Below are 57671 nucleotides of genomic sequence, written 5' to 3' on the forward strand. Positions count from 1 at the left end.
ACGCATTCTGCGCGCCTTTGTGGTTGAATACGTCCAGCCAGCCGCCCAGCACGCTGCCTTCCAGCAGCACGTCGTAACCGCCCTGCGGAATATCAGTGAGCAGGCCTGTGGCGGCACTGTTGTCGGTATCCAGGTAGAAGTCATAAATGTCCGCATTCGCTTCTTTGCTGTTTACTTCCACGTAAACATAAATATACTGTGCGTCGTAGTCCACTTTCATTTTGCGGAAAAACGTTTCCGGCGCGGCGGAGGTCACTTCGTATTGGGTAACGGTATTCCAGTCGTCGAATGTATTGTCGTTCAGCTTCACGGGAGAGGTTTTGGCGATGTAGATCACCGTGGAACCTTCGGATACCTTGCCGTCTTTGGTGGTGGCATACAGTGTAGGCACGTACTTTCCTTTGTCAGGGTAGGTATGCACCGGGCTCTCTTCGGTGGAAGACTCCCCGTCTCCAAAATCCCAGCGGTACGACACGGCGCCGCTGGTCTCGTTGGTAAAGGTCACCGTTTTGTCTGCAATGCTGACTGTATAAAAAATATCCGCGGCCGGTGTCACCTCATCTTTTTTGCAACCCGCCATCAAAGCGGCCAGCGAAAGGAAGGAAATGATATATTGAATGCGTTTCATGATCGTTGGTATTAGTTTTCGGGAAAAGATCAGGGATTCTGTACACAAAGCCTGTTGGTCTGAATTTCGTCTATCGGCACGTAATAAATTACCCTCGGCGCATCCCATTTGGTGATAAGATTGGGATAGTTCCTCGGCGCAACAGACAGGTTGACGTCGGATTCTTTCAGCCCCGGCAGGTGATAACCCCAATACGTGCGGTTCATATCTTTTTTATTGCGGTACACGTCGAAGTTGCGGTGGCCTTCAAATGCCAGCTCTATCCTTCTTTCTTTCAACACCACATCCAGCGCGGTTTTGCCGGTAGGCAGCACGCGGTTGTACAAAGAGTTCTGCAAGCCCCTGTTCCTCCGGATCATATCCACATTGTCCAAAGCCCCGGCGGTGTTGCCTTTCTTGGCTGCCGCCTCGGCCTTGTTCAGGTACATTTCGGCGAGCCTGAACAGGATGGGCGAGCTGAGCGTAGGACTGCCGCCCTGGAAGGAGAACTTGCTGATATAGTAAACCTCGATCCCGTTCTTCTTCTGCAGGTTGCCGCTCCCATCCTTTAATGGCTTGATGTACGACCACCGCACGTCTTCAGGATGAGCGGCCATCGTATCGCGAAGCGATTGCGATGCGTATTCTTCGCCCCATCCGGAGTTGCCGTCTGAATACAGCATGGACGCGATGGATCCGGCTTTGCCATAATCATCCGCCGCGGTGAATGCCACGCAGAAAATGGTTTCTTTCCCGGTCAGCGCATTGGCAAACAGGGAAGGGAAAGTGGCTGCGGTTTCAAGCGCAAAGCGGTTGGAATTGATCACTTTGTCTGCATAAGCGATGGCGTTGTCATTATCTTCCTTGTAGAGGGAAACGCGTGAAAGCAATGCCCATGCCGCTTCTTTGGAGCCAAACTGCACTCCCCTGGGCTGGTTCATCAGCTCCGCGCCTTTTTCCGCATCGGCCATCACCGCATCGTACACTTCGCTAACGCTGGCCCTGGCCTGCTGCGCGGGGTCGCTGGTGCTCATTCGCAGGATGATGCCGCTGGCTGAAGGGTCCTGTGTATAAGGTTTTCCATAAAACCGCACCAGGTTGAAGTGGCACAGCGCTCTCAGGAAATAACATTCGCCGATCAGCTGTTTGATGCTCTCATCGGGGTTCGCGATCTTTTCGGCGGATTCCAGCACGGTGTTCACATCGTTGATGATCTTGTAAGAAATATACCAGAAGTAGCGGCTGTTGGTCTGCGTGGCCGTATGGTCCAGCGAAAAGCTGTAGAACAGCGGATCGGTGGTGGTTTGGGCGCAAACGATGTCGTCTCCTGCAAAATCGCTCATCTGGAAATACTGGCGCAGGTACATGTTGTTCCCGTCTACGGTACCGTTAAACGATACATGGTCTTTGAACAAGGCGTAAGCCCCGTTCAGCCCCTGTTGCAAGCCCTCTTTGGTCGCGGTCAAAGAACCGGTGGTCAGCGCGTCGCTGGGCTCAATGTCTTTGAGGCAGCCGGTGCTGAAAATGGATAAGATGAATATGATGAAATAAGATGCTGTTCTCATGATCAGATAATTTATTCCTAGAACCGGATGTTAACGTTAAACAGGTACTGGCGGTTGTTCGGGTACTTGAAGTCGGACACGCCGGGCATCACAAAACTGCCGGAAGTGATAGTGGTGGCGGGGTCCTGGCCAAGGAAGTCCGTGAAAGTATACACATTGTCCGCCGTTAGGGAAAGCGTCACGCCATCCAGCCCGATGCGTTGCACCCATAGCGAGGGCAGTTCGTAAGACAGTGCAATGTTCCTCAAAGCGATAAAGCTGCCGTTCTTCAAATAACGTGTAGACGTTTCCGTTGCATTGGCTGCGTTCTGCGGACTGGGCTCGGTGGCATTGTCTCCCGGCTTGGCCCAGGTGCTGTAGCCGCCCGGCAGCACGATCTGGTTGTAATACGGTTCCATGCCGTCGTTCATCACGAAGCGGAGCGAGTTGCTGAACACTTTATTGCCGGAAAGGAAATAAGCATTTACGCGCAGGCCGATGTTCTTATACTTCCATTCAGAAGTAAGGCCCCCCTGCAGCTTCGGTAAGGCGGAACCTACTTCCTGGTAAGTAGCCGCTGCATAATCCGAAGTGGCTTTGCTGGAGACCACTTTCCCGTCCGCATCTTTTTCCAGCACTTCCCAGAGCGGCGCGCCGGTTTCTTTGTCTACGCCCAGCCAGCGAGGCATGTAGAACTCATACAGGTTGCCGCCATTGCGGTATATCTGCGAAATGCTCCATGTAGGCTGTGTGCGCGTGATGTCGCTGGGAAGTTTTTGCAGCTTGTTGGAATTGAAGTTGATGTTGAAATCGGTCGTCCATTCAAAATCCCTCGTTTTGATATTGATGCTGCTGATGCCGAGTTCAAGCCCTTTGTTCACGATCTCGCCTGCGTTTTCCCAGCGTTGTTCGAAACCGACGGAGAGCGGCTGGGAAACCTGGAGGAGGAGGTTTTTCGTCACGTTGTTATACACGTCCAGCGTGAGGTTCACGCGCTTGAACAGGCCGAGGTCGAGCCCGGCGTTCACCTGGTGTTTGCTTTCCCAGGTGAGGTTGGGGCTGGGCAATTGCAGCGGAATGGCGGCCGTGCCGCCGTTGTACTGGCTGCTGAGCGAATACAGGCCCAGGTAACGCGACGACCCGATGTCTTGCGTGCCGGTTACGCCATAGCTGGCGCGCAGTTTCAGGTTGTCTATCCAGCTGTGCTCTTTCAGGAACGCTTCGTTACTCATGAGCCACGCGGCGGAGATGGCCGGGAACGAGCCGTAGCGCTTGCTGGAAGGGAAAGCGGTAGAACCGTCAACGCGGTAAGAGCCGGTGAGGAAATATTTTTCTTTATATCCATAGCTCACCTGCGAAATGAGTGATTGCAGGATCGCCTGGTCGTTGTAACCGGTCACCAGCTGGCTGTTAGACACAACGTTCAGTACAGAAAGCCCCGTAGGCAAGCCTTTGCCTGAAGCTCCCACTACTTCTGTTTTGCTGTTCTCTATCGCCACGCCAGCCAGGCCGCTGATGGAATGATCGCCTTTATTAAAATTGAATTTCAGCAGGTCCGTGGAAATAACGCCATAACTGAGCGTGCCCAGCTCGTTCAGGAAACCGGTGTTGTGATAGAGCCCTGCCACAACTGGAGAATAGAAGTCCGTTCCTTTGTTGTAGTTCACCGCTGCGCGGTTGGTGCTGGAAAACGAGAGCCAGTCCGTGATCTGGATATTCAGCCCCAGGTCGTAGTTCATGCTGAAGCTCTTGTAGGGGTGGTTGGAATTCTGAATGGTATGGATGGGATTCGTTTTGTCCCTGGACCACCATTTGCCGGAAGTAGTGCCGTCTACGTATACCGGCTGGCCGTTTGCGTCGTAGGGATTGTCCCAGGGCATGTTCAGGTAAGCGTAGAACACGTCTTCGTAGTTGAAACTCTTGCCGCTGGCGGCGCTCAGGTTGATGTTGTTGGTTACGTTCACGCTCTTCGAGAAGCGGTGCGTGGAATTACCGCGCAGGTTGATCCGCTGGAAATTGGTATTGAGGAAGGTGCCTTTTTCGTTGTAGTAAGTGATACTGGTGTAGTAATCATTTTTTTCGTTGCCGCCGCGCGCGGAAAGATGGAAGTTCTGCATGGGCGCGGAGGGGAACATGGCGGAGAGCCAGTTGTAGTTCTGGTCGCGCAGTTCGCGCGGGCGTTCGCTGTAGAATTTCAGCAGGTCTATTTTGTAGGAATTATTGTCGTTGCCGGGAATATAGTCACGGTAAAATTCTTTATGGCGTTCGTACAGCTGGCTGCCGTCCATCATCTTGATCTTGCCGAGATCCGCCGTGCGGAAGCCCGCCGTCACCCTTGCTTCAAACTTTGTTTTGCCGCCGCTGCCTTTTTTGGTGGTCACGATAATAACGCCCGCATTGGCCTGCGAACCGTACATGGCCGTAGCGCCCGCATCTTTCAGCACGGTGATATTCTCCACATCGTTAGGATCAAAGCTGCCGCCAATGATGCCGTCTACCACATACAGCGGGCTTTGCGAAGCATTCACGGAAGAAACACCCCTGAGCCTTATTTCTGAAGCTGCGCCGGGAACGCCCGAGCTGTTCACCACCTGCAGCCCGGCCACCTTGCCTTGCAACATGGAGCCTACGTCGTTGGTGGTCACGTCTTTCAGCTTTTCAGCGGAAACGGTGGTCACCGCGCTGGTCAGTTCGCCTTTCTTTTTGGCGCTGTAGCCCACTACTACGATCTCCGCAAAGTTCTTCGTGTCTTCCTGCAACACGATGGTAAGCGCGCGGCCGTCTGCAGGGGCGGCTACTTCCTGGCTTACAAAACCGATATTGCTAAACACCAGCACTGCGCCGGGTTTGATCCCATTTAGCGCAAACGCGCCGAGGTCGTTGGTCTTAGCGCCTTTAGACGTGCCTTTCACGAGGATCGTGGTGCCGGGAAGCGGCGTATTATCCGGGCCGGTGACCCGTCCTGTAATATTAATGGTGGTATCTGCCGGCGCAGGGTTTGCCGCGGGCAATACAGGTGCTTTTTTGATCACGAAGCTGTTCCCTTCCAGCGAATAGGTGATCTGCTGGTTTTTCAGGCAAAGCTCCAGCACTTCCTGCACGCTCATGTTCTTTGCCCGGAAGGAAACAGGCCTGGCGCCGGACAATGCTTTCTCGGAATAAACAATAGACACTCCTGTTTGCGTAATCAGTTCTTCGAAAACCTTTTGCAGCGGCATATCCCTGACCGTCAGCGTGACCTTCTGGGAATAACCGGCTGCGCTTACATGCAGGAACGCGGCCAGCAGGAGGAATGCGGTTAGTTTCATAACCCTTTGAATTTTGGTTGACAGCCCGCATACACGGCGGGCTGGTGCATTACAACTGAATTGCATACTTTTGTGGTGTTTGGTAGTTTTTTGGATTGTTTCTAACGCGATACTGAAAATGCCAGATACTTCGCCGGGCTCCGAGGGCAATCGGATCCCGGTTTTTTATACGGCCTGCTTATCATTAATTTTCAGCCCGGTTCAGATCGGGCTTTTGTTTATACTTTGGTTGACGAAGCGCCTGTCAGGGCAATACGATTATTTTTCTTCCTTCTATCCTGAAATGATTGCTGCCGCCGGCTTCCAGCAATGCGAGCACATTGGAAAGATGCAGGCTGCGGGACAGGCCGCCGCCGTACTGTTCGCCACTGGGCGTTGCCTGGTACACGATCTCCACATCATACCAGCGCGCTACTTCGCGCAGTATCGCCGGCAGCGTCATGTTGTTGAATACGAAAAGGCCGTTCTTCCAGGCGATCACTTTGTTCACATTCGCCGGCTGCACCAGCATTTCGTGGCTGCGGGTATCCAATACGGCCTGCTGGCCCGGTTTCAGCAGCTTCGTGGCCGTGCCTTCCGTTACCTGTACTGCGCCTTCCAGCAGGGTGGTGTTCACGGTGCTTTCATCTTTATAGGCCATCACGTCGAAGTGGGTGCCCAGCACCTGCACTTCCATGCTTTGCACGCGCACCTTAAATGGCTGCTCCGCGTTGCGGGCTACTTCAAAATATCCCTGGCCGTCCAGCTCCACTACACGTTCTTTGCCGGTGAAGGCCAATGGGTAACGGAGAGTTGATGCGGAGTTGAGCCATACTTTCGAGCCATCGGGCAATACCACCCTGAACTGGCCGCCGCGGGGAGTGGAGAGTGTGTTGTATTGAACAGCGCCGGAGGTTTTGCCGGCGTCGTACAGCAACTGGCCCTGCTGCCGGGTGATAGTGGTGTTGCCGGAGCTGATCACCTGGTGGCCGGAGCTGTCCAAGGTAACGGTGGTGCCGTCTGCCAGTGTGAGCGTGGCCTTGGTGCCGCCCGGCTGTATATCTTCTTTTAATTGTTGTGCCTGTGTGGGTGGAAGGGAATTTGTTCTTTGCCGCGTTTGCCAGATGACAGCTGCGCCGGCCAATACGATGAGTACGGCTGCGGCGGCCACTCTTCCGAATGTAAATATCTTCCTCCGGCGGGCGGGGGTATGCTGAAGGATGTTCCGGTAGACCTGTTCGTAATCCACTTCCGGCAGGGCCTCATCCGCGCCTGGCCGCCGGTACTGCGTTTCCATGAAAGCATGCAATGTTTCTTCAGCCGAAGGGTCGCCCACGGCGGCGAATAATTCGTCCAGCTCTTCCCGGGTGCAGGATTTCGCGGTATACCGTTCCAATAAGTATTTGATTCTGGCTGGATCGTTCGGCATAATGAAACATTTATAAACGGCCTGACGGCCCCTCTATGATTAAAGACGGATGAAGGGAAAGGAAGGACCGCGGAAATTGGAAAAAAATTTTGAAAGAGGCCGACTCGGCTTTAGTGGCGGGAATGGCGGCGCCAAATACCGGTTCCGTAAATGAAAAGCGATCACCTTCGCAGGTTCCAACAGGCCAGCTGGAATAACACGGCCAGTAAAAGGGAATGCCGCGCCAGGTATTGCCGCACATGCCGAAGCGTTTCCACCAGCAGGTTCTTCACCCGGCTGCGCGACAGGTGTAATTGCTGGCTGATCTCTTCATGGCTCATCCCCCGCTGGCGGCTCAGCCAGAAAATGGTCTGCTTTTGCGGCGACAGCCCCGCCAGGGCATTATCGATCAGCTTCTTGCTCTCCGCCGCATCCAGTTGCTGCTCCAGTTCGTCAGACACTTCCGAAATGTTCGCCCACACCTGGTCTACCAGCTTCTGCTGAAGCGAAACCCGCCGCAGGTGATCCACCGTGCGGTTCCGCGCGATCATAAATATATAATTGTCGAAACGCTCAATATCGGGCAGTTGCTCCCGGCTGCTCCAGAGTTTCAGGAAAGTATCCTGGAGGATGTCCTCCGCGTCTACCGCAGAATGTGTAAGATGAAACGCAAATGCCAGCACCTGCCGGTTGTGCCGGGCATATAATTCCCTAAAGGCGGCTTCACTGCCCTCCCTTAATTGCAATAAGAGGTCCTTGTCAGTAGTTCCAGGCATTCCCCGCTTTACCGGATTTTGGTACGTGACAATTTTAAATAATTTCCCCGATTATTTCCCGGAATTTAAACAGCCCGAATATTTATATTGATAATCAATATTTTAATTTTTAAAGCCCATCGAATCAGCAATATACCACGTTTACCATAGTAGCATCGGAAGCCGATGTGTATGAAATTAATGTTATCATTGTATCCGATACAACCAGACCGTTCCACGAACCACTAATTTCACGCCCAGTTTTAACAAACTTTTATGAAAAAAATCCTGTTGCTATTATGCTGCCTTGCTGGTCTTTTCAGTCCCCAACTCCGGGCTCAAACCACGCAGGCCTCCATTTTCGGGGTAGTTTCCGACGACAAAAAACAGCTCATCCCCGGCGCTTCGGTGTTGGTCCGGAATGAGAGCACCGGTTTCACCAGCCGCACCGTTACCAACGCAAAAGGTGAATACCACTTCCGTGAAATGCCCCTCGGCGGCCCTTACACGGTTACCGTTACCTTTATGGGTTACGCTGAAGAAAAACTGGAAGGTTATTCGCTCAACCAGGGCGACGTTCTCCGTGTAAACGCGGAAATGCAACCCTCTTCCGTAACCATCAATGAAGTGAAAGTGGTGGGCAACTCCCTCCGCAACAAACGCGAAAACTTCGGCGCAGCCACCACTGTTACGGCAAGAGACATCGCCAAGCTGCCGGTGAACGGCAGGAACTTCACCAGCCTGATAGACCTGTCTCCCCTCAGCCGGGGCAACAACCTGTCCGGCCAGCTGGCTTCTTCCACCAACTTCACCATCGACGGCACCACCGCCCGCAATCCTACTTCAGGCGGCGGGTCCAACAGCCGTACCGGCGCGCCGTACATCCTCTCCATGGAGGCTATCCGCGAGTTTAAAGTGGTGACCAACCAGTACGACGTAACCTACGGCCGCAGCGGTGGCGGTACCATCAGCTCCGTGACCAAATCAGGTACCAATACCTGGAGCGGCAGCGCATTTATTTATGGCCGTGCAGACTGGTTGAGCAGCAACTACGACATGCGCGGCGTTAAACGTGTGAACGACTTCTCCACCAATCAATATGGCTTCTCCCTCAGCGGCCCGATCGTGAAAAACAAGGCGCACTTCTTCTTCACCTGGGACCGCCAGGCAGACTCCCGCCCGCTGTTTATCGCTGATATCAAAAGCCCTGCCGACGAAGTGCGGTATAACCTCTCCCAGGCCACCCTGGACCAGTACATGGGAATCGCCCGCTCCAAATATGGTGTGAGCAGCGCTCCCCAGACCGGTTCCTTCGATAAAAAACGCGGCACCGATGCATTATTCGCCCGTGTAGACTGGCAGCTGAACGAGAAAAACCTGCTCACCATCCGCGACAACTTTATCAACGACCGCAATGAGCTGGGCCGCGACGACAATACCGCCATCAACCTTTACGAATCCTACGGCGACGCCAATACCTTCAACAACAGCCTGCTGGCCACCCTCCGCACCACTATCAACGCGAAGATCACCAACGAGCTGAAAGTGCAGCACCTGTATACTTTCGAAGAGAGCGTACCCAATGCGCAGCTGCCCGGCGCAAACATTCCCCGCGCCATTACTGAAAAGGTCATATCAAACGTTAACGGCAAAAACGTTCAGACCAATATCCAACTGGGCGGCCAGCGTTATTCTCCCGAGCACTTCTACAACAACGTGATCCAGCTGGTAGACAATATTTACCTGAATACAGACAAAGCCAGCTTCACTTTCGGCACAGACATCATGTACAGCCACCTGAATTCTCTTTATGGCAGTGAACTGAACGGGCGTTTTTATTTCGACAGTCTTGCCAACTTCGACGCGATGCGGCCTTACCGCTATGCCCGCGAAGTGTCTATCGTAGACGATCATAGCGTAAAACAAAATATCCTGAACGCCGGCCTGTACGCACAAATGCAGACCCGCCTGGCCAAAGGGCTGGAAATGATCGTTGGTTTACGCGCGGATTATACGACGTACATGAGCAAAGCTAATTTCAACCAGACCGTTTATGACGAGCTGGGGCTGAGCACAGACAACGGCCTGAACACTTTCCAGCTGCAGCCGCGCATCCAGTTCAACTGGGATATCAACGAGAAGCATAAAGACTATCTCCGCTTCGGCGCAGGCATCTTCGCTTCCGATATCAACAACTACGCGATGATCAACAACCAGCTGTTTGATGGTACGAAGATCCTGTCTATCGACATCCAGCAGAACGTGCCGTCGCCGAACTTTGTCGGCTACCGCAAGAATCCCGCTACCGCGCCGGGCAAGGAATTGTTCGACCAGCTGGGCCTGCCGCGTATCGGCACTATCAACATGAATGGTAAAGACGCAGGCATTCCCGTGATCTACAAAGCGAACATCTCTTACAACCACTTCTTCTCAGACCGCCTCAAAGCCGGCGTCACCGCGTTCATGACACTTGGGCGGAATAACTATATGTATGTGGACAGGAATATGGTGGACCAACCGCTCTTCACCCTTTCCAACGAAGGCGGCCGCGGCGTATATGTTCCGGCCAACACTATTACCGCCAGTGGCCAGACGGACTGGACCAAAGGCCGCAAAAGCACCAATGTGGGCCGTGTGCTGGAACTGAACAGCGGCGGCAAGGTGAACCAGTTTGCAGTAGTAGCAGACGCAACCTGGCGTTATTTCCGTGACGGCGAAGTAACCCTGAGCTACACCTGGAACCAGGCCAAAGACAACACTTCCTACAACGGCGACGTGGCCAATACCGCCACCTTGTCGCTGATGACGCCGCAGGACCCTCGTAACCTGAGCCTGATGAGCTATTCAGACAACCACTTCCGCCACAAAGTAGTATTCTACGGCACCCTGCCTTCCTTCTACGGTGTGAGCGTCGGCATACGCTATTCCGGCCTGGGTGGCACCCGCTACACCCTGGCGGTGAACGGCAACGTGAATGGCGACTTCGTGAACTCCAACGACCTGCCTTTTGTATTTGACATCAACGATGCCAGCGTGCCCCAGGCGATACGCAACGGTATCAAAGGCATCCTGGACAACCCGAATGCCAGCGAAAGCATCAAAGACTATATCCGCGAAAGCATGGGTAAAGTGGCTGAGCGCAATGGTGGCGAGAACAAGTTCTTCGGTGTGTGGGACCTCCGCGTGGCCAAGAAGTTCAATCTCTTCAAATCCCACAGCCTGGAGCTCTCCGGCGATATCTTCAACGTGGCCAACCTGCTAAACAAAGAGTGGGGCGCTTCCAAAACGCTGGGCAAAACGAACCTGCTGAACCTGAACGGCTTCAACCAGGTCAGCAAAACTTACAGCTACAACGTAAATGCCAATGCCGGTGTGATCACACCGTCCGGCAATCCCTGGCAGATACAGCTGGGCCTGCGTTATGCATTCTAATATTAGTATTCCATCTTTATAACCGGGGCGCTCCATCAGGGGCGCCCTTTTTTTGCCGGGTCAGCTGGTCTTTTTTGTTAAAAAAACAGACAGACTTGTCTGTTTAGTAAAAAGTACTTATCTTTGTGTTATCATGAAAGAGTCAAGCGTAAACGACAGGATACTGGAAACTGCTTCGAGGTTGTTTTACGACCAGGGGTATAACCTCACCGGGATTAACCAGATCATCGCGGAGGCTGAGATTGCGAAGGCCTCCCTGTACAGTCATTACAACTCTAAAACAGAAATCCTGCTCGCTTACCTGGACAGCTGGGCACAAGATTTCAGCCAGCGGCTGGAATCGCATCTCAAAAGCATCAAAGGCCCGAAGAATAAGCTGTTCGGTCTCTTTGAATTCCATATTGAAATGTACCGGCATTCCAATTACACCGGTTGCCCCATGCTGAAGATCAAGGCGGAAGTGCCGCGTACCGAAACCGCTGTATGGGAGCGAATTGAAAAGAGTAAAAAAGCCATCCGGCAGATCATTAAAAAGCAGGTGCAGGATATGGATAACAAGTCCGGTTTGGCCGACCAGGCGCTGGCCAACCTTATCTATTACCTGCTGGAAGGCGCCACCGTAAGCGCCACCATCGCTTCCAGCCCCGACGATATCAAAAGCGCGCTGGATTCCCTTAAAAAGCTGATCTAAAATTTACCGCTGTGAAAGCAGATCAACATATATTCCTAATAAGACAGACTTGTCTGTATGTTTTATAAAAATCAAAAATTACACAACGCTCATAACAAGTAAAAAAATGAAAAAGATCATAGTTACCGGCAGTTCCAGCGGGTTTGGCTTACAAACCGTTCAAACCCTGGCCGCAAAAGGGCATACCGTATACGCCACCATGCGTAACGTAAAAACCAAAAATTCGGCAACCGCAAACCAGCTGCTGGATTGGGCCAAAGAAAACAAAGCCGACGTAAAAGTAGTAGAGCTGGACGTTACCAGCGATCAATCCGTGCAGGAAGCTATTACTCATATTGCAACCGAAACCGGCGGGCAGATAGACGTGCTGATCAATAACGCGGGCAACCTGGTGGATGGTTTCCTTGAAACCCTTACCACCAAACAGGTTGAATGGCTTTTCCAGGTGCATGTGTTTGGCGTGGACAGGATGAACAAAGCCGTGCTGCCTTACATGCACAAACAGAACAGCGGCTTGCTGCTCGTGGTAACTTCCGGCCTGAGCCGCCTTCACCTGCCGTATCTTGGCGCCTACAGCGCCGCAAAAGCCGCAGCAGACACGCTCGCTGAAACGCTTCAGTACGAGTTGCAGGAAACCGGTATCGATTCGGTGATCGTGCAACCGGGCGCTTATCCGACTACAGATCTGTTCAGGAACCGTGCAGAGGCTGAAAAACCTGATGCGGAAAAAGCTTATGGCGAATTTGCCGAGAAAGTGAAACGGGGCATTTCTAACCTTTTCACGCCTACCCCGCAGAATTCTGATTCAACAGAAGTGGCCCGGCTAATCGCGCAAATCGTGGATACTCCGGCCAAACAGCGTAAAACCTGGTTCCCCATCGGTTTAGGCGAAGGCCAGCCGGTCGTGGAATCCATTAACGATTCCATCGGCGGCCTCAGCCAGCACCTGCAATCCGCCCTCGGCATTAGGAACTGAGTGTTATAGTTGTGATACATAGATGAACGCCGGTAACGGCAGAGACAAAAAAGGCGAGGGGACTAAAAAGTAGCATCTACTTTCTTAGCCCCCCTCTATTTTTAATTGCGCCCAGTCTTTGTTATTGCGGTAAACATACCGCTTGTATTAATTTCACGTTAACCGTTATTGATAGCGCATCGGCGGATAGCCCAGCAGGCGGCGGTACAGGCCCAGCTGGCCGATGCAGTAAGATTCACGGTCCATGCAGAAGGTGAGCACCTCCAGCAGTTTCATGCCTTCACTCATGCCGAATGGATCGGGGCCATTCAGCTGGTCTACAGTAGCGTTGGCCAGCGCGTGGCGCAGCAGCGGGGAGATCATGTTCCAGTCTTCTATGTAAGACGCCAGGGGAGGATAAGTAGCATCATCCTTAATGCCCGCGTGGTCTTTGAACAGGTCGTTGGCCTGGTGTGTTTTTTCCACGCCAAGGATATTCGCGATCACAAAACGTTCATGCACCAGGCTGCCGGCCAGCCATGCGGGATGGTTGGCTTTCGTGCCGAGGCGGTTATGCGCATCTTTGTCTGTAAGACCTTCCAGCACATTGCCGAATAACAGGGTGTGCAGGTCATACATTGCCAGCTGGGCGTTTAACGTGCCCTGCTGAACGGGTGAAATAGTGAGCGTTTCCATATGCAATATTTTTTGTTGAACAATTAATTCATATCCTTACAAGCTTGCCGTAAGCCCTCGTGCGCATGGCCACCAGCGTGATGATGAGCCCCAGTACGCCGGTTACGGAAAACAGTAATGCAATGCCACGGTCCATGCCCGTGCCGAACCACCATCCCAGCAGGTCCACCCCTTTACCGGTGGTCATGAACGGGATAAAAATGTATTGCGCGATCGGCCCGATCATAAAGGCCGTCAAAGGCGAAGCCGCCTGCTCGATGCTTTGCGCAAACCCGAACACGCGCCCCTGCCGGTCCTGCGGGATCACTTTCTGGATAACCGTTTGCTCCGCCGCTTCGACCACGGGTATCAGGCAAAGGAAAATGAACATCCCGCCGGATAACAATAAGATGGAAGAATGAATGGTGAAGAAAATGCAGATCACCCACATGATGATATTAGCAAAGAAAAGTGTGCGGATAGGGCTTTTGCCCAACCCGGTCTTTGCCACTGCCAGCCCGCCGATAATGAATCCCAGGCTGAGGATCGCCCAGAGCACGCCCCAGGCGTGGGCGGACACGAGCGACAAACCATATGCGTCCATCAGCGACATAAATACGCCGCCGAGGAAATTATTGAAAGTGTTGAAGAATATAAGCCCGAAAAGGCCCGGTATTCCCTTGATCACCCTGATGGTACCTTTGATATCGATCTTCGTTTTATGCCCTTCCGCATGCGCGATCTGTTGCTCTTCCACGCGCACGGTGAGCAGGTGGATGATCGTGATCACGGTAAGCCCGATGCCGAACACCAGCATCCAAAACACGCCCATAAAGCTGATCACAAATCCGCTGGGAATAGAGGCCAGCAGGAAAGCCGTGCCGTTGGCGCTCCCGATGAGCCCGTTCGCTTTATCCCTTGAATTTTCCTCCACCATAAACGTGACCATAGTAGGCAGTGCAATGTTGCGGATGTTGCCCGCCAGTACGCCAAACAGGCACAGCACGATGAACAGCCACAGCCGTGGACTGTCCGGGTCTTTAAAAACAGCCGGCGGCGTGCTGATATACACGATTCCGGCTAAAGTAAAGAGTACCAGCGTGAGGATGCTCGAAAACAGCATCGCCGTTTTTTTCCGGTAATGGTCCACAATGGTTCCCAGGAAAAAACCGGACAGCGATACCGTGCCGATATAAATGCCGGCCATGTAAGAAGTAACCATCACCGACCTCGTTTCCAGGTACACCCAGAAAGTTACCGCAAACCAGACGAAGGTATTGGTCACCCCGGCCACAATTGCATTGATCAATATCGAGTAGAAACTTTTCACATTACAATTTTACCCCTGAAATTTCACTTCCATGCTGGGGTAACACGACAATATTTAGGGGTAATTGCGACAGCGTTTCACGTTCATTTCAGCATCCGGAACGTAAACTTATCCCTGATATATTCATTGAAGAATTGTCCTTTCGAAAAGGCTGCCTTCCACTGGTGATAAATTTCCTGGGGAACGGAGAGATATTCATACACCTTACCCGTTACGAATGTCACTTTCAGCACAGCCGTTTGCGGATCATATTTGAAAAACCTGATAACAGAAGATGGCATGGTCAGGTGAATTCTTCCTGTTTCAGGTATGCCGTTTTATCGTCCGGGTTGTAGGGCGGGATATTCCTGTTGATAAGTTTATCCGGGCCCTTATCACGGGTTTTACGGTACCGGTGGAACATCAGGGCGATGAGTCCCAGCGCCGTTACCGCAATGATCAGAATAATGAAACCTGATATCATGACAAGTAACTTTTAACTGTAATACCCGGAATAATTGTGCCAGCCGGCATTCCCCGCGCCAGTACAGCGATCCCGCAAACCGGTGGGTAATTATTTCCCCGTTTTCCGTAAAAAATATTGCCATTTCTGAGGCTTTCCCGGTGCAGGAAATAACGTAAATTAGAGAAGCATTGTTAAACCTTGAACCATGAATAAATTCTGGAGAGCATTAATCGCGGGATACGGGGCCAAGAAGCTGGGTGGCGGCTGCCTTGGAACCATCGTTGTGTTCATTATCATCTACCTGGCGCTCGGCCAGTGCAACTGATTTCCATTATAGTTCCGGGTGCGGTTACACGAAACGCCGCAGCAGTGAGCAAGGCAGGGAGAAGCGCCCCTGGAATGCTTCTGCTATGCAGGTTTCCGGCTTATATAGCATACAAACGCCCGGCGGTTCCGGGATTCAGGAATTATTCCTCATCATCGTCGTCCTCATCTTCCTCCAGCCATTCCATGTAAGCGTAGTACCAGTCTTCCAGCTGATCCAGCAGCTCCTGCTTTTTTTCGGGCTCGCCATGAAAATATTCTTCCACATTATCGATCTCTTCCACGATATCGATATACGCCACCTCTTCATCTTCTTCTACGCGCTTCGCAAAGAAGCGGGGTCTTTCCGTATGAAAGATATATTCATTATCCGGGTCCGTTACGGGATCATCTGCAATCATGAACTTGGGTAGTGCCATTGGATAATTATTTTTTTAATCAAACAACTTTTCGGAAATACAAAAGTATGGATTATCAGCATGCCAATAGCATACATTATCATAACAAATAATGTATTTTAAAAAATCAAATTTTCCTCTATCTTTGTAAACATCTGATGATATGATGAATACTAATATCACACCTCTCAAACGAAGGAACCTGGCGGATGAAGTGGCCGCGCAGCTGCAGGAACTGATCGGCTCTGGCAGGTACGAAGTAGGCCAGCAGCTGCCCACCGAGCCCGAGCTGATGCAACAGTTCGGCGTAGGCCGCTCTACTATCCGGGAGGCCGTGCGCCTGCTGGTAAACGGCGGGCTGGTGCGCGTACAGCAGGGCCTGGGCACCTTCATCATGTCCAAACAACCTATGACCGGCACTCTGTCCACAAAACTGTGCCGGGCCAAGTACCAGGACCTGAATGAAGTACGGCTGCTGCTGGAAATGAAGATAGCCGAAAAGGCGGCGATGCACAGAACGAAAGAGGATATCGCGCAGATGAAGGACTTCCTCAAACAAAGGCATACGCACGCCAAAGCAAATAACGTGGAAGCCTGCATGCAGGCGGATATCAACTTCCACACCAGCATTGCAGTGGCGTCGCAGAACGAGATCATGGTGGACCTGTACAAGACAATTTCCACGCATATCCTGCAATCGTTCATAGACCGGTACGAGGATACCAGCGCGTTCCTCGAAACCCAGGGCCTTCATAAGTCGCTGCTGGAAGCGATCGTAGACAAAAACCCGTCGCAGGCGCTGCTCTGGGCCACCCGGATCAGCACCCACAATAAATAAAAATTTTTGACCGTAAACATCTGATGATCTGACAACATGGAAACTGTACTCGAAGGAGAAGAAAAAAAGACAGCGCAACAGGTAGCTGAGAAGACCGTATTCTCTGTATTGATCGCCCTGAGCTTCACACACCTGCTGAACGATACCATCCAATCGCTGATACCGGCTATCTACCCGATGGTAAAGGATTCCCTGCGCCTCAGCTTTTCGCAGGTAGGACTTATTACGTTAACCTTCCAGCTGTCTGCATCTATTCTGCAGCCGCTGGTGGGCTTGTATACGGACAAAAGGCCCCAGCCTTATTCCCTGGCCATCGGCATGGGATTCACTTTGCTGGGACTGCTGTGCCTTGCCTTTGCGCACAGCTTCGCCATTGTACTGGTATCAGTAGGCCTGGTAGGTGTAGGTTCCGCCGTGTTCCACCCTGAAGCTTCCCGCCTGGCTTATATGGCTTCCGGCGGCAGGCATGGCATGGCGCAATCGCTTTTCCAGGTGGGCGGCAATACCGGCAGTTCATTAGGCCCCTTGCTGGCAGCGGCCATCATCGTGCCTTTCGGGCAATATTCCATCGCATGGTTCAGCGTGATCGCCTTGCTGGCCATTGGCGTAATGCTCCGCATCAGCCGCTGGTACCTGGGCAACACGCACCGCATCAAACCGAAGAAGCAGGCGGCGCAACGCGAAGTGGTGAAACTCTCAAAAGGCAAAGTGTTCTTCGCACTGTTTATCCTGATGGTGCTGATCTTTTCCAAATACTTCTACATGGCCAGTCTCACCAGTTATTATACTTTTTACCTGATGGATAAATTCCAGGTGTCTGTGCAGAACGCGCAGGTATTCCTGTTCGTTTTCCTGTTTGCCATTGCGGCCGGCACATTTATCGGCGGGCCGGTGGGCGACCGCATCGGCAGAAAATACGTGATCTGGATCTCCATTCTCGGCGTGGCGCCCTTCGCGCTGCTGATGCCGCACGTAAACCTGTTCTGGACCGTGATCCTGAGCGTATTCATCGGCGTGATACTGTCTTCCGCCTTCTCCGCCATCCTCGTATATGCACAGGAGTTAGTGCCGGGAAAAGTGGGAATGATCGCCGGGCTGTTCTTCGGATTCGCCTTCGGTATGGCCGGCGTGGGTTCTGCGTTGCTGGGCGAGCTGGCAGACAGGACCAGCATCAACTACGTGTACCAGGTTTGCGCATACCTGCCGCTGATCGGGCTGCTGACGGGGTTGCTGCCGAATATTGAAGGGAAGAAGAAACAGGCTGCGTAAAGCCGCCATTGAGAAGCAACAGGGCGAAGCAGGAAAAATCCGTCATTGCGAGGAGCCGCAGAGCCAAAGCGCGTTGGGCGCGACGAAGCAATCTCTTTCATTGAACTGAGGTGTCTCCAATGTTAGCGAGAGATTGCTTCGTCGCATTTTTCGCAGCACAGCATCCCTTGCTGCTCCTCGCAATGACGGACTTCTCACGCAATGACGGCTTTTTCAGCTAGTGACGGCCTTCCTTTTACAGCCGCAGATAAGCCGCCACCTGCAATACATGTGCATTGACAAAATTATCGTTGCGCTGGGTCACATATTGATTGAGATAACCTGCGTCCAGGTCGAACCGGGGGCTGAAGCGGTAACCAATGGCGGCGTAGGCCCTGTTCTGGTCGAAGGTTTTGCCGTTTACCGCGCTTTTGTCCCCGAAATTGAGGAAGACCTCGTTCTGCAATGCCCCGAACAGTCCTTTCGAAAAAGATTGTTGCCCGCTGAACGGGATGATGCCGCGCAGGAAATAGCGGAAACGCTGCGCGCTGTTATGCCCGTCTTTCGACCATTTATCCGCCGCGGGATCGTAGACCATATTGCCGAGAAAACGCTGCTCCACCCTGAAGCGGTGCTGCAGGGGAATGAAGGCCACGGGGTGGTTGATAATGAACTGCTCCCAGATGCGGTGCTCCGTAAAATGGCCCGCTTGTTGAAAACGGTTGCTCACCATGGCATAACCCGCCGTCAATATCATATTCTTCCGCACATGGTAGTTGATGCCAGGCCGCACGATCACTGTCTGCAACATTTCCCATTTGTCACTGGAGCGCGCCTGCACGTCCAGGTGCACGCTGAATTTCGAAGACGGTATTTTGACCGTGTTGAAAGACGCCACCCAACCCGTAAACTGCGGGTTTTGCTGGGCTTTCAGCGCCGCCGCCGAAAAAAACAGCAGCATCCCTGTAAAAATTATCTGCCTCATCATGCGGTTAAAAATAAGGCAGGATGATGATTTATTCAAATCAGCAATTACGCTAACTTTGTTACAAACATTTGCCGAACATGCCGGTATCAATACCAGACTATACAGCGCCCGCCCTGCTCAGGAACCGGCACCTGCTCACCATCTTTCCTTCGCTCTTCAGGAAGATACAACCGGCGCAGTATACACGTACCCGCATTCCCACGGCAGACAACGATTTCATAGACCTGGACTTCAGCAAAACCGGCAGCAGAAAACTGGTGATCATCCTTCATGGCCTGGAAGGTAATTCCAAAAGGCAATACGTGACCGGCATGGTGCATATCTTCAACGAAGGCGGGTACGACACGGTTTCCATGAACTTCCGCGGCTGCAGCGGCGAAAGCAATAATGCCCTCCGCTTCTATCACAGCGGCGAAACCGGCGATCTGCAAACAGTTGTAGACTATGTTCAGAAAGATTATGAGAGCCTCCATATCGTAGGGTTTTCGCTGGGCGGGAACGTGACATTGAAATATATCGGCGAGCAGGGCGCTTCCATTCCCGCATCCATTAGGTCTGCAGTGGCTATTTCAGTGCCGGTGGACCTGAAAGACAGTTCCTTTGAGCTCGAGAAGCGCCACAATTTTATTTACATGAAACGGTTCATCCGCTCGCTCGGTGAAAAGCTGCAGGTCAAGGCCCGCCAATACCCCGAAAAAATATCGCTGAACGGGTTCAGTTCCATCCGCAACTTCCGCCAGTTCGACGACCGGTATACCGCGCCCATTCATGGTTTCAGGGATGCGGAAGAATATTGGGCGAAGAACAGCTCCAAACAATTCCTTCCCCGCATTGCCATTCCCACCCTTCTCATCAATGCGCTGGACGATCCGTTCCTGGGCAAAGGCAGCTATCCTTACGCCGAGGCGGAAGCCAACCCCAATTTTCATCTTGAAACGCCTGCAACCGGCGGCCACGTTGGATTTGTAACCTTTTCAGGGAAACATTACTGGTCTGAGCGGAGAGCTTTCCAGTTCATCCACGATCATTCATGAGCCCAGCACTTCATCTACCAGGCCATAGGCTTTGGCTTCATGGGCAGTCATAAACTTATCGCGGCGGTACATTTCTTCTATCTCCTGCACCTCGTGCCCCGAATTATTCCCGATGATCCGGAACACCTGCGTTTGCAGCCTTTCCTGCTCCTGGTAGGCAATGCGCACATCTTCCGTATAACCTTTGGCGCCGCCGCCGGTGGGATGCATGTGCACTGTAGCATGCGGCAGGGCATAACGCTGGCCTTTCGTGCCGCAGGTAAGCAGCACTGTACCCATGCTGCCCGTGAAGCCCACCGAAACCGTGCTGATGGGCGATTTGCAGATGCGCATCGTGTCGTAAATAGCCATGCCGGCGTATACGCTGCCGCCCGGGCTGTGAATGTAGAGCCTGATGGGGTAGTGGTTTTCGCTGTCAAGATAAAGCAGCTGCGCTACGACCAGGTTGGCCAGGTGCTCGTCTATAGCCGTGCCGATGAAAATGATCCTTTCCTTCAGCAACAGGCTGTAAATATCGTACGCGCTCCGCGTGGAGCCGTCCAGGACGGTGGGTATGAGTGTCATGTCAGTAGAAGATGGAGTGGATAGTTTTGGCGAAGGAAGGATCCTGCGCCAGTTGATCGTATATGCCCCAGAGCTTTTCCCGCTGCCGGTCGCGGGCAGCCAGGCGGATGAGACGCAGGGCCTGCCGCTGTTCTTCCACGGCGGCCTGAAGCATAGGACTGGCCAGCATCCTGGCTTCGAAGAAACGTTTTTCCTGCGCGGGCATTTCCTTCAGCAGGTAACGTTCGGCCTCCTGTATGTCAAGCAAAGGTTTCCGCATGGCAGGCAGTTTTTGAGAAGGATCTACGCACTTTTTCCAGGCATTTGTATTTCTGCACCGTGGCGGAATGCGGGCTGCTATAGTCGAATGTTTCGGCTATTTCCTGCATGTTCATATTATCGTAATAGAACGCCTGGAGCAATTGCAGGCATTTCTCCCCGGCGATCTTCAGCTGTTCCAGCAACGGCGCTTCTTCCGGTTGCGTGTAAAAGTCTTCGGGGATGGACATATAATGCGCCAGGTAATCCAGCGTTTCCAGTTTTCCCTGCTGCCTATTGCCTTTCAGCCATAATATTTTCGTAATGCCCACCAGGTAAGCCACGGGGGAGGAATCTACCTGCAAATGCCCGCTGCGGCTCTTTTCCAGGTAAATGATGATGGCGTCGTGAAACAGGTCTTTGGCCGTTTCAAGGCCGCCGCCCAGCCGGCGGATAGCCCGCGCGGCATGGGGAAAGGCTTCCCGGTATAATGTTGTAATCTGGTCCATGACGAATGGGTTTTATCATATAGTGCCCCAAAAAGGCGAAATATCACCCTTGCCTTCAAAATTTAATCAAAAAAACCGTGAATTTTGCTTTCCGCTCTTCTTCGTAAATTTGAGTATATGGAAAAAATACAGTCCCTCGAAGAATTCTACCGCGCCAAACAACTCACCATGCCTGCGGACATTGGTAAGGAAGTAGGGCATTTCAACGTGTTCAACTCGGAAGAATTTGTGGGCCACCATGCCAAACCTTTGCCTTACAGCCGTAAGGATTTCTATAAAGTAGCCCTCGTGAGCGGCCGCAACCGCTATTATTTCGCTGATAAGACCATCGATGTGGAAGAGCACGCCCTCATGTTCGCCAACCCGCAGGTACCCTACCAGTGTGAGCCTTTGGATGAAGACCAATCCGGTTACTTCTGCATTTTCACCGATGCGTTCTTCCATCACTTCAATGCCACGCGCCTCACGGAATTCCCGCTGTTCAGGCCCGGCGGCCAGCCCGTGGTGTTCCTGCCGTCTTCGCAGGTGCGGCCGGTGAGGGAACTGTTTGAAAAGATGCTCGCGGAGATCCATTCAGATTATACTTATAAATACGACCTGCTGCGCAATTACGCCATGGAACTGATCCACATGGGCATGAAACTGCAGCCTATTGCCCTGTCGCCCGCGCATTCCAATGCTGCCAGCCGCATTTCTTCCCTATTTTCGGACCTGCTGGAAAGGCAATTCCCGATAGAATCACCCATGCAGCAGGTAAACCTGCGCACGGCCATCGACTTTGCTTCGCAGCTGTCCGTGCACGTCAACCACCTGAACAAAGCGTTGAAAGACGCCACGGGAAAATCGACCTCAGAGCTGATCGCGGACCGGCTGGTGCAGGAAGCGAAGGCGCTGCTGAAGCATACAGACTGGAATGTTTCCGAGATCGGGTATTGCCTGGGATTCCAGGAACCGGCGCATTTCAACAACTTTTTCAAGAAAAAGACCCAGCTTACCCCCCGTACCTTCCGGGCCGCTTGATTTTTACAATTTTTGGTTTGATATCATTAACAGCTGTGGTTCCATGCCGGTGTAGCTTTGTGTCAACAAAACAAACACACCATGGAACAACAAAAAGTATGGTATATCACAGGCGCCTCACAGGGTTTCGGCCTGGTAATGGTAAAAAAACTCCTGGCCTCCGGCGCACGCGTGGCGGCTACTTCGCGCAAACTGGAAGCATTAAAGGCCGCGGTAAACACTGATTCCCCGAACTTCCTTCCCCTTGCCGTAAATCTTTCCGATGAAGAAAGCGTGAACAATTCCATCCGCCGCACGATCTCCGCATTTGGCCGGATAGACGTAGTGGTGAATAACGCAGGATATGGACTGGTAGGCGGTCTGGAAGAACTGACAGACAAAGAGGTAAGGGATAACTTTGAAGTGAACGTATTCGGTGCGCTGAACGTGATCCGCAACGTGATGCCCGTTTTCCGCAACCAGAAAGGAGGTTTTATATTCAACATTTCGTCCATTGGCGGCTTCACCGGCGCATTCCCCGGCTTCGGCAGCTATTGCGCCACCAAATTCGCGCTGGAAGGGCTTACCGAATCCCTTTCCGAAGAAGCGAAACCTTTTGGCGTGAAAGCTGTGATCGTTAGCCCGGGTTATTTCCGCACCAACTTCCTTTCCTCCGGCTCACTGGCGGTACCTGCTAATCCCATTGCGGATTACACCAACATCCGCGAAGTGCAGTCTGCCCACCAGTTCAATATAGACGGCGCGCAGGCCGGCGACCCGGAAAAAGGCGTAGACGTGATCATTGCCGTAAGCAAGTCAGACAACCCGCCGCTGCACCTCTTCCTCGGCCCGGATGCTTACCAGCTGGCCAAACAGAAGATCTCCTCCGTGGAGCAGGATATGCTGGGCTGGCAGGCACTGGCCACTTCCACCAATTTTAACTGACAAAACTAAATACTTGGGGGCCGGCTGGATATGCCGGTCCCATGTGTTTTAACATTTCCATGCATGTTATTCCCCTGATTTACCGTACCTTTGCGTCATTCTTATATCCCCTCTCCGCAGAAAAGGTACATACCCTCCGCAGTTAGGTTCACTTAAAATGATGTGTGGATATACAATCTAGCCATCCTTCCCTTCTATAAGCCAGGATTGTTAGCATCGTTTTAAATTTAAATCAAACATATTGTCATTCGAGAAATTAAGTCTCATTGCGCCCATATTGCGTGCGCTTGAAACACAAGGCTATACCACGCCTACACCTATCCAGACCCAGGCCATCCCGGTGGTGCTGGCACAGAAAGACCTGCTGGCCTGTGCGCAGACCGGCACCGGGAAAACCGCTGCATTTGCCATTCCCATCCTGCAATTATTGTATAAAGAAAAGCAGGCTGCTCCCGCGCAGGACAGGCATATCAAAACGCTGATCCTCACCCCTACCCGCGAGCTGGCTATCCAGATCGCGGAGAACATCAGGGATTACGGCGCGCATACCGGCATCAAACATCTCGTGATATTCGGCGGCGTTTCCGCTCATACGCAGATAATGTCGCTGAAGCAGGGCACAGACATCCTGATCGCCACGCCCGGCAGGCTGCTGGACCTCTGGCAACAGGGCCACATCAACCTGCGTTACATCCGCCAGTTTGTGCTGGATGAGGCAGACCGTATGCTGGACATGGGTTTTATCCATGATGTAAAAAGGGTGATCACCAAGCTTCCTGAAAAAAGGCAGACCTTGTTCTTCTCAGCCACCATGCCTGTGGAGATCGCGGGTCTGGCCAATTCTATCCTTACCAATCCTGAGAAAGTAGCCGTAACACCGGTTTCTTCCACCGCAGAAAAGGTAGAGCAGCAGCTGTATTACGTGGATAAAAGCTCTAAACGCGCTTTGCTGATCCATGTGCTGAAAGATCCGTCTATCGTGAGCGCGCTCGTGTTTACCCGTACCAAGCATGGGGCAGACAGGGTTGCGAAAGAACTCAGCAAAGCAGGCATACAATCCGCCGCCATCCATGGCGATAAGTCGCAGAACTCGCGCCAGCGAGCTTTAACAGACTTCAAAGCAGGCCGCATCCGCGTGCTGGTAGCCACCGATATTGCCGCGCGTGGTATTGATGTGGACAACCTGAGCCATGTGATCAACTACGAGATCCCCAACGTACCCGAAACCTACGTTCACCGCATTGGCCGTACCGGCCGCGGCGGGGCAAGCGGTATCGCGCTGTCCTTCTGCGAAGCGGAAGAAAGGCCGTACGTGAAAGATATCACCAAACTGATCGGCCAGGCTATACCGGTAGTAAACGGCCACCCTTTCCCCGCCAGCGAAACACCGGTGGAAAAACCCGCTCCTGTAGTGCAGATGCGCCAGTCTTCCAGCCAGCAGATGCAGGGTAAGAAGAAACATCACCACAACAAACACAAGTGGCACGGCAGGCCGCAGCAGCAGAAGCAAAACTGATCCTGATCTCATAAAAATTTAAAAGGGCGGCCGGAATAATTCCCGGCCGCCCTTTTTATGCCTGTGTGTTTCCTGTCTACGTTTTCTTCTTCCTATACACCAACGTATCCGTTACCAGCGCCGGCATACGATACCCCCCGGTATCGATGGCGGTTTTGGGCATGGCTTTTTGCAGCTGGGCCAGCCCTGCAGGTGTTACGGCGGTTTTGTAGAGGAAAAGTTCTTTCAGCCCCGCGTTCTTTTGCAGGTTCAATATGCCCTTGTCCGTTACTTTAGTGCCAACGAGGTTCAGGTATTTCAGCTGCTTGCAGTTGGCGAGTTGCGTCAATCCTGCGTCAGTCACCGGTGTGTTTTCCAGGTAAAGGCGGGTAAGTTCAGGCAGCTGTGAAATTACCTGCAGCGCGCTGTCGCCGGTTTGGGTGTTGGACAGTTTCAGCCAGACGATCTGCTGCTTCAGCGGCAACAACAGGGCTGCGTCTTTGTTCCCAAAGCCGGGAGCGTTCACGGCGCTGACCATCACGAAACCGTTCTCATCCGCCACGGGCATCACTTTCACGCCAATTTTCTCCAGCGCTGCCATGTCTTTGACGGATGCTTGTTTCGCTTCTTCCTTCGGCATAAAAGGATGTTCTTCCGAGCCGCCGGATGGTTTCATACCATCCAGCACCAATTGTATCCTGGGCGTTTGATGGAGTTGTTTTACCGTAGCGTCCGGCGATGCGCCTGTTTCTATCCACCAGTATAAAATTTCAAGTTGCTGCGGGCTGAGCTGCGGCTTGCCTTTGGGAGGCATGCGCTTGTCGTCCGCTTCCGGAAGCACGAGCCTTTTGTAGAGCTCGCTGGCTTCGGGCATGCTGTCTTTTATTACCGGTCCGTTCTCGCCGCCTTTCCGGATGTGATCCATCCCATCCAGGCGGAGGCCGCCTTTCAGCTTAGCTTCGTTGTGGCAGGAATAACATTTCTGTTCCAGGATAGGCCGCACCAGCTGATCGTACACCTTCGCTTCCGCCAGGTTGGGTATGACCGGAGCCGCATCTGCAGCGGATGTGCCGCCAAACGGAAGATGCGCGGTAAGATAGTCTTCGCCATGTGTAAGATTTCCTCCCAGGTGACCGGCGGCGGAGAGCAGCACGATCATCACGAAAGAGGCCGGCAGCCAGGCTTTCCGGTAAAGTGAATACCTTCTTAAGATGCAAAGCAGCACAGACACCACCGCTACGCTGATGCCCAGCCACATGTGAAGGTTCAGCGCCGCTTCTTCGTAACCTCCGGCGGTGGAAAGCAGCCATCCCGCCACGCAGGCGGCAATGGCTGAAACGGCGCCGAATACAAGCACTGGCAGTACGGCAGCGCCGAGAACAGCCAGGCGGCGGTTCTTACTCATCACTTCGAGCACAAAAGCGATGATCAGCATGCCTATCGGCAAATGCACCAGTAATGGATGGAAACGCCCGATGAACAGGCTCCAGTTTCCCTGCAATAATATCGTCATCCCCCGTATCTCGCTTTTAGTAAGTTCTTCATGTGTACGTTAATATCCCATTGATTGGCCACGGGCTGCCGGGTGTAAGGCAAAGCAGGCATGTAATCCGCCGGGCCGAATTCCGTCAGCATCGTCATCACTTCACCTTTGGCGCGCTTTATTTTCGCGATCTCATCCCACCACGCAAAATGCGCTTTCACGGTGTTCTCCCACTCCGGCGCACGCGGATCATTCACCTGCGGGCCTTCAGGGTGGCCTATCCTGGCGTGGATATGACCGGTCCTCTCCAGCGCTTTGGCCACGGTCTCTGCCTGATCCTGCAGGAGCGATTCGTGCACGTTGCACCAGTGGGAAATATCCAGCGTAAGCCGGAGACCTGGTTTGGCTTCAATGAATTTCCGCGTGATATGCGCGGCGAACAACATCCTGGAACGGTGCGTTTCATGGCATACGGGTATGCCGGTGCTTTTGGAAATGCGCACCGTCATGTCTATCAGCTTGCTGTTCTCTTCAAATGAAAAGTAATCTTTCCCGGAGTGGCAGTTGATATACAGGGGCCGCTGGCGCTGCTGGCCGGTGGCTGCTGTTACTGCCTTTTCGAACGCTTCGGCATGTTTCGTGTAGTCTGCACCGTTACCACCGCAAAGAAAACCGACTTCAAGTTCGTGTTTTTTCAGCGCGGCAAACAGTTCATCCTGCGCTTCGGCGGTAGTGGGCCACCATGTTTCAATGCCGTCGTAACCTGCGGCTTTCGTGCGGCGGCACAGCTCGTCGCGGGTGCCGGCAAAACCCCAGTCCGTTTGTAATACTACCAGCTTAAAACCGGCAGCAGCGGGCGTTTTGATAGCGGGCTGCTGCGCTTCGGCGGGTATTCCAGGTATGAGGGATGCAGCGCTGAAGGCTGCCGATTGTTTTAAGAAATTCCTTCTGTTCAGAGACATAATTGATCAACCTAAGATTTCATGAATAACGTGCCCTTCCACATCCGTGAGCCTGAACGGGCGGCCCTGGAACTGGTAGGTCAGTTTCTCATGGTCAAAGCCCAGCTGTTGCAGCATGGTGGCGTGAATATCGTGTACTGCTACTTTGCCTTTCACGGCAGCGAAGCCTATTTCGTCTGTTTCCCCCCAGCTGAATCCTTTGCGGATGCCGGCGCCAGCCATCCACATGGTAAATGCCTCCACGTGGTGGTCGCGGCCGAGGAACGGCATTTCTTTGCCGTCGCGGTTTTCCTGCATGGGCGTCCTGCCAAATTCGCCGCCCCATACCACGAGCGTTTCATCCAGCAGGCCGCGTTGCTTGAGGTCCATCAGCAGGGCGCTGATGGGCTTGTCTATTTCGCGGGCCTTGTTGCGCAGGCCATAATCGATGGAAAGGTCTTCGCCGGTGCCATGCGCATCCCAGCCCCAGTCGAACAGCTGCACGAAACGCACGCCCTTTTCGACGAGTTTGCGGGCCAGCAGGCAGTTGTTGGAAAAGGCTTCCTTCCCGGGCTGCGTGCCATAGAGCTGGTGAATGTATTCCGGCTCGTCGTTGATGTCCATCACGCCGGGCACGGAGATCTGCATTTTGTACGCCAGCTCGTATTGCGAGATGCGGGAAAGTATCTCGGGATCCTGGAAGGTCTCGTATTCCAGCTTATTCACTTCGTTGATAGCGTGAATGGATTGATAACGCATATCGCGGTCCATCCCTTCAGGATCGGTGAGGAACAGCACCGGATCACCTTTGGAGCGGCATTGCACGCCCTGGTATACGGAGGGCAGGAAACCGCTTCCCCACACGCTTTTACCGGCATCGGGCGTTTTACCGCCTGAAGTGAGCACTACGAAACCGGGCAGGTTGCTGTTTTCCGAACCCAAGCCATAGGTCACCCATGAGCCGATGCTGGGCCTGCCCAGGCGGGCGCTGCCCGTGTGCATGAACAGCTGCGCGGGGCCGTGGTTGAACTGGTCTGTCTGCACGGCTTTCAGGAAACTTACATCGTCTACCATCTTCGCAAAATGCGGCAGGTGATCGCTCACCCAGGCACGGCTTTCGCCGTGCTGTGCAAACACTGCCTGCGGGCCCAGCATTTTGGGCACGCCGCGGATGAATGCAAATTTTTTCCCTTCAAGGATGGAAGGAGGGCAAAGCTGGTTATGCAGTTTTTGTAATTCAGGTTTGTAGTCGAACAGCTCCAGCTGCGAAGGCGCGCCTGCCATGTGCAGGTAGATCACGCTCTTGGCCCGGGCCGGGAAGTGCGGCGCGCGCGGATCAAGCGGGTTAAGGCTTTGAGGCATGGAGGCATTGCTGCCGGAGCCGGAAAAAATATTACATCCTCCCAGCAGGGAACCGAGCGCGGTAGCGCCGAGGCCCGTTATGCAATCCTGCAGGAAGTGCCTGCGCGAAAAGTATTTCGCCGCTCTTTCGTTCGCTTCGTGTATAATCTTTTCGGACATAGTTTATCAGGATTTTGAGAGGAATTCATCCAGGTTCATAATCGCATTGGCCACCACGGTGAGCGCCGCAAGGTGTTCCATGCCTTTTTTTGGTTCGGGCGCCTGCAGGAAAGCCGCTGCCGCTTTGCCGTCGCTTCCGAATTTGGAGAAGGCCTGCGTGTACAGCTTTTCCAGGATAGCCTGTTTGGCGGGTGTGATGTCTTTATATAATGCCCGTTTATAACCCGCCTGTATACACGCTTTGGCGTCCTCCCCGCCGGTTTCCTGCATGCGCAGGGCCAGGTTGCGGGCGGCTTCCACGTATACGGGATCGTTGAGCGTTACGAGCGCCTGCAGCGGTGTGTTGGTGCGTATCCTGCGCTGGAGGCATACTTCTCTGCTGCTGCCGTCGAAGGTGATGGCAGAGGGATAAGGGCTGGTCCTTTTGATGTAGGTGTACAATGCACGTCGGTACTGGTCGCCGTTTTCGGAGGTTTTCCAGTATTCGCCGCTCCACACTGTCTGCCAGATGTTATCCGGTTGGTAAGGCATTACGCTGGGCCCAAGCATTTTGTCGCTGAGCAACCCGCTCACGGCCAACGCCTGGTCGCGCACCTGCTCTGCCGTAAGCCTGAAACGCGGGCCACGGGCAAGGTAGCGGTTGGCGGGATCTTTTTCCTGCAACTCAGGAGAGCTGCGCGAATCGCGCCGGTACGCTTCAGATAATACTATTTCGCGGAGCAGGCTTTTCATGCTCCAGTTATACGTGTACATGAACTGGTACGAAAGATAGTCCAGCAACTGGGGATTGGAAGGCAGGAAACCCTGTGTGCCAAAGTCTTCCAGCGTTTCAACGAGCCCTATGCCGAAAAGCTGTTCCCAGAAACGGTTCACCATTACGCGTGCGGTAAGCGGGTTGTTCTTATCGGTGATCCACATGGCCAGCCCAAGCCTGTTGCGCGGCGCATTGGCCGGGAAGGGATTCAGGGAAGCAGGTACGTCCGGTTTCACTTCTTTGCCATGCACCATCCAGTTGCCTCTTTCGAAAGTGTAGGTGGGTCTGAACAGTTCCTGCGCGTTTTCTACCATCACGGGGTGGCTGGGCGGGCTGGCGTCTACCACGGTGTAGTAGGCTTTTTCCACGGACCTGAAGCCGGGCTGGTCTTTACCGGGCAGCTCATTGCGGAAAGCAAACCATTCAATGGAAGTGACCGGTTCCAGCGGCCCGAGCGAAGGATTGCGGAAAATGAAATACAGGTCGCGGCGGCCAGGCAGCGGCTTGATGTTCACCTCCACCACATGCACGCCGTTTACAATGGGCGAATGCCCTATCACAGGCCCTTTCAGGCTATCGAGCCGTACTTCCACCGTGCCGCCTGTTTTGGATGTGCGGCATTGGATGAAGAGTTTGGAACGGTTGTCCAGGAATACGTTTTTCAGCCGGCAGCTGCCGCCGTGGCGGCAGGCGGTAAACTTGGTGTCTGCCAGTTCGCCGTTGATATATTTATCGCAATCGTGCGCATGGCGCTTGGGCTCCAGGGTGCGGAAGAAACCGGCGGTTTCTTTGGAGGCAGCTTTGTTGCCGTAGCGGTCTATCCAGGCCGTCACGGAGTCGATGCGTTTGCGGTCCAGGCTGTCGTAAAGGCGGAGCTTGGGATGCTCGCCCCAGGTGTCTTCATCGCGGGTGTTGTTGAGGAAGGCCATCAGCTTGTAATAATCCTCGAAGCGGAACGGATCGTAAGGATGGCTGTGGCATTGCACGCAGGCAATGGTGGTGCCCTGCCATACTTCCATGGTGGTATTCACCCGGTCGATGATAGAAGCTGTGCGGAATTCCTCATCGTCGGTACCGCCTTCATCGTTGTTCATCGTATTGCGGTGGAAGGTGGTGGCGATCATCTGGTCATTGGTCGGGTTGGGCAGAAGGTCGCCGGCCAGCTGTTCGGTGGTGAAGCGGTCGTAGGGCAGGTCCTGGTTGAAAGCGTTGATCACCCAGTCGCGATAGCGCCAGAAGTCACGCTTCACATCCCTTTCATATCCTTTGGAATCCGCATAGCGGGCGAGGTCCAGCCACATGGAGGCCCAGCGTTCGCCGTAGCGGGGCGAGGCCAGCATGCTGTCCACCATTTTTTCGTAGGCGTTGGGGGAATTATCCGCGAGGAAGGTCTTCACCAGCTGCTCCGAAGGCGGCAGGCCGGTAAGATCAAAACTGAGGCGGCGCAGGAGGGTGATCTTGTCTGCCTGCGGGGCGGCTTCCAGTTTTTCTTCTTCCAGCCGGAGGTTGACGTAATGATCTATCCCTCCTTCTTTCGCATTTTCAGCCTCAAATCCGGCCGTAAAGGTACTGGCCGGATAATCAGGCTTGGCGGGAGATACATAGGCCCAGTGTTCGCCCCATTTGGCCCCCTGGTTCACCCAGCGGGTCAGTATGTCGATCTCTTCTTTGCTTAAGGGAGCGGCTTTGTAGGGCATACGCTCTTTCGGATCCCTGCTGTGCAGGCGGCGGATGAACTCGCTGTTCTTTGCATCGCCGGGGATGATGGCGGGGTGGCCGCTTTTGGTGTTGCCGAGGGCTTCTTCCCTGAACAATACGCTGAAGCCGCCGCTCTGTTTTACGCCGCCATGGCAGCTGATGCAATGCTTATTAAGTATAGGCTTTACGTCCGCGCTGTAATCCACCGGCCGGCGGCTGTTGCAGCCGATGGCGGTTATGCCCGCTAAGGCAGCGGCACTTAATAACAATAAGAGCCGGGACGTGGTCAAATAATGCATGTCACTGTAATTTGCTTATCCTTCTTGAGTGGTGGGTGGAATCCGGTGAAAATGTACGAAAAAGCGCGCACGTGTGCAACTTAAGGGTAAAATAGCGTTTCAAATAGTGAATATTCGCATAAATTGAAATATTTCATACTTTATATGAACAAATATATTTCAGGATGGTAGCGATAATGTTGTTGATTGTATACATTCGTGGCACTACAATCAGCTCCTCTGGAAAAACCGCATAGGCAGCGGGTTCCCTTTGACCGGGAATCCGCTGTTTTTTTCGGGCATCAATGAAAAAAGGGCCTTCCGGCCCTATCATTCAATCAAACAACAGTAATATTTTTAACAGTATGCTTCAAAAAAGAAGGGTGAAAGAATTCACCCTCCGGTATATGCATACATTAGACATGAGACTTATTAAGACAACCGGTTGCAATCGCTCGGCACACTCATCGCTTCACGCCGGTGGTGTTGTTGGCCAGTTTGTTTTGAACGGTCATTCCTGGCATTCCCGTTTATCCGGGTCCGTAATGGGTACGTACATCTTCTTTTCTTCACTTATGCGGACGGCAAAGCGCCTCCCTTTCTGCTCTTCACATTCCTGTGCCTTCAAAGCAGAGAAAGGCAGACAAAAGGCGGATAAAAGAAAATGCTGCCTCAAAAGGCGCACTCAGTAAGGCTTTGTCCGGAATTGGGGCTTGGACGAATGAAAGGCCGGCCAGCGAGTAATTCACGTACGTTAATCCAGTAATCCGCCGGACAAGCCTTTACGGGTTTTTCAACTTCCGTAAACCGGATAGAACAACATTACGGATGCTGTTCTATACTAAAGAGTGGATTTCAATAGTGGAAGGGTGAATCTCCCCAAAAAAATAATTTAGCCTGAAATTCACCCTTTCTGCTGTTTTTGTTGTCTTTTCCAAGTAAGCCTTCTTTTCTTATGGAATCAATCTCAACCAGACTAAAATGCTTTTTAGAGCATAAAGGCCTCAGTACTACTGCCTTCAGCCGTGCCCTGCATTACAAGAGCTGCGAAAAGATCGCCCGCCTCTTCCGTTCGCAGGGCGCCAAACCCAGTGTAGACATCGTGGCGGACATTGCCCTCCGTTTCCCCGAGTTCAATATCCGCTGGCTGATCAGCGGACAGGGAGAAATGCTGCATGCGGCCTACCGTGAGCCTTCTGCAGACAGCCTGCTTGAATTCCTCCCCCAGCGCTCTTTCCCCACTTACCAGCTGGAAGCTGAAGTGGAAGCCATCGGGGAAGAACAGGCGCAATAGTACCCACCCTGCCCAACAATGGCACATTCCCGTCCATTCACTTCCGTGCAATGCGGGATTGCACTGCCATACCGCTGCAGCGATGCAGTACATGGCGTTATGCCCCTGCAGAAGCTATTGCAAACCAACCTGCATTCCCGCGATAACCCTAATAAAAAGGGCCTGCCTTGAAAGGCGGCCCTTTTACTACACTTACTTTTATATATCGCTTTTATTTAGACACCCCTGTGAAATGGCTCAGTTATAGCCTTGGTTCTGGCTAAGGTTGCCCACCCTTACGTCTTCGTTGGGAATGGGCAGCAGTTCGTTCTTGTTGGCCCTGAAGCCCAGGGGGCCCAGTTCTGTGGCGGCCTTGCCCCAGCGCACGAGGTCCAGGTAACGGAAGCCTTCGAATGCCAGCTCCAGGAACCTTTCGTTTACGATCGCGTCGAACAGCGCGGCGCCGGCGGGCTGGATCTCCGGCAGTTTCGCCCTTACCCTTACTTTATTCAGCTCCGTTCTCGCACGGGCTTCGTTGCCCGCCCTGTAATAGGCTTCGGCGGCCATCAGCAGCACGTCCGCATAACGGATCAGCTTGGTGTTGGTACCGTAGTTCAGGTCGGTAACCGCCCCGCCCTCGCTGGTAGTTTGGGTGGAGAATGCGCCGTATTTACGCTGCCAGTACCCTTCAAAATCCCATACATTGGTAGCGTTCCACTGACCGCCGCCGGCCCTCAGCTCGGTAACGGACAGGATGGTATTCTTCCGGCGCTCCACATCGCCGGCTGCGATATAGGCGTCGTATAACTTCTTTTTAGGCAGGTTGAAACCCCAGCCGCCCAGCAGCGAATCGCCGGGCATGGCCTTGTAAGGCTCTTCGCGCGGCCCCATCAGTTTGATGTGGATATTGCTTTCCACCTGCCTGAAACGGTCCCAGGGAAAGTTGTCCCAGTTATATTTTTTGGCGGAAGAGAAGGGCACTTCAAATACGCTTTCAACGCCAAACTCACCCTGTTTTGCAAATGCGGCGGCGAATTTGCTTTCCAGGTCATACTGCCCGGAAACGATCACATCATTGAATTTGGCGGCTGCATCGGCCCATTTTTGCTGGTAGAGATATACTTTCCCCAACAATGCCTGCGCTGTTCCTTTCGATGCCCTGAAACGCTGCGAGGCGGGGAGCGCGCTTTTCACAGGCAATACGGCAATAGCTTCCAGCAGGTCTTTTTCCAGCTGGGCGTATACTTCGGCGCGCGGCGTGCGTTTGGTGGTGCTGTATTCTTCCGGCTTCAGGTCGCGCAGCACAAGCGGCACATCGCCCCACAGGGCGGCCAGCTCGAAATAATAATACGCCCGCAATGTTTTGCATTCGGCTATCAGCCTTTTTTGCAGGTCTGTTTCGCCTTTCACGCGGTTGATCACCTGGTTGGCGCGGTACACACCAAAATAATTCACCCGCCAAACCCACAGCACGCCCTGGTTCTGGGCGTCGGTGGTAAAATCGTCCAGGCTCTGGTAGTGGCTCTGGTCGCCGGGATCGTTGCCGCCGGCATTCCCTTCGTCGGAGGGAAGGGTTTTCACCAGCAGCGGGCTGCCCCAGCCCCAGTTATACTCAGCCTGCAAAAAGTCGTAAGCTGCATAAGTGGCCGCCAGCGCATCGTTGTCCGTCTGGTAATACTCCTCGATCGGCGTCCGCCCGGGAATTTCCTGGTCCAGGAAATTCTTGCCGCAGCTGCTGCTTAGCAACAGGGCGGCCGTTCCGGCGATGATATATTGAAAGCTGTTTCGTTTCATGATGATTGGAATTCAGGTTAAAAACTAAATGAGAGGCCGACGATAGCTGTGCGGGGGATCGGGTATACGCCGCGGTCGATGCCCAGGCTGTTGTTCTCGTTGCTGCCGGCTTCCGGATCCATTCCCTTGTATTTGGTGAAGGTGAAATAGTTGTCCAGCGAACCGTAGATCCGCGCATTGCGGATGTGCGCTTTTTTCAGCAGGCTGGCCGGAAGCGTGTAACCGAGCTGCAGCTGACGGATACGGGTATACGAACCGTCGAACAGCATTTTGTCGCTGTTGTAAGCGTATTTGCTGCCGGAGTTGGGCGCAAACCATGCATTGGTCTTGTTTTCAGGCGTCCAGCGATCCGTCCAGAAAAATTCGGGGCGGTTGGCCGTGGGCCTGTCTATCCTGTTGAAACCCATCAGCACGTCGTTCCCCTGCTGGCCCTGCACCAGTACCATCAGGTCGAAACCTTTATACGATGCGGTAAGGCGGGCGCCGTACACGAAGTCGGGATGCGGGCTGCCGATATATTGATAGTCCCCGTCGGAGATCACGCCGTTGCCGTCTGTATCAACCGGGATGGGATCGCCCACTTTTATACCCTGGTCTGTACTATGATTCTTCAGGAAATCGTCTACCTGCGCCTGCGTCTGGAAAATGCCATTCGTTTTAAAGCCCCTGAAATACCAGATAGGCTGGCCCTGTTCGAACCATGACGCCCTCCAGCCGGTGCCTACTTCACTGCCGGGGATCCTGTCCACGAATTCATTCAGCGACACCACTTCGTTCTTGATAGTAGTGAGGTTGGCGCCGATCTCGAATTTGAAGGCCTTGCTATTGTCGTTGCGGTAACTCACTTCAAACTCCCAGCCTTTGTTCCTTACATCGCCGCCGTTCACGATGTGCAGCACGTTGCCTACAAAACCGGGTACGGTGCCGGGCGTGAGCAAGCCTTTCGTGAGTTTGTTATAATAATCCACCACGAGGCTGAGGCGGTTGTTAAAGAAACCCATGTCTGCACCAAAGTCAAGCTGCTCGCTGGCTTCCCACTTCAGGTAAGGGTTCTCCAATCCCGCGGGCTCTGCGCCCACCAGGAAATTATCATTGAGGTCGGGGAAACCGATGCCTTCCGTGGTGATCAGCGACTTCCAGTCACCGATCCTGATATTGGCGATGCTGCCATTCCGCCCCCAGCTGGCGCGTAGTTTCAGGTAGTTCATCACGCCGTCGGGGAAGAAGGCTTCGTTGCTGGCTACCCAGCCTGCAGACAGCGAGGGGAATGTGCCCCAGGTGTTGGCCGGCGGCAGCAGCGACGATCCGTCCCTTCTCAGGATAGCGTTAAAAAGATACTTGCCGTTGTAATCGTACTGGATCCTGCCGTAATAGCTCACCATGGAGGTTTTCGTGGCAAGGCCGTTCAGCCGGTCCTGGTCGTCGGGCACAAAGTCCGGGTAAGAGAATTTATCGTCTTCGCGGAACATGCCGGAGGTAGTTCCGTTCAGCCGGTCATAACCGCGGCGGAGGGAGCTCATGCCGGCCATTACGCTTACGTCGTGGCGGCCGAATTTACGGTTGTAATTGGCGAAGTTCTCCCACTGCCAGTTGTACCAGTTCTCATTGTTGTCTATCGTACCGGATGCGGTATTCAGCCGCACGCTGGACCACCAGAAAGTGGGCGTCCAGGCGTGGTTGCGCTGGAAAGCGGCGTCCAGCCCGAAACGGCTGGTGACTTTCAGGCCTTTGATGGGCTCCAGCTCAGCGTATACATTGCCTACTACTTTATGCTGGGTGGTGAAATTGTGCGTGATGGCCATCTGGGCAAGCGGGTTGCCGGCTTCGCCCCAAACGTAGTCAGACACGCCGTAGTAACGTCCCTGAGGGTCCTTGATGAGGGAATATCCCGCGGCGATGGCATCCTGCACACGCTGCGGCAGCGCGCCGGTGAATACCACGGGCATGGTGGGATCCAGCAGGATGGCGTTGTTGATCACGGAGCCGAATTCATCGTCTTCCGTAATGCCGTTCGTTTTATGATAAGCGTAGCTCAGCCTGTTGCCTATATTCAGCCAGGGCTTTACCTGGTGGTCTGTATTGAGGCGCACGGTGTAGCGGTTGAAGCGCGCTTTGTCGCCGCCGATCACACCGTCCTGCGCATAAATGGTGCCGCCGAGGAGGTAGGAAGATTTTTCGCTGCCGCCGCTGACGTTGAGCGCGTATCGCTGTACGGGAGCATTCTGCGAGATCTCATCCAGCCACATGGTGCCGGTTTTGCCTTTCCAGTCTGCGGGGTTCGGCCTGTCTACCGTTACGCCCGCGTCTGCCAGGTATTGGCTGTATTGTTCAGCGTTCATCATCTTCATGGGATTTTTGATGCGCTGGCTGCCGTACTGCATGCTGAAATCGATGCGTGGCGTGAGGTCCTTGTGGCCGGTTTTGGTGGTGATGATCACTACGCCGTTCGCACCTTCCGCGCCATAGATCGCCGCTGATGCAGCGTCTTTCAGTACTTCCACGGATGCGATCTCGGAAGGGTCCAGGTATTCGATGCCGCCTGCGCGCATGCCGTCTATGATATACAGCGGCTCTGAAGAACCGTTGGAGCCCGTACCACGGATGCGCACACGCATGGCACTGCCGGGCGAGCCTGAAACGGGCAATACGGTTACGCCTGCGGTGCGTCCCTGCAGGGCCTGTTCTATGCGGCTGGAAGAAACGGTGGAGATCTCAGCAGCTTTGATGGAAGAGATAGCGCCGGTCACCAGGCTCTTGCGCTGGCTGCCGTAGCCTACCACCACCACTTCGTTCAGGTCGCGGTTGGATACGTCCATCGTCAGGTCCACCGTACGGTCGGATGTTACGACGATCTCCTTGGATTCATAACCGAGCAGCGACAGCTGCAACGTTTTGCCGGACACTGTTTCCAGCGAATATTTACCATCGCCATCCGTCTGGGTGCCCCGCATTTCTCCCTTCACCTGGATAGACACTCCGGGCAGCGGCGTGCCGCTCTCGCCGTCTGTAACCCTGCCGGATACACGAACTTTCCGCGCAGTGTCTACCATGGCGCCGCTCACCATCATGCTGGTTGCGCCGTTGAGCCGCAGCAGCGGCTGGGCAGCATGTTCCTCAGCGTTCGCCTCCTGCTTTGCGGGGCCGGGGGACTTTGGGCGGGGAACTTTATTATCATTTTCATTCAGCGGAACGATCGCCCAGGTATTGGGCTGCACGGCCTGTGCCTGCAAACCATGCGGCACCAGCAGCGCGCGGAGCATTTCTTCCACGTTGTCGTAAGCGGAAGGCGTGAAATTCACTTTTACTTTGGGTAGTTTTTTGGCTTCATACAGCAGATCCACTTTATAATCCTTATGGATCTCCTTCAGTAGCTGCACGAGGGATTTCTGCTGCATTTTGTCTTTAGCCGGCTGCTGCCATCCGGGGCGTGGCTTGCTGTTAAAGGCCACGTCCTGCCTGGTTTCAGCGTACGACCCGCTGGCAGCGGCTGTAAAGGCCGCAACCAGCATGGCCGTTTTCAGCAAATAGTTAGCATTCATAAATTGGGAATTTTTAACGCGGGTAAAACAAAAATTTATTTTTTGGTTGACATTATTCGGGCTTTCAGACCTTTTCCAAGGCTGTCAATTCTCTCGTTCCGGGCTGTTTTTTGATCGGTATTATTCCTTCACTCTTTCACGGAAAATACCAGCTGATGGTCCTTCTCTTCGATCTCGATGTTCATTGTCAGGGAAAGCGCCCTGCTCAATTGTGCAATGTTCTCGGCATACAGGTCGCCGCTGATCCGTTTCTGCGCAATTTCCGGATCAGCGATGATCACTTCATATCCGAACTTGGACAATATCATCGTGGATATATCTGCTATGGACGTGTTGTCGAAATGATAGCGGTGGTTACGCCAGTCTGCGATCAGCTCAGTGTTCACGGATTCTTTCAGCTGCGAAGCGTCTTTATCTACCAGCACTTCGTCTCCCGGCTTCATCATGATCACCTTCGGGCCCTGGCTGATGGGCGCATTGGCCGTGAGCTGCACCCTGCCTTCCTTGAGAGATACGGTGGTGCGCGCGCCGAGCATATTCACGTTGAACTTGGTGCCGAACACTTCCACATCTATTTCCTTGGCATGCACGATAAAACGCGCGTTGCCGGCGCCGGGCTTTTTCGTGATCTCGAAATAAGCCTCTCCTTCCAGCCATACGGCGCGGCTTTCAGCGGCATTCCATTCTTCAGGGATGCGCAGGGTGGAATTGGCGTTCAGGTAAACGAGGGAACTATCCGGCAGCAGCACCTGCCTGATCTCGCCGTAAGCGGTACGGTATTCCGTCATGCCGCCGGAAACGAGGTGGCAGTAGATAAAATATGAAGCGTAGGCTATGAGGGGAAGAGTAACCGCAGCGGCCATTACGCGCAGTATCCTCCGGCGTATGGCGCCGGGGCGCTGGCGGCTCAGCCGGGACTCGATACTGCGCCAGCTTTCCTGCGTCTGCTCCTCCGGCACCTGCCGGCGGCGGAAGCGGAAGGGCGCATTCCCGGGGTCCTGCGGCAAAGACTGATCTTCCATAACGTGTTTTCATAGAAGACACGGGGATATACCTTTTGATACTCTTTTTTGGAGAACTTTTTTTGAGGGATCAGGTTAACACTTTGAAAAACAGCCACCAAAGGGGCGCCTGGCCCATTAAATTCCTCAGCTGGGCAATGGCTTTATGCGCCAGGTTGATCACGCTCTGGTAGTTGACCTTCATGATCTCGGCGATCTCGGGGTAGGAAAGCTCTTCATAAAAACGGAGATAGATCACCTCCTTCTGTCTTTTGGGCAATTGGTTCAGGTACTGGCTGAGTTTCAGCTGCTGTTCGGTTTGCTGCTCAGCCGCGATAATAATGTCTTCCGGGGAAAATTCTATGTCCGGCTCTTCGCCGGGCAATATCTGCATGGACCTGATGCCGCGCAGCTGGTTGAGCGCCTGCCGCCGCAGCGCAATAAAAAAGAAGGCGCGCACATTGCGCAGGGAGCCGGTTTCTTTTTTCCGGTACCATACGCGGATAAACACTTCCTGCACGGCATCTTCCGCAAGGCTTTCGTCTCCAAGCATGGCAAGCGCGTACCGGAACAGTACCGGGTGCAAATGGCTGTGGATGTGCGCATAAGCTCTTGTATCTTCCTGCAAAACGGCCTCCCAGTAACTGGTCAGGTCCTCGCCTTGGTCATAGGTACCCGGCATGAGTGATGATCTGGGTTTTGATTGTGGAACTGTCCTGTAAAATAACGATTCTGCGGGAAAAGAATGGCTATCTTTAAAATGAATAATATCTCATTACCCATGATAGGCATTTTTTGGATAGTGATGTCCGGCATTTGGATACTGATCATCTACCTCGCTATCAGGAACCGGCGGCGCGGGGCTGGCAACGATGCAGAAGCCGGCTTTACCCCAGATTACACGCATTTCGACACAACGCATCACCACCAGCCCACGGGCGGCTTCGACGGGTTCGACGGCGGCAGCGGAGGCGGTGGCGGCGCAGATGGCGGATGGGGTGACAGCGGCGGAGATTCCGGCGGGGACTCTGGTGGCGGAGACGGTGGTGGTGGCGGAGATTAAAGAAAAAAGGCACAAGCTGAAGCTCGCGCCCGTTATATTAGCAGCATATTCCTATAAGGCAGTTGAATGTCTTGCGGCGCGGGCCGGGGTACCTGTGCCGGTACCCTGCCTGCACCTGCTATGAAAGGTTCCTCAATCTGTTACAGTTCTCATTTTCCCCTGCCATGCGGCGGGAGAAGGGCATCATTGTTATGTAAATGGCTGAATATCTTTTTGGGCCAATACATGGGGTTTGCCGGTCCTGGCTTCCTTTGCATGCAAATTTATACAGCCTGTACTGCAATTCAACCACATAAAGATGTGAAATCGCCATTTCGCCGCATCGGCTGTCTGAATAACCGGCCAAACCGTTTAATTTTACAGGATCAGTTGATTATGCAATGCTCCAATAAGGATATGCCCCTCATGACCGTCATGCTGTTTGTGCTCCAGTTCCTCCCCGCACAAGCCATGCCCCAAAGCTGCCTGTACACGCGCATTACGGTGGAAGACGGGCTGCGCGATCATGTGAACGCCGTGTACCAGGACCACATATGGCCGGGCGCTGGCGGCTATATGCATAGCGGGAACAGTGAAGGGCCGGCCATGATGATGCAGGTGCAGAAGCCCCTGTGGCAGAAAGGCTGGTTCTATGCCGTGCTGGCGCTGCTCATCGGCGGGGTTATTTATGTCATACACCGCCTTCGCGTGAACCAGTTGCTGGCCACCGAAAAAGTGCGGCGCCGCATTGCCCGCGACCTGCACGACGATATAGGTTCCACCCTCACTTCCATCAACATTATGAGCAGCATGGCGCAGCGCACAGCCGTGCAGCTGGACCTTGCCAAGACCCAGGACTTCCTCGTCAAGATCGGGGAAAGCACCACACGCATGATGGAAAGCATGGACGACATAGTATGGAGCATCAACCCGCTGAACGACAGCACGCCCCGCGTGATCGCCCGCATGCGTGAGTTTACCACCGGCCTGCTCGAAGCGCGGCAGATCGGGCTCACTTTTTCCATAGACGAAAAAATCTACAGCCGCAAGCTGAAGCTGGAAAGCCGTCATGATTTTTTTATGATCTACAAAGAAGCCATTACCAACATTGCCAAGTACGCCCGCTGCACTTTCGTGGACGTACGCATCCAATTGCGGAAAGGCCGCCTGGTGCTGCGCGTACAGGACGATGGCGCAGGATTCAATGTGAACGAGGCGGGCGAAGGAGACGGGCTGATGAACATGCAGCGCAGGGCCTACCGTATGAACGGGCAGCTGAGCATACAGTCGCAGATCGGCAAAGGCACCGTGATCACGCTGATGTTTCCCACCACATAGGTATGTGATTGGCGGAATGCGGGCTGCAACTTACCTTTATGAAGCACTAACAATACCCCTGGATATGATCCGAATCGTGTTATACGAAGATAACACCAAGCTGCGGGAGAACTTAACCTTACTGATCGGTGGAGCACCCAACTATGTAGTATGCGGCGCATTCAGGAACTGCGATCATATTTTGCAGCAGACCAGCGAGCTGCTCCCCGACGTTATCCTGATGGACATTGATATGCCGGGAACCAATGGCATAGAGGGCCTCCGCATCGTGCGCAGCCAGCATCCTAACCTGCCTATACTCATGCTCACCGTGTTCGACGACAACCAGCACGTGTTTGAGGCCATCAAAGCAGGTGCAGACGGTTACCTCCTCAAAAAAACGCCCCCGGAAAAACTGCTGGACCATATCCAGGACGTATACAACGGCGGCGCGCCCATGACCTCTTCCATTGCGCGTCAGGTGCTGCAGCTGTTTGCCCGCCAGCCTTCAGACCGCAACGAGCTGTACAATCTCTCCGGGCGCGAAAAAGAAGTGCTGCAGTTATTGGTGAATGGGTACAGCTACAAGATGATCGCTGCTGAAATATTCATCTCTATAGACACCGTGCGCTCGCATATCAAAAAGATCTACGAAAAACTGCACGTCAATTCCAAATCAGAAGCCGTGGCGAAAGCTTTCAGGGATAAACTCGTGTAACGGGCCGCCCTGTTCCTTCCCGTTAGCCGGCGCATTTGCCGGGCGCCCTCCGCAAACCACATCCTTATGTGATTGCATACCGGTTTGAACTTCCTCAATTTTGTGTCTCCCAGGAAATTATTTCCCATAACATCACATTGTTCCCCAAAAGGGCACACCGCGCGTGTGCCCATTCTTCATTGCATGCAACACTTTTGGCCGGAAATTTGTTACCTATGCACTAAACATCCAAAAAATGATAAAGCAACTGACCCGCTTCTTAATGGTACCCATGGCAGCAATGCTGCTGTTCAGCGCCTGCGCTTCACAACAGGGCGCTTCTGCACCAACGGCCAGCGGCATGAAAAAAAGTGCGACCGGCAAGTGGACCCTGAATAACGTGAGTTACGAAGGCCTCCCTTCCACTGCCAAGATCAAAACGGTATTTTCCAACATCCCCCCGGACTGCCTGCAGGGCAGCAACTGGGTACTGCCCAGCAACGCCTATGGCTCCTACACCCTCAACGCCACCGGCGCAGGATGCCCCACCGGCACCCAGAAGATCGTTTGGAGCACCCTCAACCAGGGCGGCCAGATCATGATACAGTTCAAGGAACTGATGGACGGGGTGAAGGCCAAAAACATCACGGACGGCTACCGCGTGGAACTGCAAAGTGCGGACAATGCCTCTATGACATGGCGCGCGCCGGTATCTTATGAAGGAAAAACAGCCTACATAATATATTCATTTAGCAGGCAATAAGAAAATAATCCTGTAAACAGCAAAAGGAAAAAGCGCGGGCGGATTTTGCCCCGTTTTTTCCTTTTTTCTTATTGTATCTTTGCCCTTCGTTTTTAGAATTATTATGAAAGCATTTAACTTATTTATCAAATACCGCCTGCCCCTGGGCATCGTGCTTCTGCTGGCCGGTATTGCCCTGGGCCTGGCCTTCGGCTGGTGGGAAGCCGCTATCGTACTCGTATTGGCCGTGATCTGCATCGTCACACATTTCCTGTTCGGCCCCATGCGCCTCATACAGGAAGCCGTGGAAGCGGGCGATGTGGAAACAGCCAACCGCCTGCTGAACCAGATCAAGTTCCCCAAACTGCTTATTAAGCCCATCCGCAGCGGTTATTACATGATGCAGAGCAATATGGCCATGTACAGTCAGGACCTCGATAAAGCCGAAGCAGCCGTGAAGGCCAGCATCAAGTCCGGCAGCCCCATGAAGGAATACGAAGGCATGCAGTACTTCCAGCTGGGCACGATTGCTTACCAGAAGAACGATATCAAAACGGCGGACGCCAACCTGAAAAAAGCCGTAAGGCTGGGTCTGCCCGATAAAGAAAATACCGCCGCAGCCCTGCTCACCCTCTGCTCTATCGCCATGAGCCGCCGGGATTTTAAGACCGCGAAAGATTATTTCCGCCGCGCAAAAGCGCAAAAGCCCACAACCGACCAGATCGTGAGCCAGATCAAGGAAATGGATAAATATATCAGCCGCATGCCGGGTTGATACCTGTAAAGTAATTATACAGCAAAGGGGCTGACCGTTCATTCCGGTCAGCCCCTTTGCTATTCCGTTTATTCATATCTGTGCCAATGCCTGGGCCAGGTCGGCCTTCAGGAATGCAGGCTCTTCCAGCCCGATGTATATCCTCACCATCCGGTGCTTAGGCTCCTCCACCTGGAATCCGCCTTCAGGCAAGGCGGCGCAGGCCGGAAAAATGAGGGATTCATGCCCGCCCCAGCTCACGGCCATCAGGAAGTGCTGCAACGCATCGCAAAACCTTTCCACCTGTGCCGCGCTGTTTGCTTTCAGTTGTATCGTAAATAAACCCGCCGCGCCTTTCATTTGCCGTTGCGCCAGCTCGTATTGCGGGAAATCAGGATCGAGGGGATAGCATACTTTTTCTACCTGCGGCTGCTTTTTGAGCCACTGGCAAATGTCCTGCGCACTTTCCTGGCTGCGTTTCAACCTTATTTCCATCGTACGCAGGCCGCGCAGCAGCAGCCACGCGGAGAAGGGCGCGATCACGCTGCCTACGCTCAGGAACTCGGATACGAATATCTTCCTCAACAATTCCCTGCTGCCGGTCAGTACGCCCGCTACCGTATCGCTATGGCCGCTGATGAACTTGGTAGCGGATTGCAGGCAAAGGTCGATGCCCAGGCCGGCAGGCTGCTGGTATAAAGGCGTGCTGTAACTGTTATCGAGAATGGTAATGATGTTTTTGCTTTTCGCCAGTTTGGTGATGGCCGCAATATCCTGCAATTCGAAGGTAAAAGAATTGGGCGACTCCAGGTAAATGAGGCGGGTATTGGGTTGTATGGCCTTCTCAAAATTCTCCGTACACTTTCCGTCTACAAAAGTGGTTTGCACGCCGAAGCGGGGAAGGATGTTTTCCATGATCTGGCGGGCCCAGTTGTAGGGGTCTTTTACACAAACAATATGATCGCCCTGCTGCACCTGCGAAAGCACAGCCACGAAAATAGCCGCCGCCCCGCTGCCGAATACCAGCGCGTCTTCTGCGCCATCCAGCGCGGCCAGCTTTTGCCGGAGGATGTCTATCGTAGGATTATTGCCCCTGCTGTAAAGGAAACCTTTATACTCATCCTGCAACAGCGCCCGCATGTCCGCAACGGTATCGAATGCAAAATTGCTCGTTTGCATGATGGGCGGGGCGATGGCGTTGAAATAAAGCTCCCGGTCTTCCCCTAACTGATTGATAATATAAGATAGATCCATAGTCCAAATTAAGTGCTCTGCGTGTTCAGGATTTTTTCCGGACAACATACCGCATGAAAATGTAAATCGGCAGGCCTGCTACAAACCATACCATGCCGCCCAGCGCCTGGCCCAGGTCGGTGATAAAAATATTGACCGTTACAAAAAGATATACCGTGATAAAAAATGCCGGAATGAAGGGGTAGAGCCTCATCTTGTAAATACCCTGCCCGTCCAGGTGCGCCGTTTTTTTCCTTAACACAAAGATAGTAGCCGCGGCCGAAGCCAGCCCGATGGAATCGAACAGCATGACGTAGCGGATGATCGTGTCAAAATTGCTGAGGAAATACAATAACCCGACCACCAATGCAGCGAATACTGTCAATGCCACTTCCTGTACCTGCGTTTTGCTGTTCACCCGCTTGAAGATGCCCGGCAGCACGCCGTCTTCCGCCATGGCGTAATACATTCTCGGGTTAGACATCAGGTTGACGTTCGCGTATCCCAGCACAGAGAGGAACAGCAGCACACTCGTGATCCTGAATCCATATTCCCCGAAAAAAGCTCCTGCCATACGTGCCGCCAGTGCGTCGGTAGTTTTCAGCTGCTCGAAGCCGATCACTTTCACGTACGCGTAATTCACTGTGATATAAAGCAGCAGGATGATGCCGATGCCCAGCATGATGGACTTCGGCATGTTCTTCGCCGGCTCTCTTACATCGCTGCCGAAATTGATCGTTTGCTGGTAGCCGCCGTAAGTAAAAAAGACCGGCACCAGCGCTGCGCCGAAGATATATGCCCAGCCGTGAGGCGCAGCCACAGCCGCTGCCGTTTGACGCGGCGCTATGTTGTTGCTGAATGCGGCCAGGCACAGCAGCAATACCAGCGTGATCTTAAAGACGGTCAGTACATTCTGCCAGCTGGCGCTCATGCGGATGCCCGATAAATTGATCAGGTACAATATCAGTACAGCCCCGATGGCGATGGCCTTCCGGCCGCCTTCATGCTGGATGGTTTCGGGGAGCAGCACAGGACCGATATATTCGGCGCCTACGATACAAACGGCGGCGATGGATGCGGCGTTGGATATCAGGAGCGTCCAGTTGATCATAAAAGAATAAGCGGGGTGGAAGCCGTAAGACAGCACTTTATAGAACCCGCCCGCCACGGGGTAGCGGCTGCCTATTTCCGCATAAGTGAGCGCCCCGCAAAGGGTTACCAATCCTCCCAATACCCAGACCATAAAAAACAGCGACGGGGTGCCGGTTTCCCGGGCTACGCTCACCGGCGTCCTGAAAATACCCATCCCTATTACCAGCCCTACCACGATCATGGTGAGGTCGAACGGGCCCAGCTTTGGTTTAATGCTCATAACTACAAGATAACCGATTAACTGCTTATTTACATAAAATATCCGTAGGTTTGCCCCCGGTAAACGGTTGCCCCTGATCTTGATCGGGCATTAATAGGGAATCCGGTGTAAATCCGGAGCTATCCCCGTAGCTGTAAACCCGCCGCCTGCATCCCATGCAGCGCGATGTTTTCCGGGATCCTCCAGCCACTGTTCCGATAAATATTGGAGCGGGAAGGTACCTCCGGGAAGCGGGCAAGCCAGAAGACCTGCCGCATTACCTTCCATTCCCTGCTTCGGGTGAAAGCAGAGAGCATGTTGCACTTATTCAACCTATAGACGTACATGAAAAAGAAAAGCTCAATGCTTACTTTCGGCTTGCTGGCTATATGCTATGCAGCTTCCGCGCAAGATTCCGCGCAGGTTTCCCAACTGAACACCTTTGTAGTGACCGCTACCAAGTTCGCCAAAAAACAAAGCGAAACCGGTAAAGTGCTCACCGTGATCACCAGCCAGCAGCTTGCCCAGAGCGCAGGCCGCACGGTGGCCGATGTATTGAACGAACAGGCCGGCATCGTGATCAACGGCGCGGGCTCTAATCCCGGCAAGAACAGGGAATTGTATTTCCGCGGCGCCACCAGCCAGTACACGCCCATTCTCATGGACGGCATTCCCGTAGCGGACGCCACCGGCCTCACCGGCAGCGCCATCGACCTGCGGCTGCTGCCTGTAGACATGGTAGAGCGCATCGAGATACTGCGCGGCACACAAAGCACCATGTATGGGGCAGACGCTATTGCCGGCGTAGTGAACATTATTACCAAAAAAGGCGGAGACAAACCTGTGAGCGCTTACGGCGACCTCGTATGGGGAAGCAACCGGAGCCTGAAAGGCTCGCTGGGCCTGCGCGGGCAGCAGGATAACGTGGATTACAACGTGAATTTCACGCACTACGAAACCGACGGCATCTCCGAAGCCGCCGCGCCTGACACGCTGAAAGATCCTCAATTCGACCGCGACGGCATCAAACAGAACGCGTTTATGGCCAACGTGGGCATACAGGCAACAGAGCACCTGAAGCTGCGCCCCTTCCTCTTTTACAGCGATTACAAAAGCCTCTACGACGGCGGCCCCTTTGTGGATGCGCTGAAGAATAACAACAAGTCCAACCTGATCCATACCGGCATCCGCGGGGATTATGACCTCAATGGCAAAGGACAGGTACACGGCAATTTCGCCTATCAGAAAATAACCCGCCGCGACGAGAGCGCCTGGGGCGTTACTGACCTCGACGGCCGCAGCTACTTCGGCGAGTTGTATGGCAACTACGATATCACCGACTGGTTCCAGGCGCTGGCAGGCGTGGAATACCGCAAGTCTGAGATGTTCGACACTACTTTCCGCAACCCCTACGGCATCCGCGACCAGTACAATACCAGTCCTTATGCAGCCCTCTTTATCAGGAACCTGCACGGTTTCAGCCTTGAGCTGGGCGGACGGTATACCATGCATTCCAAATACGGCAACAACTTTACGTACACGATCAATCCATCGTACCTGGTATCGGACAAGTTGAAGATCTTCGCCAGCATTGCATCCGGCTTTAAAGCGCCTACGCTCACCGCGCTGTACAGCATCTGGGGCAGCGAAGACCTGAAGCCTGAACATGCTACCAGCTACGAAGCCGGCGCCCAGGCCTTTTTGCTGAACGATAAGCTCAACCTGCGCGCAGTGGTATTTAAACGCGATATGAAAGACGTGATCGCTTTCATCCCCGCTACCAACAAATACGTGAACTTCAACCAGCAGCACGATAAAGGTCTCGAAGTGGAAGCGGCCATCCAGCCTGCGAAAGGGCTGAACGTACGGCTGACTTACGCTTATGTAGACGGCAAAGTGACCACCCAGAACGTTCCCGGTAAAGACACGACCTACAACAACCTGGTGCGCCGCCCCAACCATACCGGCACGCTGAATATAGGCTACCAGGTTACCAAACACCTGTTCGTCAGCAGCACCCTCAGGCATACCGGCAGCCGCTACGACCAGTACTACCCGCCTTTCCCGCAGCCGATGGAGGTTGTGCAGCTGGAAGCTTACACTTTGCTGGATGCGTATGTTGAATACCGTTTTTCGCCGAAGGCTAATATTTTCTTCAACGCAAACAATATCACCAATAACAAAAAATACTGGGAAATTTACGGCTATTCCGTGCTGGGCTTCAACATGGCCGCCGGCGTATCCTTTTCACTGTAATCTTTAAATTCACAACAGATGTCTATCAGGAACCTACAGCCCCGCTTCTTCGTTCTGCTGCTGTTCATCATTGTGGCAGGCGTGCTGCGCATCACAGCCGCAGGCAATATCACGCCCTTCTCCAACTTTTCGCCCGTAGGCGCCATGGCACTGTTTGGCGGCGCATGTTTTGCGGACAAATGGAAAGGATATGTATTCCCCCTGCTCACGCTTTTCCTCAGCGATGTGATCATGATGCAAACGGTATACAAAGCCTATTCCAACGGCTTCATGTTCAGCGGCTGGTACTGGATCTACATCGGTTTTGCCGCCAGCGTGCTGATCGGGCAGCTCGTGATCAAAAAGATCAGCGTCGGCAACATTGTGCTGGCCAGTGTACTGGCAGCCGTTGTGCACTGGCTGTTTGCTGATTTCGGTACGTTCATGAGCGAGTTCAATATGGACATTACCACCGGCAAACCTTTCACCCGCGATCTTTCCGGGCTCATCAGGTGCTACACCCTGGGGCTGCCGTTCCTGAAGAACACGCTGCTGAGCAATCTTATATTCAGCGGCATTTTCTTCGGGCTGTTCGCCTACATGGAGAAAAAGATACCGGCGCTGGCTGTACGTTAAAATATCATCCGGGGCTGGCTGCATGGCCGGCCCTTCTTCTTATCCTCTTAAACTGCTTACCATGATCGCTTCCTCATTCCTCCCTGCCGCCACCCAGATGATCTACGACATGGGCCTCCAGCACCTGCTGCAGGGCATTACCTTTGAGTGCCCCGCCGTTGCGCTGGCGGAAAAGCAGCGCGTGGTGCGTTATGTGCTGGAAGGAAATACTTACAGCAGCGAGGAAATAGACCGCATCTTTTCCGCCTCCAAAGCACAGGGGAAAAGCCTGTATTATGTAGACGAGCCTTTGCTGGAAAGCATTTCGCCGGACATCATCTTCACGCAGGATGTGTGCGAAGTATGCCAGATCGATACGCATTGCACGCAGCAGGCCGTATATAAACTTAGCAAACAGCCGGAGCTGGTAAGCCTCAGCCCCAACAATCTCACGGATGTATTCAACTGCGCCATCACCATCGGCAAGGCCCTGGGTGAGGAAGCCACTGCCTACCGTTACCTGGCCGCACTGCAGCAGCGCCTGGATCATATTACAGACCGCCTCCGCCAGCACCGCGCACCCCTGCGCCGCGTGATGATCATGGAATGGATGGCGCCCGTGTACAACTGCGGTCACTGGATCCCTTACCAGGTGGCATATGCAGGCGGGGTAGACATGCTGTCCAATCCCGCCGGCGATTCCATCGTTACACCCTGGGAAAAAATATTCCGTTACGATCCCGAAGTGCTGGTGATCGCGCCCTGCGGCTTCCTCACAGGCCGTTCCGCGGAAGAACTGCACCTCGTCACGAATGTTCCCGGCTGGGATAACTTACAGGCGGTGCGCAACAATGAAGTGTATCTCGCGGACTACGACCTGTTCACCCAACCCAGCGCCAGCACCCTGGTAGATGGCGTTGAAGTACTGGCTCATCTTTTTCACCCGCAGGTGTTTGAGGCGCCGGAAAGGCTGAAGGGGAAGTTCAGAACGCTTGCGTTGCAGGAAGTTTAACCTTTTTCAGCAGAGACAAAACAAGAACGGGCCTCAACTGAGGCCCGTTTCACTTTACATGCAACTATATTCCTACTTGATCAGCCACATCTCTCCGTTGATGTCGTCCGTACCGCTGAACTGCCTTTGCAGCGCGGCTTTCACCTGGTCGTTGTTCGTCTGGTATTCGCGTTGCGGGTAGAGCCAGCGCTTGGGAATGCGGCCGCCGTTGGAGTTGGCCGGGCCCACATCGAACCTGGGAATGCCCGTTCTGCGGTACTGGTAATAGGCCTGGCGGCCTGAGTTCATGAAAAAGGCCAGGTACTTCTGTATTAGTATCTGCGAAAGGCCTTCCGCATTAACGCCCTTGTATTTTGCTTTTGCTGAAGCAGTGTACCACGCGTTGAACACATCATCCGAAATACCATAAAAATTCATAGATGCCTTGATGCCTTTTTTATACCAGGCCTCCGCATCGCCGGGCGCCCAGCCGCGGTGGACCGCTTCTGCAATGGTAAAGCACAGCTCAGGGTAACCCACCTGGATGCAAGGCTCGCCGCTGCCCGTTGCCCAGTAACGTTTTTCGTTGCCATAAGAAAGAAAACCCTTGGCATTTTGTGAACTGAGATCACTGAGCACGTCGCCCGTACGGCCGCCCTTGTAGGAACTGAACCTGGTGGCATAACCGGGGATGTTGTTCGCCTTGGCGGTGTCTACCGGTTCTGCTATTTCAAAAGTGCGGGGGTCCTGGTAGGCGGTCAGCGTGTCCAGGTAAGTGGCGCCCATGTTGTTGCGGCCACGGTCAAACCCACGGTTGTAGGGCCCGAGCGGGTAACGGTTCTCCTGGATGTTGCCATTGAAGATCACGCTGTAATTGTCGGTATTGCCTTCCATGATGGGATAACGAGCGGGATCATTGAGAATGGCAGCGAACTGTTCTTTTATCTTCAGGTCCGCATCATCCACGCGCTTGCTGAGGTTGATCAGTACGCGCAGCTTGAATGTGTTGATCAGTTTGCGCCATTTGTTCAGGTCGCCGTCAAGCATGAAGTCGCCGCTGATCTTGTTGCGCACGGCGGCGGTGAGGAATGCGTGCATTTCGGCACTGGCTTCATCCAGCAGCTTCAGGCTTTGCACGAACACTTCTTTCTGGGTATCGTATTTCGGGGTGAAATTGTCTGAAGCAGCATTCATCGCTTCGCTCATGGGCACATCGCCGAATTTCATCGCCATGTCCACATAACACCAGGCCTTCAGGAATTTCGCGATAATGAGGTAAGGTTTGTTTTCATCGCCGCCCAAACGGTTGGCTTCTTCTTCCATTTTCTGCACATTGCGCAGCACGCCGTAGCGCATGCCGGTAGAGCCCCAGTTGTAGCCCTGGCTGGCATAATAATCGAAATTGCTTACCCAGAACTGGTTTTCCCGCTGCGCCTGGTCCCAGGGATTTTCTTTCAGATCGATGAGGACGCCGGTGAGCAGCAGCGTGGGCGGCGAGCTGGTGGGCTTGTTGGGATTGTCTTGCAGGGTGTCGAATTTTTTGCAGGCAGGCATGGCTGCAGCCATGGCCAGGCATAATATGATCGTTGGAATGCGTTTCATGTCAAAATGGTTTTTGCGGATCAGAATACGAGGTTTACGTTGATGCCGTAGCTCTTTACGGACGGCGTTTGCAGCCCGTTGTTGCCTTCAATGAACTGGTCCAGGTCTATGTTCTTATGCTTCGTGAGGTACAGCAGGTTGCGGCCTACCAGGCTCACGTTAGCCGTTTTGAACGGCGTGCGCGCCAGCTGTTTGGCCGGGATGTTGTAAGTGAGCGTCACGTCGCGGAGCTTGAGGAAAGTCTGGTCGATGATATTGGAAACGTCCGCCCCCATTAAGTTATACGCCCAATCCTGGAAAGTGGTCTTGTTGGTATTCGGCGCAAACTCGCGCGTGTCGGAGATCACGTTGCCGTCGCCATCCCTTTTCAGCTCACCCTTGATGATCACAACGCCATCGCCTACCCAATGCGGGATAGGTTTGTTGTTGCCGTCGCGCAGCGCATCCTTTTCCCTTGCGGCAGGAGCGGCATCCGGGTGGCGGCCGCCTTCCCAGAGTTTCTTGTTCACATAGTTGAGCGTTTTACCGCCATAACGGCCATCCAGCAGGAAGGAGAAGCGGAAATTGCCGTAGGTGAAGGTGTTGGTCAAACCGCCGAACCAGTCCGGCGTAAAGAATCCCACGCGCTTAGGCAGCGGATCGCGGATGGGCAGGCCGTTCGCGCCATAAACGATCTTCCCGTCGGGCGAACGCTGGAAGTCGGTCGTGTAATAAGCATCGGCGCGTTCGCCTACTTTGATATTGCCCAGCTTCTGCTGGCTGCCGTAGATCTCTTTCAGGATGGATTTGTAGGTAGACCAGTTAGCTGCTACGTTCCAGCTGAAGCTGCCGCTTTTTACCGGCGTTGCCCAGAGAGAAACTTCCACGCCTTTACGTTCGTATTTGAGGCCGTTGAGCTTTTTGCTGACGAAGCCGGAAGCTTCGGAAACGGGGTTATCAAACACCTGCGGGCCGTCTATGCTCCTGAACCAGGCCGCGTCTATACCGATGCGGTTGTCCAGCACGCGAAGGTCCGTCCCGATCTCGATGGATGAGCTAAAGGCCGGCTCGATCTCGTCATTGAAGATCTTATCAGAAAAATAAGCGGATGGCATATTATTCCAGCGCGTGCCCAGCGTGTAGTTCGCGATATTACTGTACAGCTCCAGGTCGCCGCCCACGCGGGCGTAAGAGCCGCGCACTTTCCAGAAGGTGATCGCTTTGGGCAGCGTTATCATTTCGGAAATAATACCACTTAAAGAAACGGAAGGATAGAAGTAGGCATTGTTCTTCAGCGGAAGGGTAGACGATTTGTCCATCCTGCCGGTAAGGCCGAGGTAGAGATAATCGTTGTAAGACAGGTCCACCGCGCCATACACGCTGCCTACCTGCTTGGTGGCGGTGTAATTGGTCGGCCTTTTCGGTTCGCTGGTGTTTTCAAAATTATACCACATCGGGATGAGCAGGTCCGCCGTTTCACCGTAGATATTGCGGTTGTTCAGCGTGCGAAGGTTGGCGCCGGCGTTCACTGAAAGGGCGAAACGCTGGCTCAGGTCTTTGTCGTAGCTCAACAGGAAATCTGTATTGTTCTCAAAGTTGTAGGTATACCATTCACGGTATTTCCCTTTCCGGTTGGCCTCGTAAGCGCCCGCGGAGTAAGGGAGTTTATTGTTCTCATAAAGATTGTAGGTGTTGATATGCGTTCTCACCATCAGGTTCAGGTTCTTCATCACCTTGTAGTTGAGGGAAGCGTAGCCGTAGATATCGTCTTTGTAATATCCTCTCAGCCATTCGTTCGCAACAAACCAGGGGTTGTTGTAGCGGAAGTACTCGAAGTTGTATTGCTGGATGCCTTCTTTACCGGGCTGCCAGTAGTTCTTCAGGTCTCTCACATCAAAGTCTGCGCCGCCCCAGAGCGTGAGATAATAGATGAAGCTGTTCGGGCCGTAGGCTACGTTTGGATAGTTGGGCGTGTATTGTTTATTGTAATTCACAGCCACTTCCATACGCAGCTTTTCGGTAAAATTAATGCCGCCGGTTACGTTGAAGTTGGTGAGGTTGATGTGCGTATTGGGCACCTGTCCGCGTTGATAAGTATGCGACGCGGAAAAGCGGATGTCCGTTTTTTCGTTGCGCGACGATACGGCGATGTTGGTCACGGAAAGGAAACCGTTCTGCAGGAAGTTCTTCAGGTTATCAGGCCCGCGGCTCAGCCAGGGAGTAGGAATGGGTTTGCCTGTAGCGGGATCTATCGGGCTGTCGAACTGCGGAAGTTCTTTCCAGCCGCTTTTGGTGGAGGGGTCTTTTACGTTGAACTTCGGCCCCCATTGGTTGTAGTCCACATCGTTCACACCGCCGCCCATGCCGTCGCCGAAGGCATATTCGCCGTAGTCGCCCGGGCCATAATCGTTTTGTGTAGTGGGAATGGCGTTGTAGCCCATTTCGAGCTGGTTGCTGGAGTTGAACTCCACGCGCGTACCGGTGGTACCACGTTTGGTCGTGATCTGGATGGCGCCGTTCACCCCGCGTGAACCGTACAATGCAGAAGCGGTGGGACCTTTCAGCACCGAGTACGACTCAATGTCGTCCGGACTGAGGTTCCAGGAATCGGAGCTGATAGGCACGCCGTCTACCACGATCAATGGTTTCACCCCGCGGAGGCGGATGTCAGGATTTCCAAAAAGGCTGGGATTGGACGCGATGAGCAGGCCGGAAACCTTACCGGATAAGGAATTAATGGCATTAGGCTCACGCGCTTTCACCAGTTCAGAACCTTTCACTTCCTGCACGGCAAAGCCCAGCGCCTTCTTTTCTTTCTTGATGCCGAGTGCGGTCACGACTACTTCATTCAATGCTTTTTTGTCCTGCAGCAATGTTACATTAATAACAGAACGGTTTTCCACGGCTACGTCCTGCGGGGTAAAGCCCAGGAAGGTGAATTGCAAAACCGCGTCGGATGCGGCTTTGAGGCTGAATTTACCATCGGCGTCGGTAACGGCCCCCGTGTTGGAGCCTTTTACCTTTACCGTTACGCCCGGCAATGGCTGCTGGTCTTCTGAAATTACCCGGCCTGAAAGCTGGGATTGGGCCCAGGCTGCCGTACAGAGGAATGTAGCGGCAAGCAGCAGGATGACGGCCCTGAGCTGAGGTTGTAAAATGTGTTGCATATGGTGTTACAGATTAAGCGGAATGGTATGCAAATGTGCTTATCATGTGTTGCCCTAATGTTAAGTATTACTAAATTAACAGTATAGAAATATTAAAATAATAATTACTTAACACGAGAGATTGATTTAGTAATTATAAACACCCGATCTTTGGTCTATTCTCCTGGAATCGGCTACAACATTGATCTTATTGGCTACTCTAAAAAATTTCTGCGGAAAGTACTGCCAAGTTAAAGAAATTTTTTAATTTACAAATATTAAACAAAGAATAGTCAACCAGGTTTGCAATAACTAAACATCAGCCATGACTATGTTTACCAAAAGGCTTCAAAATTCCAATGGGATCTTCTTCGTGCTCTGGTGCCTGACCGCATCGTTCGGAACCTATTTTTGTATGTATGCCTTCCGCAAACCCTTTAATACGGGATTATATGCCAACCTGGAATTATTCGGGCTCGGGTATAAAACCGTGCTCATCATTGCACAGGTATTGGGTTATATGGTGTCCAAGTTCATCGGCATTAAAGTGATCTCCGAACTGAAGCCTTCACAGCGCATACCGCTCATCGGCGGGCTGATACTCTTTGCAGAGCTGGCTTTGTTGGGTTTCGCACTGGTGCCTTATCCGTACAATTTTATATTCCTTTTCCTCAACGGCCTGCCGCTGGGCATGGTGTGGGGCGTGATATTCAGTTTCCTGGAAGGCCGCCGCTTCACGGAAATACTTGCCATGGGGCTGAGTATCAGTATCATCGCGGCTTCCGGCGTACTGAAAACTATTTACCTTGAAATACAGGAGCTGCTTCCGTTCATCACCGAATTCTGGATGCCGTTCGCTGTAGGGCTGCTATTCATGCCGTTGTTTTTTCTTTTTGTCTGGATGCTGTCCGTGATACCGGCGCCTACGGAAACGGACAAGCTGCTGCGCGTGGAGCGGCAGCCGATGACGCCGGCGGATAAAAGCAGCATCGTGCGCAATTACTGGCCGGGCCTGCTTTGCATCCTTCTGATCTATTGCCTGCTCACCACCATGCGCGATTTCAGGGATAATTTCAGCGTGGAGATATGGAACGAGATCGCGGGAGGGCCCTGGAGCCGGAATATACTCGCACAAACCGAGCTGATCAGCACCGCCGTAGTGATCGTGTGCGTAGGCGCACTGTCTGCCTTCCGCAGCAATATCCGCGGGCTGTGGGCCACGCTGGCTTTAATGGCCTGCGGCATATTGATGAGCGGCGGCAGTACATTGCTTTTTCACCAACACGTGATCGGTCCTTTCAGCTGGATGCTTTCGCTGGGCACAGGACTTTTCCTTGCTTATATTCCCATACAGGTGGCCTTGTTTGAAAGATTGATCGGGATGTTCAAAATGAAAGCGAACGCGGGTTTCTTCGTGTATGGCTGCGATGCGCTGGGATACCTTGGCAGCGTGGGTTTGCTGCTGTACCGGGAGTTTTTTATGAAAGACCTGCGCTGGAGCCGGGTGCTGATGCAGTTCAGCTACTTGCTGTGCTTCGCCTGCCTGGCGCTGTTGTGCATAGCATTCGTATATTTCAACCGCAAATACGGCATCAGCAGGCTTTGGAGCAAAGAAGAACCTGCCGCCGGGATGCAAAAAATGTCAGTACATCTATGAAGAAACTGTTATTCACACCGGGGCCGCTCAGTACGTCCCGCACTGTGAAAGAAGCCGCGCTGGAAGATATGGGCTCAAGGGATGAAGCTTTTATTGAGACCATCCGTTTCATCCGCGATGAACTGCTGGCGCTTGGGCATGTCAGCAAAGCGGAGGGTTACGAAACTGTAATTATACAAGGCTCAGGCACTTTTGGCGTGGAAAGCGTGATCAGCAGCGTAATTGGAGAGAACGACCACCTGCTCGTGCTCAGCAACGGCGCATACGGTGAGCGTATTGCGAAAATGGCCGTGATCCACCACCTGCCGCATACCGTGATCCGGTTTGAAGAAGATGAAACGGTGGATCCGGAAACCGTGAAACATTTCCTTGCGCAGCACCCTCATATCACGCACGTAGCCTGTATTCACAGCGAAACCACCACCGGCCTCTTCAATCCCATCAGTGAGATCGGCGCCATCTGCGCCCCGGCCGGCAAAACTTTTATTGTAGACGCCATGAGCAGCTTCGGCGGCTTGGACATCGACATTAAAGCCGCGCATATACAGTTCCTGGTATCTTCTTCCAACAAATGCATTGAAGGCATTCCCGGCTTTGCGTTCGTGATCGCGGAGAGAAATGCATTGCAAACAGCCAAAGGCCGCGCCCGCAGTCTCAGCCTTGATCTGTATGAACAATGGCATGGGCTCGAAACCAGCGGCCAGTTCCGCTTTACGCCTCCCACCCTCAGCATGATGGCTTTTAAGCAGGCCTTAATTGAGTTGCGGGAAGAAGGCGGCATTCCCGCACGGGAAGCGCGGTACCGGCAGAACAAGGCTGTGCTGGACAGCGGGATGGACGCCCTGGGTTTTACGCAATACCTTCGCCCGGAAATACAGGGACACATTATCACTTCATTCCTCTATCCCGAACATCCGGGCTTTCAATTCGAAGAATTTTACCGCCGCCTCAGCGCGCGCAACTTCGTGATATATCCCGGCAAACTCAGCAAAACCAATGCTTTCCGCATCGGCAATATCGGGCAGATCTTCCCGGAAGATGTGCAGGCGCTGGTGCGCGCCATCGGCGGTATCATGAAAGAAATGCAAATCGCAACCCAGCCCTAGCCTGACTATTTGATGATTATGTAAAAACGGGATGCGTTTGCATCCCGTTTTTTTTATTTCATACCAGCGCTTACATGAAAAAAGAACGTTATTGCGAGGAGCAGCAGAGCCAAAGCGGGTGGGGCGACGAAGCAATCTCTTGCATTGAATTGACACACTCCATTTTGGGAGATTGCTTCGTCGCGCTTTCTGCTGCACAGGATTCCCAGTTGCT

At 53.3% G+C, this 57671-nt stretch carries 46 protein-coding genes and 1 riboswitch (1 of these 47 cut by a window edge); of the genes, 20 read left to right on the plus strand and 26 right to left on the minus strand.

Features of this window, described 5'->3' with window-relative positions; translation table 11 throughout:
• The 5 genes from R3I13_RS03635 to R3I13_RS03655 all read right to left on the minus strand — a co-directional run.
• Nucleotides 1-628: the 5' portion of a PKD domain-containing protein gene (locus R3I13_RS03635; protein ID WP_346316561.1), read on the minus strand. The gene continues 227 nt to the left of window position 1, outside the view; the window shows 628 of its 855 coding nt (coding positions 1-628); the start codon lies at nucleotides 626-628; its stop codon lies off the left edge, out of view.
• Between the two features lie 29 nt (nucleotides 629-657).
• The gene (locus R3I13_RS03640) at nucleotides 658-2172 is read right to left on the minus strand and encodes a RagB/SusD family nutrient uptake outer membrane protein (protein ID WP_346316562.1); all 1515 of its coding nucleotides are present in this window, start codon (nucleotides 2170-2172) and stop codon (nucleotides 658-660) included.
• 17 nt (nucleotides 2173-2189) lie between these two features.
• Nucleotides 2190-5459 carry a TonB-dependent receptor gene (locus tag R3I13_RS03645; RefSeq protein WP_346316563.1) on the minus strand — a complete coding sequence of 1090 codons (3270 nt, stop codon included), beginning with the start codon at nucleotides 5457-5459 and terminating at the stop codon, nucleotides 2190-2192.
• 244 nt (nucleotides 5460-5703) lie between these two features.
• Nucleotides 5704-6867: a FecR domain-containing protein gene (locus R3I13_RS03650; protein WP_346316564.1), complete on the minus strand. Its 1164-nt coding sequence runs from the start codon at nucleotides 6865-6867 to the stop codon at nucleotides 5704-5706.
• Nucleotides 6868-7028: 161 nt separating this feature from the next.
• Complete coding sequence (locus tag R3I13_RS03655) at nucleotides 7029-7622, minus strand: RNA polymerase sigma-70 factor (RefSeq protein WP_346316565.1); 594 nt, start codon at nucleotides 7620-7622, stop codon at nucleotides 7029-7031.
• Between the two features lie 255 nt (nucleotides 7623-7877).
• Between R3I13_RS03655 and R3I13_RS03660 the strand changes: the two genes are divergently transcribed.
• The 3 genes from R3I13_RS03660 (at nucleotide 7878) to R3I13_RS03670 (ending at nucleotide 12700) form a co-directional block, all read left to right on the plus strand.
• Nucleotides 7878-11033 carry a carboxypeptidase regulatory-like domain-containing protein gene (locus R3I13_RS03660; protein ID WP_346316566.1) on the plus strand — a complete coding sequence of 1052 codons (3156 nt, stop codon included), beginning with the start codon at nucleotides 7878-7880 and terminating at the stop codon, nucleotides 11031-11033.
• A 133-nt stretch (nucleotides 11034-11166) separates the two neighbouring features.
• Nucleotides 11167-11724 (plus strand): TetR/AcrR family transcriptional regulator, encoded by a 558-nt coding sequence (locus R3I13_RS03665; protein WP_346316567.1) that lies wholly within the window; start codon nucleotides 11167-11169, stop codon nucleotides 11722-11724.
• 106 nt (nucleotides 11725-11830) lie between these two features.
• Complete coding sequence (locus R3I13_RS03670) at nucleotides 11831-12700, plus strand: SDR family NAD(P)-dependent oxidoreductase (RefSeq protein ID WP_346316568.1); 870 nt, start codon at nucleotides 11831-11833, stop codon at nucleotides 12698-12700.
• A 165-nt stretch (nucleotides 12701-12865) separates the two neighbouring features.
• On the opposite strand, the gene R3I13_RS03675 is transcribed toward R3I13_RS03670, so the two are convergent.
• From R3I13_RS03675 to R3I13_RS03695, 5 genes are all read right to left on the minus strand, one after another.
• A complete protein-coding gene (locus R3I13_RS03675; RefSeq protein WP_346316569.1) occupies nucleotides 12866-13375 on the minus strand; it encodes a DinB family protein in 510 nt (169 codons plus the stop codon).
• A 28-nt stretch (nucleotides 13376-13403) separates the two neighbouring features.
• On the minus strand, nucleotides 13404-14684 hold the full coding sequence (locus R3I13_RS03680) for an MFS transporter (RefSeq protein WP_346316570.1): 1281 nt from the start codon (nucleotides 14682-14684) through the stop codon (nucleotides 13404-13406).
• A gap of 83 nt (nucleotides 14685-14767) precedes the next feature.
• Nucleotides 14768-14965, minus strand: coding sequence for a KTSC domain-containing protein (locus tag R3I13_RS03685; RefSeq protein ID WP_346316571.1), 198 nt, complete (start codon nucleotides 14963-14965; stop codon nucleotides 14768-14770).
• Between the two features lie 2 nt (nucleotides 14966-14967).
• Nucleotides 14968-15147 (minus strand): hypothetical protein, encoded by a 180-nt coding sequence (locus tag R3I13_RS03690; RefSeq protein WP_346316572.1) that lies wholly within the window; start codon nucleotides 15145-15147, stop codon nucleotides 14968-14970.
• A gap of 449 nt (nucleotides 15148-15596) precedes the next feature.
• Entirely contained in the window at nucleotides 15597-15872 is a 276-nt protein-coding gene (locus R3I13_RS03695) for a hypothetical protein (protein WP_346316573.1), read from the minus strand.
• A 142-nt stretch (nucleotides 15873-16014) separates the two neighbouring features.
• On the opposite strand from R3I13_RS03695, the gene R3I13_RS03700 reads away from it, so the two are divergent.
• Together R3I13_RS03700 and R3I13_RS03705 are read left to right on the plus strand one after the other, a co-directional pair.
• Entirely contained in the window at nucleotides 16015-16689 is a 675-nt protein-coding gene (locus R3I13_RS03700; protein ID WP_346316574.1) for a FadR/GntR family transcriptional regulator, read from the plus strand.
• 36 nt (nucleotides 16690-16725) lie between these two features.
• Nucleotides 16726-17958, plus strand: a complete 1233-nt coding sequence (locus tag R3I13_RS03705; protein WP_346316575.1) for an MFS transporter — start codon at nucleotides 16726-16728, stop codon at nucleotides 17956-17958.
• Between the two features lie 235 nt (nucleotides 17959-18193).
• Here the strand turns inward: R3I13_RS03705 and R3I13_RS03710 are convergent, their stop codons facing one another.
• Nucleotides 18194-18925, minus strand: a complete 732-nt coding sequence (locus R3I13_RS03710; RefSeq protein ID WP_346316576.1) for a DUF2490 domain-containing protein — start codon at nucleotides 18923-18925, stop codon at nucleotides 18194-18196.
• 77 nt (nucleotides 18926-19002) lie between these two features.
• On the opposite strand from R3I13_RS03710, the gene R3I13_RS03715 reads away from it, so the two are divergent.
• A complete protein-coding gene (locus R3I13_RS03715) occupies nucleotides 19003-19959 on the plus strand; it encodes an alpha/beta fold hydrolase (RefSeq protein WP_346316577.1) in 957 nt (318 codons plus the stop codon).
• On the opposite strand, the gene R3I13_RS03720 is transcribed toward R3I13_RS03715, so the two are convergent.
• From R3I13_RS03720 to R3I13_RS03730, 3 genes are read right to left on the minus strand one after another with little or no spacing between them, the layout of a single operon-like run.
• The gene (locus R3I13_RS03720) at nucleotides 19954-20523 is read right to left on the minus strand and encodes an ATP-dependent Clp protease proteolytic subunit (protein WP_346316578.1); all 570 of its coding nucleotides are present in this window, start codon (nucleotides 20521-20523) and stop codon (nucleotides 19954-19956) included. The genes R3I13_RS03715 and R3I13_RS03720 overlap by 6 nt on opposite strands.
• 1 nt (nucleotide 20524) lies before the next feature.
• Nucleotides 20525-20782, minus strand: coding sequence for a hypothetical protein (locus tag R3I13_RS03725; protein ID WP_346316579.1), 258 nt, complete (start codon nucleotides 20780-20782; stop codon nucleotides 20525-20527).
• Nucleotides 20763-21269, minus strand: coding sequence for a sigma-70 family RNA polymerase sigma factor (locus tag R3I13_RS03730; protein ID WP_346316580.1), 507 nt, complete (start codon nucleotides 21267-21269; stop codon nucleotides 20763-20765). The genes R3I13_RS03725 and R3I13_RS03730 overlap by 20 nt, the downstream gene beginning before the upstream one ends.
• A 117-nt stretch (nucleotides 21270-21386) precedes the next feature.
• Between R3I13_RS03730 and R3I13_RS03735 the strand changes: the two genes are divergently transcribed.
• The 3 genes from R3I13_RS03735 to R3I13_RS03745 all read left to right on the plus strand — a co-directional run bounded on the left by R3I13_RS03735 (nucleotide 21387) and on the right by R3I13_RS03745 (nucleotide 24729).
• Nucleotides 21387-22289, plus strand: coding sequence for a helix-turn-helix transcriptional regulator (locus R3I13_RS03735; protein ID WP_346316581.1), 903 nt, complete (start codon nucleotides 21387-21389; stop codon nucleotides 22287-22289).
• 81 nt (nucleotides 22290-22370) lie between these two features.
• On the plus strand, nucleotides 22371-23213 hold the full coding sequence (locus R3I13_RS03740; RefSeq protein ID WP_346316582.1) for an SDR family oxidoreductase: 843 nt from the start codon (nucleotides 22371-22373) through the stop codon (nucleotides 23211-23213).
• Nucleotides 23214-23454: 241 nt separating this feature from the next.
• Nucleotides 23455-24729 carry a DEAD/DEAH box helicase gene (locus R3I13_RS03745; protein ID WP_346316583.1) on the plus strand — a complete coding sequence of 425 codons (1275 nt, stop codon included), beginning with the start codon at nucleotides 23455-23457 and terminating at the stop codon, nucleotides 24727-24729.
• 76 nt (nucleotides 24730-24805) lie between these two features.
• On the opposite strand, the gene R3I13_RS03750 is transcribed toward R3I13_RS03745, so the two are convergent.
• From R3I13_RS03750 to R3I13_RS03765, 4 genes are read right to left on the minus strand one after another with little or no spacing between them, the layout of a single operon-like run.
• Nucleotides 24806-26221, minus strand: a complete 1416-nt coding sequence (locus R3I13_RS03750; protein ID WP_346316584.1) for a c-type cytochrome domain-containing protein — start codon at nucleotides 26219-26221, stop codon at nucleotides 24806-24808.
• Nucleotides 26218-27153 (minus strand): sugar phosphate isomerase/epimerase, encoded by a 936-nt coding sequence (locus R3I13_RS03755; protein ID WP_346316585.1) that lies wholly within the window; start codon nucleotides 27151-27153, stop codon nucleotides 26218-26220. Before R3I13_RS03755 ends, R3I13_RS03750 begins: the two co-directional genes overlap by 4 nt.
• A 6-nt stretch (nucleotides 27154-27159) precedes the next feature.
• The gene (locus tag R3I13_RS03760; RefSeq protein ID WP_346316586.1) at nucleotides 27160-28653 is read right to left on the minus strand and encodes a DUF1501 domain-containing protein; all 1494 of its coding nucleotides are present in this window, start codon (nucleotides 28651-28653) and stop codon (nucleotides 27160-27162) included.
• A gap of 6 nt (nucleotides 28654-28659) precedes the next feature.
• Nucleotides 28660-31404 carry a DUF1553 domain-containing protein gene (locus R3I13_RS03765; protein ID WP_346316587.1) on the minus strand — a complete coding sequence of 915 codons (2745 nt, stop codon included), beginning with the start codon at nucleotides 31402-31404 and terminating at the stop codon, nucleotides 28660-28662.
• Nucleotides 31405-32338: 934 nt separating this feature from the next.
• On the opposite strand from R3I13_RS03765, the gene R3I13_RS03770 reads away from it, so the two are divergent.
• Complete coding sequence (locus tag R3I13_RS03770; protein WP_346316588.1) at nucleotides 32339-32677, plus strand: hypothetical protein; 339 nt, start codon at nucleotides 32339-32341, stop codon at nucleotides 32675-32677.
• Nucleotides 32678-32914: 237 nt separating this feature from the next.
• Here R3I13_RS03770 and R3I13_RS03775 read toward each other — a convergent pair whose 3' ends face one another.
• The 4 genes from R3I13_RS03775 to R3I13_RS03790 all read right to left on the minus strand — a co-directional run bounded on the left by R3I13_RS03775 (nucleotide 32915) and on the right by R3I13_RS03790 (nucleotide 39672).
• The gene (locus R3I13_RS03775; RefSeq protein ID WP_346316589.1) at nucleotides 32915-34450 is read right to left on the minus strand and encodes a RagB/SusD family nutrient uptake outer membrane protein; all 1536 of its coding nucleotides are present in this window, start codon (nucleotides 34448-34450) and stop codon (nucleotides 32915-32917) included.
• Nucleotides 34451-34467: 17 nt separating this feature from the next.
• Entirely contained in the window at nucleotides 34468-37989 is a 3522-nt protein-coding gene (locus R3I13_RS03780; RefSeq protein WP_346316590.1) for a TonB-dependent receptor, read from the minus strand.
• Nucleotides 37990-38117: 128 nt separating this feature from the next.
• Nucleotides 38118-39011 carry a FecR domain-containing protein gene (locus R3I13_RS03785; protein ID WP_346316591.1) on the minus strand — a complete coding sequence of 298 codons (894 nt, stop codon included), beginning with the start codon at nucleotides 39009-39011 and terminating at the stop codon, nucleotides 38118-38120.
• A gap of 70 nt (nucleotides 39012-39081) precedes the next feature.
• Nucleotides 39082-39672: a sigma-70 family RNA polymerase sigma factor gene (locus R3I13_RS03790; protein WP_346316592.1), complete on the minus strand. Its 591-nt coding sequence runs from the start codon at nucleotides 39670-39672 to the stop codon at nucleotides 39082-39084.
• A gap of 99 nt (nucleotides 39673-39771) precedes the next feature.
• On the opposite strand from R3I13_RS03790, the gene R3I13_RS03795 reads away from it, so the two are divergent.
• The 5 genes from R3I13_RS03795 to R3I13_RS03815 all read left to right on the plus strand — a co-directional run bounded on the left by R3I13_RS03795 (nucleotide 39772) and on the right by R3I13_RS03815 (nucleotide 43563).
• On the plus strand, nucleotides 39772-40053 hold the full coding sequence (locus R3I13_RS03795) for a hypothetical protein (protein WP_346316593.1): 282 nt from the start codon (nucleotides 39772-39774) through the stop codon (nucleotides 40051-40053).
• Nucleotides 40054-40428: 375 nt separating this feature from the next.
• On the plus strand, nucleotides 40429-41370 hold the full coding sequence (locus R3I13_RS03800; RefSeq protein WP_346316594.1) for an ATP-binding protein: 942 nt from the start codon (nucleotides 40429-40431) through the stop codon (nucleotides 41368-41370).
• Between the two features lie 64 nt (nucleotides 41371-41434).
• A complete protein-coding gene (locus R3I13_RS03805) occupies nucleotides 41435-42067 on the plus strand; it encodes a response regulator transcription factor (RefSeq protein WP_346316595.1) in 633 nt (210 codons plus the stop codon).
• 235 nt (nucleotides 42068-42302) lie between these two features.
• The gene (locus tag R3I13_RS03810; protein ID WP_346316596.1) at nucleotides 42303-42809 is read left to right on the plus strand and encodes a hypothetical protein; all 507 of its coding nucleotides are present in this window, start codon (nucleotides 42303-42305) and stop codon (nucleotides 42807-42809) included.
• Between the two features lie 103 nt (nucleotides 42810-42912).
• On the plus strand, nucleotides 42913-43563 hold the full coding sequence (locus tag R3I13_RS03815) for a hypothetical protein (protein WP_346316597.1): 651 nt from the start codon (nucleotides 42913-42915) through the stop codon (nucleotides 43561-43563).
• 72 nt (nucleotides 43564-43635) lie between these two features.
• Here R3I13_RS03815 and R3I13_RS03820 read toward each other — a convergent pair whose 3' ends face one another.
• Both R3I13_RS03820 and R3I13_RS03825 read right to left on the minus strand, forming a co-directional pair.
• Nucleotides 43636-44796 carry a PLP-dependent aspartate aminotransferase family protein gene (locus R3I13_RS03820; protein ID WP_346316598.1) on the minus strand — a complete coding sequence of 387 codons (1161 nt, stop codon included), beginning with the start codon at nucleotides 44794-44796 and terminating at the stop codon, nucleotides 43636-43638.
• A gap of 25 nt (nucleotides 44797-44821) precedes the next feature.
• Nucleotides 44822-46147 carry an amino acid permease gene (locus tag R3I13_RS03825; protein WP_346316599.1) on the minus strand — a complete coding sequence of 442 codons (1326 nt, stop codon included), beginning with the start codon at nucleotides 46145-46147 and terminating at the stop codon, nucleotides 44822-44824.
• 47 nt (nucleotides 46148-46194) lie between these two features.
• Nucleotides 46195-46418, plus strand: a riboswitch (cobalamin riboswitch).
• A gap of 53 nt (nucleotides 46419-46471) precedes the next feature.
• Here R3I13_RS03825 and R3I13_RS03830 point away from each other — a divergent pair.
• From R3I13_RS03830 to R3I13_RS03840, 3 genes are all read left to right on the plus strand, one after another.
• The gene (locus R3I13_RS03830) at nucleotides 46472-48382 is read left to right on the plus strand and encodes a TonB-dependent receptor (protein WP_346316600.1); all 1911 of its coding nucleotides are present in this window, start codon (nucleotides 46472-46474) and stop codon (nucleotides 48380-48382) included.
• A gap of 18 nt (nucleotides 48383-48400) precedes the next feature.
• Nucleotides 48401-48997: a DUF6580 family putative transport protein gene (locus R3I13_RS03835; RefSeq protein ID WP_346316601.1), complete on the plus strand. Its 597-nt coding sequence runs from the start codon at nucleotides 48401-48403 to the stop codon at nucleotides 48995-48997.
• 61 nt (nucleotides 48998-49058) lie between these two features.
• The gene (locus tag R3I13_RS03840; RefSeq protein ID WP_346316602.1) at nucleotides 49059-49988 is read left to right on the plus strand and encodes an ABC transporter substrate-binding protein; all 930 of its coding nucleotides are present in this window, start codon (nucleotides 49059-49061) and stop codon (nucleotides 49986-49988) included.
• Nucleotides 49989-50060: 72 nt separating this feature from the next.
• On the opposite strand, the gene R3I13_RS03845 is transcribed toward R3I13_RS03840, so the two are convergent.
• Nucleotides 50061-51569 (minus strand): SusD/RagB family nutrient-binding outer membrane lipoprotein, encoded by a 1509-nt coding sequence (locus R3I13_RS03845; RefSeq protein ID WP_346316603.1) that lies wholly within the window; start codon nucleotides 51567-51569, stop codon nucleotides 50061-50063.
• A gap of 20 nt (nucleotides 51570-51589) precedes the next feature.
• Complete coding sequence (locus R3I13_RS03850; RefSeq protein WP_346316604.1) at nucleotides 51590-54715, minus strand: SusC/RagA family TonB-linked outer membrane protein; 3126 nt, start codon at nucleotides 54713-54715, stop codon at nucleotides 51590-51592.
• Nucleotides 54716-55019: 304 nt separating this feature from the next.
• On the opposite strand from R3I13_RS03850, the gene R3I13_RS03855 reads away from it, so the two are divergent.
• Both R3I13_RS03855 and R3I13_RS03860 read left to right on the plus strand, forming a co-directional pair.
• Complete coding sequence (locus R3I13_RS03855) at nucleotides 55020-56351, plus strand: DUF5690 family protein (protein WP_346316605.1); 1332 nt, start codon at nucleotides 55020-55022, stop codon at nucleotides 56349-56351.
• Entirely contained in the window at nucleotides 56348-57457 is a 1110-nt protein-coding gene (locus R3I13_RS03860) for a 2-aminoethylphosphonate--pyruvate transaminase (RefSeq protein ID WP_346316606.1), read from the plus strand. Before R3I13_RS03855 ends, R3I13_RS03860 begins: the two co-directional genes overlap by 4 nt.
• Nucleotides 57458-57671: the final 214 nt, after the last annotated feature.

The sequence above is a fragment of the Chitinophaga sp. YIM B06452 genome (assembly GCF_039655965.1).
Taxonomy (GTDB): domain Bacteria; phylum Bacteroidota; class Bacteroidia; order Chitinophagales; family Chitinophagaceae; genus Chitinophaga.

Coding starts and splice junctions, on each gene's coding strand:
- R3I13_RS03695 (WP_346316573.1), bottom strand. CDS start 15,872: ATGGCACTACCCAAGTTCATGATTGCAGATGATCCCGTAACGGACCCG.
- R3I13_RS03715 (WP_346316577.1), top strand. CDS start 19,003: ATGCCGGTATCAATACCAGACTATACAGCGCCCGCCCTGCTCAGGAAC.
- R3I13_RS03810 (WP_346316596.1), top strand. CDS start 42,303: ATGATAAAGCAACTGACCCGCTTCTTAATGGTACCCATGGCAGCAATG.
- R3I13_RS03675 (WP_346316569.1), bottom strand. CDS start 13,375: ATGGAAACGCTCACTATTTCACCCGTTCAGCAGGGCACGTTAAACGCC.
- R3I13_RS03660 (WP_346316566.1), top strand. CDS start 7,878: ATGAAAAAAATCCTGTTGCTATTATGCTGCCTTGCTGGTCTTTTCAGT.
- R3I13_RS03835 (WP_346316601.1), top strand. CDS start 48,401: ATGTCTATCAGGAACCTACAGCCCCGCTTCTTCGTTCTGCTGCTGTTC.
- R3I13_RS03785 (WP_346316591.1), bottom strand. CDS start 39,011: ATGGAAGATCAGTCTTTGCCGCAGGACCCCGGGAATGCGCCCTTCCGC.
- R3I13_RS03860 (WP_346316606.1), top strand. CDS start 56,348: ATGAAGAAACTGTTATTCACACCGGGGCCGCTCAGTACGTCCCGCACT.
- R3I13_RS03725 (WP_346316579.1), bottom strand. CDS start 20,782: ATGCGGAAACCTTTGCTTGACATACAGGAGGCCGAACGTTACCTGCTG.
- R3I13_RS03855 (WP_346316605.1), top strand. CDS start 55,020: ATGACTATGTTTACCAAAAGGCTTCAAAATTCCAATGGGATCTTCTTC.
- R3I13_RS03840 (WP_346316602.1), top strand. CDS start 49,059: ATGATCGCTTCCTCATTCCTCCCTGCCGCCACCCAGATGATCTACGAC.
- R3I13_RS03700 (WP_346316574.1), top strand. CDS start 16,015: ATGATGAATACTAATATCACACCTCTCAAACGAAGGAACCTGGCGGAT.
- R3I13_RS03795 (WP_346316593.1), top strand. CDS start 39,772: ATGATAGGCATTTTTTGGATAGTGATGTCCGGCATTTGGATACTGATC.
- R3I13_RS03750 (WP_346316584.1), bottom strand. CDS start 26,221: ATGACGATATTATTGCAGGGAAACTGGAGCCTGTTCATCGGGCGTTTC.
- R3I13_RS03780 (WP_346316590.1), bottom strand. CDS start 37,989: ATGAATGCTAACTATTTGCTGAAAACGGCCATGCTGGTTGCGGCCTTT.
- R3I13_RS03640 (WP_346316562.1), bottom strand. CDS start 2,172: ATGAGAACAGCATCTTATTTCATCATATTCATCTTATCCATTTTCAGC.
- R3I13_RS03670 (WP_346316568.1), top strand. CDS start 11,831: ATGAAAAAGATCATAGTTACCGGCAGTTCCAGCGGGTTTGGCTTACAA.
- R3I13_RS03820 (WP_346316598.1), bottom strand. CDS start 44,796: ATGGATCTATCTTATATTATCAATCAGTTAGGGGAAGACCGGGAGCTT.
- R3I13_RS03850 (WP_346316604.1), bottom strand. CDS start 54,715: ATGCAACACATTTTACAACCTCAGCTCAGGGCCGTCATCCTGCTGCTT.
- R3I13_RS03770 (WP_346316588.1), top strand. CDS start 32,339: ATGGAATCAATCTCAACCAGACTAAAATGCTTTTTAGAGCATAAAGGC.
- R3I13_RS03800 (WP_346316594.1), top strand. CDS start 40,429: ATGCAATGCTCCAATAAGGATATGCCCCTCATGACCGTCATGCTGTTT.
- R3I13_RS03655 (WP_346316565.1), bottom strand. CDS start 7,622: ATGCCTGGAACTACTGACAAGGACCTCTTATTGCAATTAAGGGAGGGC.
- R3I13_RS03690 (WP_346316572.1), bottom strand. CDS start 15,147: ATGATATCAGGTTTCATTATTCTGATCATTGCGGTAACGGCGCTGGGA.
- R3I13_RS03765 (WP_346316587.1), bottom strand. CDS start 31,404: ATGCATTATTTGACCACGTCCCGGCTCTTATTGTTATTAAGTGCCGCT.
- R3I13_RS03815 (WP_346316597.1), top strand. CDS start 42,913: ATGAAAGCATTTAACTTATTTATCAAATACCGCCTGCCCCTGGGCATC.
- R3I13_RS03645 (WP_346316563.1), bottom strand. CDS start 5,459: ATGAAACTAACCGCATTCCTCCTGCTGGCCGCGTTCCTGCATGTAAGC.
- R3I13_RS03710 (WP_346316576.1), bottom strand. CDS start 18,925: ATGATGAGGCAGATAATTTTTACAGGGATGCTGCTGTTTTTTTCGGCG.
- R3I13_RS03665 (WP_346316567.1), top strand. CDS start 11,167: ATGAAAGAGTCAAGCGTAAACGACAGGATACTGGAAACTGCTTCGAGG.
- R3I13_RS03740 (WP_346316582.1), top strand. CDS start 22,371: ATGGAACAACAAAAAGTATGGTATATCACAGGCGCCTCACAGGGTTTC.
- R3I13_RS03730 (WP_346316580.1), bottom strand. CDS start 21,269: ATGGACCAGATTACAACATTATACCGGGAAGCCTTTCCCCATGCCGCG.
- R3I13_RS03735 (WP_346316581.1), top strand. CDS start 21,387: ATGGAAAAAATACAGTCCCTCGAAGAATTCTACCGCGCCAAACAACTC.
- R3I13_RS03760 (WP_346316586.1), bottom strand. CDS start 28,653: ATGTCCGAAAAGATTATACACGAAGCGAACGAAAGAGCGGCGAAATAC.
- R3I13_RS03755 (WP_346316585.1), bottom strand. CDS start 27,153: ATGTCTCTGAACAGAAGGAATTTCTTAAAACAATCGGCAGCCTTCAGC.
- R3I13_RS03825 (WP_346316599.1), bottom strand. CDS start 46,147: ATGAGCATTAAACCAAAGCTGGGCCCGTTCGACCTCACCATGATCGTG.
- R3I13_RS03650 (WP_346316564.1), bottom strand. CDS start 6,867: ATGCCGAACGATCCAGCCAGAATCAAATACTTATTGGAACGGTATACC.
- R3I13_RS03775 (WP_346316589.1), bottom strand. CDS start 34,450: ATGAAACGAAACAGCTTTCAATATATCATCGCCGGAACGGCCGCCCTG.
- R3I13_RS03805 (WP_346316595.1), top strand. CDS start 41,435: ATGATCCGAATCGTGTTATACGAAGATAACACCAAGCTGCGGGAGAAC.
- R3I13_RS03720 (WP_346316578.1), bottom strand. CDS start 20,523: ATGACACTCATACCCACCGTCCTGGACGGCTCCACGCGGAGCGCGTAC.
- R3I13_RS03790 (WP_346316592.1), bottom strand. CDS start 39,672: ATGCCGGGTACCTATGACCAAGGCGAGGACCTGACCAGTTACTGGGAG.
- R3I13_RS03845 (WP_346316603.1), bottom strand. CDS start 51,569: ATGAAACGCATTCCAACGATCATATTATGCCTGGCCATGGCTGCAGCC.
- R3I13_RS03830 (WP_346316600.1), top strand. CDS start 46,472: ATGAAAAAGAAAAGCTCAATGCTTACTTTCGGCTTGCTGGCTATATGC.
- R3I13_RS03685 (WP_346316571.1), bottom strand. CDS start 14,965: ATGCCATCTTCTGTTATCAGGTTTTTCAAATATGATCCGCAAACGGCT.
- R3I13_RS03705 (WP_346316575.1), top strand. CDS start 16,726: ATGGAAACTGTACTCGAAGGAGAAGAAAAAAAGACAGCGCAACAGGTA.